Origin of the sequence: Trinickia dinghuensis (assembly GCF_003367175.1) — a bacterium.
Taxonomy (GTDB): domain Bacteria; phylum Pseudomonadota; class Gammaproteobacteria; order Burkholderiales; family Burkholderiaceae; genus Trinickia; species Trinickia dinghuensis.
The window spans coordinates 112,739-168,335 of record NZ_QRGA01000019.1 but is presented as its reverse complement, the minus strand read 5'-3'; the positions used below and the strand labels follow the sequence as shown (position 1 = coordinate 168,335).

Annotated in this window: 55 protein-coding genes and 1 riboswitch (2 of these 56 cut by a window edge); of the genes, 48 read left to right on the top strand and 7 right to left on the bottom strand. The window is 64.7% G+C overall.

The genetic code is table 11. The features are described from left to right. The 10 genes from secY to dsbD form a co-directional block, all read left to right on the top strand. Window positions 1-1,299: the 3' portion of a preprotein translocase subunit SecY gene (gene secY / locus DWV00_RS28770; protein ID WP_115537018.1), read on the top strand. 51 nt of this gene lie to the left of the window's left edge; 1,299 of the gene's 1,350 nt are visible here — the last part of the coding sequence; its start codon lies off the left edge, out of view; it ends in the stop codon at window positions 1,297-1,299. 8 nt (window positions 1,300-1,307) lie between these two features. After that, complete coding sequence (gene infA / locus DWV00_RS28765; RefSeq protein WP_004521905.1) at window positions 1,308-1,526, top strand: translation initiation factor IF-1; 219 nt, start codon at window positions 1,308-1,310, stop codon at window positions 1,524-1,526. A gap of 20 nt (window positions 1,527-1,546) precedes the next feature. Beyond that, the gene (rpmJ, locus tag DWV00_RS28760; RefSeq protein WP_004199844.1) at window positions 1,547-1,663 is read left to right on the top strand and encodes a 50S ribosomal protein L36; all 117 of its coding nucleotides are present in this window, start codon (window positions 1,547-1,549) and stop codon (window positions 1,661-1,663) included. Between the two features lie 41 nt (window positions 1,664-1,704). Continuing rightward, window positions 1,705-2,070 (top strand): 30S ribosomal protein S13, encoded by a 366-nt coding sequence (gene rpsM / locus DWV00_RS28755; protein ID WP_115537017.1) that lies wholly within the window; start codon window positions 1,705-1,707, stop codon window positions 2,068-2,070. A gap of 28 nt (window positions 2,071-2,098) precedes the next feature. Next, window positions 2,099-2,503 carry a 30S ribosomal protein S11 gene (gene rpsK / locus DWV00_RS28750; protein ID WP_017777173.1) on the top strand — a complete coding sequence of 135 codons (405 nt, stop codon included), beginning with the start codon at window positions 2,099-2,101 and terminating at the stop codon, window positions 2,501-2,503. 159 nt (window positions 2,504-2,662) lie between these two features. Next, entirely contained in the window at window positions 2,663-3,286 is a 624-nt protein-coding gene (rpsD, locus tag DWV00_RS28745; RefSeq protein WP_115537016.1) for a 30S ribosomal protein S4, read from the top strand. A 124-nt stretch (window positions 3,287-3,410) separates the two neighbouring features. Next, entirely contained in the window at window positions 3,411-4,388 is a 978-nt protein-coding gene (locus tag DWV00_RS28740) for a DNA-directed RNA polymerase subunit alpha (RefSeq protein ID WP_115537015.1), read from the top strand. A gap of 163 nt (window positions 4,389-4,551) precedes the next feature. Then, window positions 4,552-4,947 (top strand): 50S ribosomal protein L17, encoded by a 396-nt coding sequence (gene rplQ / locus DWV00_RS28735; protein ID WP_115537014.1) that lies wholly within the window; start codon window positions 4,552-4,554, stop codon window positions 4,945-4,947. A gap of 227 nt (window positions 4,948-5,174) precedes the next feature. Then, on the top strand, window positions 5,175-5,501 hold the full coding sequence (gene cutA / locus DWV00_RS28730) for a divalent-cation tolerance protein CutA (RefSeq protein ID WP_115537045.1): 327 nt from the start codon (window positions 5,175-5,177) through the stop codon (window positions 5,499-5,501). A gap of 37 nt (window positions 5,502-5,538) precedes the next feature. Further along, on the top strand, window positions 5,539-7,359 hold the full coding sequence (dsbD, locus tag DWV00_RS28725; RefSeq protein ID WP_245965076.1) for a protein-disulfide reductase DsbD: 1,821 nt from the start codon (window positions 5,539-5,541) through the stop codon (window positions 7,357-7,359). A gap of 107 nt (window positions 7,360-7,466) precedes the next feature. Here dsbD and hemB read toward each other — a convergent pair whose 3' ends face one another. Then, window positions 7,467-8,465, bottom strand: a complete 999-nt coding sequence (gene hemB / locus DWV00_RS28720) for a porphobilinogen synthase (RefSeq protein ID WP_115537012.1) — start codon at window positions 8,463-8,465, stop codon at window positions 7,467-7,469. A 369-nt stretch (window positions 8,466-8,834) separates the two neighbouring features. Further along, the gene (gene yihA / locus DWV00_RS28715; protein ID WP_115537011.1) at window positions 8,835-9,497 is read right to left on the bottom strand and encodes a ribosome biogenesis GTP-binding protein YihA/YsxC; all 663 of its coding nucleotides are present in this window, start codon (window positions 9,495-9,497) and stop codon (window positions 8,835-8,837) included. A gap of 316 nt (window positions 9,498-9,813) precedes the next feature. Here yihA and DWV00_RS28710 point away from each other — a divergent pair, with 316 nt between their 5' ends. The 5 genes from DWV00_RS28710 to msrQ all read left to right on the top strand — a co-directional run bounded on the left by DWV00_RS28710 (window position 9,814) and on the right by msrQ (window position 15,977). Then, entirely contained in the window at window positions 9,814-10,473 is a 660-nt protein-coding gene (locus DWV00_RS28710) for a c-type cytochrome (protein ID WP_115537010.1), read from the top strand. A gap of 124 nt (window positions 10,474-10,597) precedes the next feature. Continuing rightward, the gene (locus tag DWV00_RS28705; RefSeq protein WP_115537009.1) at window positions 10,598-12,835 is read left to right on the top strand and encodes a cytochrome c biogenesis protein ResB; all 2,238 of its coding nucleotides are present in this window, start codon (window positions 10,598-10,600) and stop codon (window positions 12,833-12,835) included. 15 nt (window positions 12,836-12,850) lie between these two features. Then, entirely contained in the window at window positions 12,851-14,032 is a 1,182-nt protein-coding gene (ccsB, locus tag DWV00_RS28700; RefSeq protein WP_115537008.1) for a c-type cytochrome biogenesis protein CcsB, read from the top strand. Window positions 14,033-14,235: 203 nt separating this feature from the next. After that, window positions 14,236-15,240, top strand: coding sequence for a protein-methionine-sulfoxide reductase catalytic subunit MsrP (gene msrP, locus DWV00_RS28695; RefSeq protein WP_115537007.1), 1,005 nt, complete (start codon window positions 14,236-14,238; stop codon window positions 15,238-15,240). A 17-nt stretch (window positions 15,241-15,257) separates the two neighbouring features. Beyond that, the gene (gene msrQ, locus DWV00_RS28690; RefSeq protein WP_181885618.1) at window positions 15,258-15,977 is read left to right on the top strand and encodes a protein-methionine-sulfoxide reductase heme-binding subunit MsrQ; all 720 of its coding nucleotides are present in this window, start codon (window positions 15,258-15,260) and stop codon (window positions 15,975-15,977) included. Between the two features lie 16 nt (window positions 15,978-15,993). Here the strand turns inward: msrQ and lysA are convergent, their stop codons facing one another. After that, window positions 15,994-17,256 (bottom strand): diaminopimelate decarboxylase, encoded by a 1,263-nt coding sequence (lysA, locus tag DWV00_RS28685; protein ID WP_115537006.1) that lies wholly within the window; start codon window positions 17,254-17,256, stop codon window positions 15,994-15,996. An 18-nt stretch (window positions 17,257-17,274) separates the two neighbouring features. Further along, window positions 17,275-17,562 (bottom strand): LPS translocon maturation chaperone LptM, encoded by a 288-nt coding sequence (gene lptM, locus DWV00_RS28680; protein WP_115537005.1) that lies wholly within the window; start codon window positions 17,560-17,562, stop codon window positions 17,275-17,277. 51 nt (window positions 17,563-17,613) lie between these two features. Here lptM and cyaY point away from each other — a divergent pair, with 51 nt between their 5' ends. From cyaY to ugpQ, 13 genes are all read left to right on the top strand, one after another. Beyond that, window positions 17,614-17,931, top strand: coding sequence for an iron donor protein CyaY (cyaY, locus tag DWV00_RS28675; protein ID WP_115537004.1), 318 nt, complete (start codon window positions 17,614-17,616; stop codon window positions 17,929-17,931). 272 nt (window positions 17,932-18,203) lie between these two features. Continuing rightward, a complete protein-coding gene (locus tag DWV00_RS28670) occupies window positions 18,204-19,007 on the top strand; it encodes a pilus assembly protein PilM (protein WP_115537003.1) in 804 nt (267 codons plus the stop codon). Next, entirely contained in the window at window positions 19,004-19,678 is a 675-nt protein-coding gene (locus tag DWV00_RS28665; RefSeq protein ID WP_115537002.1) for a hypothetical protein, read from the top strand. The genes DWV00_RS28670 and DWV00_RS28665 overlap by 4 nt, the downstream gene beginning before the upstream one ends. A 134-nt stretch (window positions 19,679-19,812) precedes the next feature. Then, entirely contained in the window at window positions 19,813-20,607 is a 795-nt protein-coding gene (locus DWV00_RS28660; protein WP_115537001.1) for a hypothetical protein, read from the top strand. 59 nt (window positions 20,608-20,666) lie between these two features. After that, window positions 20,667-22,292 (top strand): type IV pilus secretin PilQ, encoded by a 1,626-nt coding sequence (locus DWV00_RS28655; protein ID WP_181885617.1) that lies wholly within the window; start codon window positions 20,667-20,669, stop codon window positions 22,290-22,292. Window positions 22,293-22,459: 167 nt separating this feature from the next. Beyond that, window positions 22,460-22,966, top strand: coding sequence for a shikimate kinase (locus DWV00_RS28650; protein ID WP_220274744.1), 507 nt, complete (start codon window positions 22,460-22,462; stop codon window positions 22,964-22,966). Then, window positions 22,963-24,039: a 3-dehydroquinate synthase gene (aroB, locus tag DWV00_RS28645; protein ID WP_115536998.1), complete on the top strand. Its 1,077-nt coding sequence runs from the start codon at window positions 22,963-22,965 to the stop codon at window positions 24,037-24,039. The genes DWV00_RS28650 and aroB overlap by 4 nt, the downstream gene beginning before the upstream one ends. Window positions 24,040-24,086: 47 nt before the next feature. Continuing rightward, the gene (locus DWV00_RS28640) at window positions 24,087-25,310 is read left to right on the top strand and encodes a deoxyguanosinetriphosphate triphosphohydrolase (protein WP_115537043.1); all 1,224 of its coding nucleotides are present in this window, start codon (window positions 24,087-24,089) and stop codon (window positions 25,308-25,310) included. A 90-nt stretch (window positions 25,311-25,400) separates the two neighbouring features. Then, a complete protein-coding gene (gene ugpB, locus DWV00_RS28635; RefSeq protein WP_425452851.1) occupies window positions 25,401-26,735 on the top strand; it encodes a sn-glycerol-3-phosphate ABC transporter substrate-binding protein UgpB in 1,335 nt (444 codons plus the stop codon). A gap of 193 nt (window positions 26,736-26,928) precedes the next feature. Then, window positions 26,929-27,813 carry a sn-glycerol-3-phosphate ABC transporter permease UgpA gene (gene ugpA / locus DWV00_RS28630; protein ID WP_115536997.1) on the top strand — a complete coding sequence of 295 codons (885 nt, stop codon included), beginning with the start codon at window positions 26,929-26,931 and terminating at the stop codon, window positions 27,811-27,813. After that, the gene (ugpE, locus tag DWV00_RS28625; protein ID WP_115536996.1) at window positions 27,810-28,655 is read left to right on the top strand and encodes a sn-glycerol-3-phosphate ABC transporter permease UgpE; all 846 of its coding nucleotides are present in this window, start codon (window positions 27,810-27,812) and stop codon (window positions 28,653-28,655) included. Before ugpA ends, ugpE begins: the two co-directional genes overlap by 4 nt. 19 nt (window positions 28,656-28,674) lie before the next feature. Continuing rightward, window positions 28,675-29,760 (top strand): sn-glycerol-3-phosphate import ATP-binding protein UgpC, encoded by a 1,086-nt coding sequence (locus DWV00_RS28620; protein WP_115536995.1) that lies wholly within the window; start codon window positions 28,675-28,677, stop codon window positions 29,758-29,760. A 97-nt stretch (window positions 29,761-29,857) separates the two neighbouring features. Beyond that, window positions 29,858-30,601 (top strand): glycerophosphodiester phosphodiesterase, encoded by a 744-nt coding sequence (gene ugpQ, locus DWV00_RS28615; protein ID WP_115537041.1) that lies wholly within the window; start codon window positions 29,858-29,860, stop codon window positions 30,599-30,601. Window positions 30,602-30,663: 62 nt separating this feature from the next. On the opposite strand, the gene DWV00_RS28610 is transcribed toward ugpQ, so the two are convergent. Both DWV00_RS28610 and DWV00_RS28605 read right to left on the bottom strand, forming a co-directional pair. Continuing rightward, window positions 30,664-31,041 (bottom strand): ElaB/YgaM/YqjD family protein, encoded by a 378-nt coding sequence (locus DWV00_RS28610; RefSeq protein WP_115536994.1) that lies wholly within the window; start codon window positions 31,039-31,041, stop codon window positions 30,664-30,666. A 277-nt stretch (window positions 31,042-31,318) separates the two neighbouring features. After that, window positions 31,319-32,044, bottom strand: a complete 726-nt coding sequence (locus tag DWV00_RS28605; RefSeq protein WP_115536993.1) for an OmpW/AlkL family protein — start codon at window positions 32,042-32,044, stop codon at window positions 31,319-31,321. A 187-nt stretch (window positions 32,045-32,231) separates the two neighbouring features. On the opposite strand from DWV00_RS28605, the gene DWV00_RS28600 reads away from it, so the two are divergent. The 4 genes from DWV00_RS28600 to thpR all read left to right on the top strand — a co-directional run bounded on the left by DWV00_RS28600 (window position 32,232) and on the right by thpR (window position 40,306). Continuing rightward, window positions 32,232-32,966: a transposase gene (locus tag DWV00_RS28600; RefSeq protein WP_115536992.1), complete on the top strand. Its 735-nt coding sequence runs from the start codon at window positions 32,232-32,234 to the stop codon at window positions 32,964-32,966. 386 nt (window positions 32,967-33,352) lie between these two features. Then, window positions 33,353-38,053: a glutamate synthase-related protein gene (locus tag DWV00_RS28595; RefSeq protein ID WP_115536991.1), complete on the top strand. Its 4,701-nt coding sequence runs from the start codon at window positions 33,353-33,355 to the stop codon at window positions 38,051-38,053. Between the two features lie 182 nt (window positions 38,054-38,235). Then, entirely contained in the window at window positions 38,236-39,702 is a 1,467-nt protein-coding gene (locus DWV00_RS28590) for a glutamate synthase subunit beta (protein ID WP_115536990.1), read from the top strand. 4 nt (window positions 39,703-39,706) lie between these two features. Further along, window positions 39,707-40,306 (top strand): RNA 2',3'-cyclic phosphodiesterase, encoded by a 600-nt coding sequence (thpR, locus tag DWV00_RS28585; protein ID WP_115536989.1) that lies wholly within the window; start codon window positions 39,707-39,709, stop codon window positions 40,304-40,306. Between the two features lie 108 nt (window positions 40,307-40,414). On the opposite strand, the gene DWV00_RS28580 is transcribed toward thpR, so the two are convergent. Next, window positions 40,415-42,178: an ABC transporter ATP-binding protein/permease gene (locus tag DWV00_RS28580; RefSeq protein ID WP_115536988.1), complete on the bottom strand. Its 1,764-nt coding sequence runs from the start codon at window positions 42,176-42,178 to the stop codon at window positions 40,415-40,417. A 367-nt stretch (window positions 42,179-42,545) separates the two neighbouring features. Then, window positions 42,546-42,677: riboswitch (TPP riboswitch) on the top strand. Window positions 42,678-42,828: 151 nt separating this feature from the next. Here DWV00_RS28580 and DWV00_RS28575 point away from each other — a divergent pair. The 16 genes from DWV00_RS28575 to hisD all read left to right on the top strand — a co-directional run. After that, window positions 42,829-43,980 carry an FAD-dependent oxidoreductase gene (locus tag DWV00_RS28575; protein ID WP_115536987.1) on the top strand — a complete coding sequence of 384 codons (1,152 nt, stop codon included), beginning with the start codon at window positions 42,829-42,831 and terminating at the stop codon, window positions 43,978-43,980. A 47-nt stretch (window positions 43,981-44,027) separates the two neighbouring features. Further along, window positions 44,028-44,225, top strand: coding sequence for a sulfur carrier protein ThiS (thiS, locus tag DWV00_RS28570; RefSeq protein ID WP_115536986.1), 198 nt, complete (start codon window positions 44,028-44,030; stop codon window positions 44,223-44,225). A 16-nt stretch (window positions 44,226-44,241) separates the two neighbouring features. Then, window positions 44,242-45,066, top strand: a complete 825-nt coding sequence (locus DWV00_RS28565) for a thiazole synthase (RefSeq protein WP_115536985.1) — start codon at window positions 44,242-44,244, stop codon at window positions 45,064-45,066. A 67-nt stretch (window positions 45,067-45,133) separates the two neighbouring features. Then, the gene (gene thiE, locus DWV00_RS28560) at window positions 45,134-46,234 is read left to right on the top strand and encodes a thiamine phosphate synthase (RefSeq protein ID WP_115536984.1); all 1,101 of its coding nucleotides are present in this window, start codon (window positions 45,134-45,136) and stop codon (window positions 46,232-46,234) included. Between the two features lie 159 nt (window positions 46,235-46,393). Further along, the gene (locus DWV00_RS28555) at window positions 46,394-47,218 is read left to right on the top strand and encodes an ABC transporter ATP-binding protein (protein WP_115536983.1); all 825 of its coding nucleotides are present in this window, start codon (window positions 46,394-46,396) and stop codon (window positions 47,216-47,218) included. After that, the gene (gene mlaE, locus DWV00_RS28550) at window positions 47,215-47,982 is read left to right on the top strand and encodes a lipid asymmetry maintenance ABC transporter permease subunit MlaE (RefSeq protein WP_115536982.1); all 768 of its coding nucleotides are present in this window, start codon (window positions 47,215-47,217) and stop codon (window positions 47,980-47,982) included. The genes DWV00_RS28555 and mlaE overlap by 4 nt, the downstream gene beginning before the upstream one ends. 47 nt (window positions 47,983-48,029) lie before the next feature. Then, a complete protein-coding gene (gene mlaD / locus DWV00_RS28545; RefSeq protein WP_115536981.1) occupies window positions 48,030-48,578 on the top strand; it encodes an outer membrane lipid asymmetry maintenance protein MlaD in 549 nt (182 codons plus the stop codon). A gap of 46 nt (window positions 48,579-48,624) precedes the next feature. Next, on the top strand, window positions 48,625-49,557 hold the full coding sequence (locus tag DWV00_RS28540; RefSeq protein ID WP_115536980.1) for an MlaA family lipoprotein: 933 nt from the start codon (window positions 48,625-48,627) through the stop codon (window positions 49,555-49,557). Between the two features lie 139 nt (window positions 49,558-49,696). Continuing rightward, window positions 49,697-50,329, top strand: coding sequence for an MlaC/ttg2D family ABC transporter substrate-binding protein (locus DWV00_RS28535; protein WP_115536979.1), 633 nt, complete (start codon window positions 49,697-49,699; stop codon window positions 50,327-50,329). Then, window positions 50,326-50,640, top strand: a complete 315-nt coding sequence (locus DWV00_RS28530) for an STAS domain-containing protein (RefSeq protein ID WP_115536978.1) — start codon at window positions 50,326-50,328, stop codon at window positions 50,638-50,640. The genes DWV00_RS28535 and DWV00_RS28530 overlap by 4 nt, the downstream gene beginning before the upstream one ends. 260 nt (window positions 50,641-50,900) lie before the next feature. Continuing rightward, a complete protein-coding gene (locus tag DWV00_RS28525) occupies window positions 50,901-51,827 on the top strand; it encodes an ABC transporter ATP-binding protein (RefSeq protein ID WP_115536977.1) in 927 nt (308 codons plus the stop codon). After that, window positions 51,824-52,579, top strand: coding sequence for an ABC transporter permease (locus DWV00_RS28520; RefSeq protein WP_115536976.1), 756 nt, complete (start codon window positions 51,824-51,826; stop codon window positions 52,577-52,579). Before DWV00_RS28525 ends, DWV00_RS28520 begins: the two co-directional genes overlap by 4 nt. 25 nt (window positions 52,580-52,604) lie before the next feature. Continuing rightward, entirely contained in the window at window positions 52,605-52,853 is a 249-nt protein-coding gene (locus DWV00_RS28515) for a BolA family protein (RefSeq protein ID WP_115536975.1), read from the top strand. Between the two features lie 87 nt (window positions 52,854-52,940). Further along, window positions 52,941-54,224: a UDP-N-acetylglucosamine 1-carboxyvinyltransferase gene (murA, locus tag DWV00_RS28510; protein ID WP_115537040.1), complete on the top strand. Its 1,284-nt coding sequence runs from the start codon at window positions 52,941-52,943 to the stop codon at window positions 54,222-54,224. Next, a complete protein-coding gene (gene hisG, locus DWV00_RS28505) occupies window positions 54,221-54,898 on the top strand; it encodes an ATP phosphoribosyltransferase (protein WP_115536974.1) in 678 nt (225 codons plus the stop codon). The genes murA and hisG overlap by 4 nt, the downstream gene beginning before the upstream one ends. A gap of 71 nt (window positions 54,899-54,969) precedes the next feature. Next, window positions 54,970-55,597, top strand: partial view of a histidinol dehydrogenase gene (gene hisD, locus DWV00_RS28500; RefSeq protein WP_115536973.1) — the 5' portion only. The gene runs 695 nt beyond the window's last position; 628 of the gene's 1,323 nt are visible here — the first part of the coding sequence; it begins with the start codon at window positions 54,970-54,972; its stop codon lies beyond the right edge, outside the window.

The following is a 55,597-nucleotide window of genomic DNA, read 5'->3' as shown; positions in this document are numbered from 1 at the left end:
GGCGACCTGCGCCGGCGGGCAGTGTTCCTGCTGCTGGCGCTGGTCGTCTATCGCATCGGCGCGCACATTCCGGTGCCGGGGATCGATCCGGATCAGTTGGCGAAGCTGTTCCAGAGCCAATCGGGCGGCATCCTGGGCATGTTCAACATGTTCTCGGGTGGCGCGCTGCAGCGGTTCACGATTTTCGCGTTGGGGATCATGCCGTACATCTCCTCCTCGATCATCATGCAGCTGCTCGCGATCGTCTCGCCTCAGCTCGAAGCACTGAAGAAGGAAGGTCAGGCAGGGCAGCGCAAGATCACGCAGTACACGCGGGTCTTCACGGTCTTGCTGGCGTTGTTCCAAGCGTTCGGCATTGCCGTGGCGCTCGAGAACCAGCCGGGCCTCGTGATCGATCCGGGCATGGTGTTTCGCCTGACGACGGTCGTGACGCTCGTGACGGGCACGATGTTCCTGATGTGGCTCGGTGAGCAGATCACGGAACGCGGGCTCGGCAACGGGATCTCGATCATCATCTTCGCCGGGATCGCAGCGGGATTCCCGAACGCGGTGGGCGGGCTCGTCTCGCTCGTGCAGTCGGGCTCGATGCACCCGTTCACGGCGATCATCGTGGTGGCGCTGATCGGTGCGGTGACCTACTTCGTGGTGTACGTCGAACGTGGCCAGCGCAAGATCCTCGTGAACTACGCGAAGCGCCAGGTCGGTAACAAGATTTACGGCGGGCAGTCGTCGCACTTGCCGCTCAAGCTGAACATGTCGGGCGTGATTCCGCCGATCTTCGCATCGTCGATCATCCTGTTCCCGGCAACGATCCTGAATTGGTTCAGCTCGGGTACGCGCGGCAGCTGGCTCACCGACACGCTGCACAACGTGGCCGATGCAATTAAGCCGGGCCAGCCCGTGTACGTGTTGCTGTACGCGTTGGCGATCGTTTTCTTCTGCTTCTTCTACACCGCGCTGGTGTTCAACAGCAGAGAGACGGCCGACAACCTGAAGAAAAGCGGCGCATTCGTTCCGGGCATCCGTCCGGGCGATCAGACCGCACGGTATATCGACCGCATCCTGACGCGTCTGACGCTGGCCGGTGCGATCTACATCGTGTTCGTCTGTCTGCTGCCTGAGTTTTTGGTGCTGCGCTGGAACGTGCCGTTTTATTTTGGCGGAACGTCGCTGCTGATCATTGTCGTCGTCACGATGGACTTCATGGCGCAGGTGCAGTCGTACGTTATGTCGCAGCAGTATGAGTCGTTGCTCAAGAAGGCGAACTTCAAGGGCGGCGGCAACATCCCGATGCGTTGAAAGGACTTATGGCCAAAGACGATGTAATCCAGATGCAGGGCGAGGTCATCGAGAACCTCCCCAATGCTACCTTCCGTGTGAAGCTGGAAAACGGCCATGTCGTGTTGGGTCATATTTCCGGCAAGATGCGGATGCACTACATCCGCATCCTTCCGGGCGACAAGGTAACGGTTGAGTTGACGCCTTACGATCTGTCCCGTGCGCGGATCGTGTTCCGGGCGAAGTGATTTGAAAAAAGGGTAATATCATGAAAGTGATGGCATCGGTTAAGCGCATTTGCCGCAATTGCAAGATCATCAAGCGCAAGGGTGTCGTGCGCGTGATTTGCAGCTCTGATCCGCGCCACAAACAGCGCCAAGGCTGAACGCCGCGCTTTTGGTTGCGCTTTTTGTTTGAGGAAAAACAATGGCTCGTATTGCAGGGGTGAACATCCCTAACCACCAGCACGCCGTGATCGGTCTGACGGCGATCTTCGGGATCGGCCGCACGCGTTCGCAACAAATTTGCGAAACGGCTGGCGTCGCAGTGAACAAGAAGGTCAAGGACCTGACGGACGCGGATCTCGAAAAGCTGCGTGAAGAAGTCGGCAAGTTCGTCGTCGAAGGCGATCTGCGCCGTGAAGTGACGATGAACATCAAGCGTCTGATGGACCTCGGCTGCTACCGCGGCGTCCGTCATCGCAAGGGTCTGCCCCTGCGTGGCCAACGTACGCGCACGAATGCCCGTACGCGCAAGGGTCCGCGCCGCGCTGCCCAATCGCTGAAGAAATAAGCGCGACTGACAGTTACAGGAAAACGTAATGGCTAAGGCTTCGAACAACACCGCGGCGCAACGCGTTCGCAAGAAGGTCAAGAAGAACGTCGCCGAGGGCGTGGTTCACGTTCACGCGTCGTTCAACAACACCATCATCACGATCACCGACCGTCAAGGCAATGCGCTTGCTTGGGCAACGTCGGGCGGCCAGGGCTTCAAGGGCTCGCGCAAGTCGACGCCGTTCGCGGCGCAGGTTGCTGCGGAGTCGGCCGGTCGCGTGGCGATGGAATACGGCGTCAAGAACCTCGAAGTGCGGATCAAGGGCCCCGGCCCCGGTCGCGAATCGGCGGTGCGCGCTCTGCATGGTCTTGGCATCAAGATCACGGCGATCTCCGACGTTACGCCCGTTCCGCACAACGGCTGCCGTCCGCCGAAGCGCCGTCGTATCTAAGACGTGCGCCTGGAACACGCCTGTCGGCGCGATGACGCGCCCGCAGGCGATTTGCGCATTGATGTGCGTGAATGTTTAACTAAGCCCACCGTTCGCCCTCGCTTGGGGACGGACTAGCGCAGACGCAAGTTTGCGTGACTAAACCAGAAGGAAAGCAAAGTGGCACGCTATACCGGCCCTAAAGCCAAGTTGTCCCGCCGTGAAGGCACCGATCTGTTCCTGAAGAGCGCGCGCCGCTCGCTCGCTGATAAATGCAAGCTCGACAGCAAGCCGGGTCAGCACGGCCGCACCTCGGGCGCCCGTACGTCCGACTACGGCACGCAGCTTCGCGAAAAGCAAAAAGTGAAGCGCATCTACGGCGTGCTCGAACGTCAGTTCCGCCGCTACTTCGCCGAAGCCGATCGCCGCAAGGGCAACACGGGTGAAACCCTGCTGCAATTGCTCGAGTCGCGCCTCGACAACGTCGTCTACCGCATGGGCTTCGGCTCGACCCGCGCTGAAGCGCGCCAACTCGTGGGCCACAAGGCGATCACGGTGAACGGCGTGGTCTCGAACATTCCGTCGCTGCAAGTTAAGGCTGGCGATGTCGTGGCCGTGCGCGAGCAAGCCAAGAAGCAAGCGCGTATTCTCGAAGCGCTCTCGCTGGCCGAGCAAAGCGGCATTGCGAGCTGGGTTGCGGTCGATGCGAAGAAGTTCGAAGGCACGTTCAAGCAGATGCCGGAACGTAGCGATATCGCCGGCGACATCAACGAAAGCCTGATCGTCGAATTGTATTCGCGCTAATCGGATTTACGGCCGGGGTACCTCGATTGCGTTGCGCAAGGGGGAGCCTCGGCTGTTTATTTTCAGGGTGTTACCGGTCAGCCTTATCGGTGTAACGAGCCGAGGGTATTGAAAAGGAAAACCTATGCAAACCAGTTTGTTGAAGCCCAAGATCATCGCTGTGGAATCGCTTGGCGAGAGCCACGCGAAAGTGGTCATGGAACCGTTTGAACGCGGTTACGGCCACACTTTGGGCAACGCGCTCCGGCGCGTCCTGCTGTCGTCGATGGTGGGCTACGCGCCGACCGAAGTGACGATCGCGGGTGTGGTGCATGAGTATTCCACGATCGACGGCGTGCAGGAAGACGTCGTCAATCTGCTTTTGAACATGAAGGGCGTCGTCTTCAAGCTGCACAACCGTGACGAAGTGACGGTCACGCTGCGCAAGGAAGGCGAAGGCGTCGTGACGGCTCGCGATATCGAGCTGCCGCACGACTGCGAAGTGATCAACCCCGATCACGTCGTGGCCCATCTGTCGAAGGGCGGCAAGCTCGACGTACAGATCAAGGTCGAGAAGGGCCGCGGCTACGTGCCCGGCAACGTGCGCCGCTACGGCGAAGAAACGGCCAAGATCATCGGCCGCATCGTGCTCGACGCGTCGTTCTCGCCGGTTCGCCGCGTGAGCTACGCTGTGGAAAGCGCCCGTGTCGAGCAGCGTACCGACCTCGACAAGCTCGTGATGAACATCGAAACCAACGGCGTGATCTCGCCCGAGGAAGCGATTCGTCAATCGGCACGTATTCTCGTCGACCAGCTCGCCGTGTTCGCGGCACTGGAAGGCACGGAAGCCGCCGCCGAAGCGCCGTCGCGCGCGCCGCAGATCGATCCGATCCTGCTGCGTCCGGTGGACGATCTCGAGTTGACGGTGCGTTCGGCCAACTGCTTGAAGGCCGAAAACATCTACTACATCGGCGATCTGATCCAGCGCACGGAAAACGAGCTGCTCAAGACCCCGAATCTGGGTCGCAAGTCGCTCAACGAGATCAAGGAAGTGCTCGCCTCGCGCGGCTTGACGCTCGGCATGAAGCTCGAGAACTGGCCGCCGGCCGGTCTCGACAAGTAAGGCCATCGGGGCCGCTTGCGGCTCCGACGTCTGGCGAAGACGCGGATTTTCCTTTAAAATCCGCGTCTTGTCTTTTTTATTACCGGCCCGTGTCATCCCGCCACGCAGTAGCCAGCGGGGACGATAGAAGAGCTGGACCAAAACTTCGAATCAAGGAACTGAAATGCGTCACCGTCATGGTTTGCGGAAACTGAACCGCACGAGCAGCCACCGTCTGGCTATGCTCCGTAACATGTCCAACTCGCTGATCGAGCACGAAGTCATCAAGACGACGCTGCCGAAGGCGAAGGAACTCCGTAAAGTTGTCGAGCCCCTCATCACGCTCGGCAAGAAGCCGTCGCTCGCGAACCGCCGTCTGGCGTTCAACCGCCTGCGCGATCGTGACTCCGTCGCGAAGCTGTTCGACGTGCTCGGTCCGCGTTTCGAGAACCGCCCGGGCGGCTATCTGCGCATCCTGAAGTTCGGTTTCCGCGTTGGCGACAACGCACCGATGGCGCTCGTCGAGTTGCTCGACCGCCCGGAAATCGTGGATGCGGACGAAGTGCAAGAAGCTGAATAAGTTTCCGGGTGGGCCTAGCGGCCTGCCGTGAAGCTGATTTCGCAAAAAAGGGTCAGGCGTAAGCTTGGCCCTTTTTGTATTTGGGGCCGTTTTTTTGCGACGTCCCGGTACGCGCACGCTGAGTGCGCTACCAGGCGCGTGTCGTGCTCGGCCCGGGCGGCGAAATTGCGCTCGGTGATACGATAGCGCCGTATTGGATTGCTCTCCGAGGTCAAGACGCCGTGCCCCTGCCTGTCGTGCTCATGCTGACGACGCTCCCCGATGCCGAATCGGCGCAAAAGCTCTCGCAAGGCGCGATCGACGCGCGCCTGGCGGCTTGCGTTACCGAACTCGGCCAGGTGCGGTCCCGTTATCGCTGGAACGGCGCAGTGGAAACCTCTGACGAGATTCAATTGCTTTTCAAGACCAGCGCGGCGCGATCGCTCGAGCTGGAGCGATTCATTCTTGCGAACCACCCCTACGAGACCCCGGAACTGCTCTCGTGGCAGGCATCTGCCTCGAACGCATACGGGCAATGGGTGGAGACCGAAACGCATCGACCGACCCATGTTTAAACCGCTTTCCGATCTTTCGCGCACGTTCGTGCGCGTCATGTTGCTCGTCGTCGCGTTCGCCTCGCTTGGCGCGGGGCTGGCCAACGTCGCACGCGCGGACGATTTTCTCGATCCGTCGGCGGCATTCCGCTTCAGCGCGGAGGAGCAGCCTCACGAAGTCGACGTTCACTTCAAGATTGCCGACGGCTACTACCTGTACCGCGAGCGTTTCCAGTTCGCCGTCAAGAGTGGAACCGCCACGCTAGGTGCGGCGCAGTTGCCCGCCGGTCACGTGAAGTTCGATCCGACGTTTCAGAAGAACGTCGAAACGTATCGCGGCGATTTGACCATCCGGGTGCCCGTGCAGTCGGCGTCGGGTCCTTTCGACCTCGCGGTCACGTCGCAAGGGTGCGCGGATGCGGGGATTTGCTATCCGCCCGCCGAGCATGTGTACCACGTGGGCGGCGCGGCGCTGAAAGCGGGCACGGATGCCGGCGGTGCCGCGCAATCCGCCGCTACCGGCACTCAGCAGACGTCGTCGTCCTGGTACGAGCGCGCGACGAGTGCCGACTACGCGCAGTCGCTGCTGCAGGGCGGCAGCTTCGCGGCCACAGTCGGCCTCTATTTCTTGGCGGGCCTCGTCCTGAGTCTGCTGCCATGCTCCTATCCGATGATCCCGATCGTCTCGGCCATCATCATCGGCCAGGGCACCAAGGTCACCCGAAGGCGCGGCTTCGCGCTCTCGCTTTCGTACGTCGTCGGGATGGCGCTCGTTTATACGGCGCTCGGAATCGCGGCCGCGCTCGTCGGGCAATCGCTCGGCGCGTGGCTGCAGAATCCCTGGGTCCTCGGCGCGTTCGGCGTGCTGCTGACTGCGTTTGCACTCACGCTGATCGCGGGCGTCGACCTCGTGCTGCCGCAGCGTTGGCAAGACGGCGTTTCGCAGGCGTCGAACCGCCGCACCGGCGGCACGTTCGCTGCGGTCGCGGTGATGGGGGCGCTGTCGGCGCTCGTGGTCGGCGCGTGCATGACCGCACCGCTATTCGCCGTGCTCGCATTCATCGCGCACACGGGCAATGCCGTACTCGGGGGGGCAGCGCTGTTCTCGATGGGGCTTGGCCTTGGGGTCCCCCTCCTCATCATCGGCTTGGGCGCCGGTACCTTGTTGCCGAGGGCCGGCGGGTGGATGGATGGGGTCAAGGTCTTCTTCGGCGTCGTGCTGCTCGCGGCGGCGCTCTGGATCGTGTGGCCCGTGTTGCCTTCGACGGTGCAAATGCTGCTCGCCGCGCTCTGGTTGTTGATCGCCGCCGCGGCGCTTGGGTTGTTCACACCGAACGTGGGCGGCCCGTCCGTTTGGCGGCGTCTGGGTCGAGGCGTCGGTGCGGCACTCGCTATTTGGGCGGCCACGCTGCTCGTGGGCCTCGCCGCGGGATCGAGTGACCCGGTGCGTCCGCTAGCGGTTCTGGCTGCGCGTGCGACTGGTGCGGCGGCTGCGCCGAGTGCCTCGGTGGCGGCTGATGCGGCGTTCGCCCCCGTACAGTCGTCGGCCAATCTCGACGCGCTGCTCAAGACCAACGCTCGGCCCGCGATGCTCGACTTTTATGCCGACTGGTGCGTGAGCTGCAAGGAAATGGAGAACCTCACGTTCACGGACAAGCGCGTGCAAGCACGCCTTACGCAACTGCAGTTGCTGCGCGCCGACGTCACGGCGAACAATGGGGACGATCAAGCTTTGCTGAAGCGGTTCGATCTGTTCGGCCCGCCGGGGATCATCTTCTTCGATCGATCGGGGAAGGAAGTGCTGCGTGTTGTCGGCTACGAATCGGCCGATAAATTCTTGCAAAGCTTGGATCGAGTCGCCCCCGAATTGCAGTCGTGAAGCGAGCGGCGCGCGACGCCCCCTCGCTGCCGCTTCAGCTTCAAGGCGATCCCCGGTAGCTCAGCTCGCGCTACCGGGGGCGCGTGCGACAAGTGCCTTCGCGGCGCTTACTTCTGCGCGCGCAGCAACCGCGCCGCATCGAGCGCGAAGTACGTCAACACCCCATCGGCACCCGCGCGCTTGAACGCGAGCAGCGACTCCATCATGACCTTGTCGTGGTCGAGCCAGCCGTTTTGCGCGGCGGCCTTGAGCATCGCGTACTCACCGCTCACCTGATACACGTACGTCGGAAAGCGGAACTCGTCCTTCACGCGGCGCACGATGTCGAGATACGGCATGCCCGGTTTGACCATCACCATGTCGGCCCCCTCGTCGATGTCGAGGCGCACTTCGCGCAGCGCCTCGTCGGAGTTGGCCGGGTCCATCTGATAGGTCATCTTGTTGCTCTTGCCGAGATTGGTCGCGGAGCCGACGGCATCGCGGAACGGGCCGTAGAACGCCGAAGCGTACTTGGCCGCGTAAGCCATGATCCGTGTGTGGATATGCCCCTCGCTTTCGAGCATCTCGCGCAAGGCGCCGATGCGGCCGTCCATCATGTCCGACGGCGCGACGATGTCGACGCCCGCTTCGGCTTGGGCCTTCGCCTGGTCGACGAGAATCTCGACCGTCTCGTCGTTCATCACATAGCCGGCTTCGTCGAGCACGCCGTCCTGGCCATGGCTCGTATAAGGATCGAGCGCGACGTCGGTCAGCACGCCAAGCTCGGGGAAGCGCCTCTTCAACTCGCGCACGGCGCGCGGGATCAAGCCTTCGGGGTTCGCGGCCTCGCGGCCGTCGGGCGTTTTCAGCGAGGGCTCGATAGCCGGGAACAGCGAGAGCACCGGCACGCCGAGCTCGACGCATTGCTCGGCGACGTTCATCAGCAAATCGACCGACACGCGTTCGACGCCCGGCATCGACGGGACGGCATGGCGCACATGGGTGCCTTCGACGATGAACACGGGGTAGATGAGGTCGTTCGTCGTGAGTGTGTTTTCGCGCATGAGACGTCGGGAAAAATCGTCGTGTCGCATGCGGCGAGGGCGGTGATGCGGATAGAAGCTCATAGGGGAAAAATCGCTATCGGATCAGGGAACCGCCGGCCTGGCCGGCACAAAAACTTTTGCAAACAATGGTATATGATAGCGATCGAGCGAAGCCCGTGCCTTCTCGATGAACGCACGCAGCGGATCTCCCCGCTTCTCCTCCCTGAGCGGGTGCCTGTCGTTATTCGATTAGGCTGTTCAACCCGCCGACGTTCGGCGGGTTTTTTTATGTGCGATTCTTCGTAGCATTTGCCAACCGGGGCCGCGGCGATGTGCCGCACCGATGTGCCGCACATTACGCACTAGAGCTGGAGCGGGCGGGAACACCCCATCGAGCACGCTCATCGGTGCTCGATATCGATCGTTTCGGCTAGGGGCGGAGCGCGATGGTTACGCCTTCGGGGCGGTGCCGGCATTTGCGTCCGCGGCATCGGCGCCGAGCCAGCCTTCCAGGCGCACGTGCGCTTCGTCGAGGCCCACGCGCTTGAGCGCCGAAAAGAGCTGCGCCGATAGTTCCCCCTTGTAGCCGGCCGCCCGGTACTCCGCGAAACCCTTTTCCGTCGCACGCAGCGCGTTGACGCTTTCCTGCCGCGTCAGTTTGTCGCACTTGGTCAATAACGTATGGATGGGCTTGCCCGTCGGCGCAAACCACTCGATCATGCGTCTGTCGAGCTCGGTCAAGGGGCGGCGCGAATCCATCATGAGGACCATGCCGCGAAGCTGAGCGCGGCTTTGCAGGTAGGTGGAGAGCAGCGCCTCCCAATGAGCCTTGGCCGCGCCGGGCACTTCGGCGTAGCCGTAGCCGGGCAGATCGACGAGGTAGCCCGCGAGTTCGTCGGCAGGCCCGACGCCGAAGTAATTGATATGCTGCGTGCGGCCTGGTGTCTTGCTGGCGAAGGCCAGGCGTTTTTGATTGCACAGAATGTTGATGGCCGTCGATTTGCCCGCGTTCGAGCGGCCCGCGAAGGCGATCTCGGGCTGGACCGTGGCAGGCAGGTCGCGCAAATGATTGACGGTCGTGAAGAAACGGGCTTGATGAAGCAGGAAGGCCATGGCGGGACAGGAAGGTGAGCGCGTGAAGTCGCTCGAAGGACGGCGCTGACGAGGCGGGGGCTTCCCCACTGGCGTCTTGGCGATTAGGGAGTTATTGTACAATACGAAGGTTTACTGGAGACCGATCGAAGTGTTTGTCAAGCGCTTCGTACTTATGGCCGCATGAGTCTTCGCGGTAATCGGTTGCTGTCGTTTTGCATTAACCTCTTGGGAAAGCACCGGGCCGCTTGGCGCGATCCCGCCGCCTGCGAGGGCGGCGCCCCGAATCGGGCGCTCGAGGACACTCTATTCTCACAAGACGAAACCGGGTGTGCGAATGAATCGACTGTGCAAGTCTTTGAAGGTGCTTGAAGTCGTTGCAGCAGCGGGTTTGTTGAGTTTGGCGGCACAAACGAGAGCGGCGGAATCACCGAAGCCGGATATGAATCGAGGGCAAGCGATTGCGACGAAAGTCTGCGCTTCTTGCCACGGAGCCGACGGCAATAGCGCGACCGGGTCGTTTCCGAAACTGGCGGGGCAGCATGAGGCGTACCTCGTCAAGCAGTTGAAAGATTTCAAGGTGCAGCCGGGAGCGAAATCGGCCGCACGTGCGAATCCGATCATGGCTGGCATGGCGGCTGCGCTTTCGGACCAGGACATGGTCAACGTGGCCGCGTACTTCGCGAGCCAAACGCCGAAGCCGAATTTCGCGCACGATCCGGCTACGGTGCCGGACGGGCAAAAGATCTACCGCGGCGGCATTGCGGAGAAGAACGTGCCGGCTTGCGCCGCGTGCCACGGGCCCACGGGCATGGGTATCCCCGTGCAGTACCCGCGGCTGTCGTGGCAGTGGTCGGATTACACCGTTGCGCAGCTTCATGCGTTCCAGCAGGGCGCGGGCGCGCGCGACAACAGCGACGTGATGCATGCCATCGCGTCGCGGCTCTCGGACAACGAGATCAAGGCAGTTGCCGACTACATCGCCGGCCTGCACTGAGTTCCACCGGGAACGAACAATCAGCCGGCCTCGAGCCGGCGAGAACGAGAAAAGGGTGGGAGCGCCACCGCCTTCGGCGGGTGGCCCCTCACCCTTTTTTGCTGTCGTAGCAGCTGGAGTTTGAATGAGCGTTACTACCTCGGGTTATGAGTTGAAGTCGGACCGCAGGGTCCTCAAGCACACGATCGAGCTGTTCAGCTCGATGCGCTTCGCGATCGCACTGCTCGTCGTGCTTGCGATCGCGAGCATCGTGGGAACCGTCCTCACGCAAGACGATCCGTACCCCAACTACGTCAATCAGTTCGGCCCGTTCTGGGCCGACATCTTCCGCGCGGCCGGCCTGTTCACGGTCTACAGCGCGTGGTGGTTCATGCTCATCCTCGGCTTCCTGATCGTGTCGATCTCGCTGTGCGTGATCCGCAACGCGCCGAAGATGATCGCCGACATCAAGAGCTGGAAGGACAAAGTGCGCGAGGGTAGCCTGCGCGCTTTCCATCACAAGGCCGAGTACACCCCCGGCAGCGACCGCGCCGAAACGACGCAGCGCGTGACTCGGCTCGCAGGCAAACTCGGTTATCGCTACGTCGTGCGCGAAACGGAAGGCGCGACGCTCGTCGCCGCGAAGCGCGGCGCGCTGGCCAAGATCGGCTACATCTTCGCGCACGTGGCGTTCGTCGTGATTTGCATCGGCGGCCTGATGGACAGCAACCTGCCGATCAAGCTCCAGATGTGGTTGTTCGGCAAATCGCCGATTTCATCGAGCGTGGTCATCAACGAGATTTCGCCGGACCACCGGTTGTCGCCGTCCAATCCGACCTTCCGCGGCTACGCGTGGGTGCCGGAGGGGCAGCACGTGTCGACGGCCATCCTCAACGAGCCGAACGGTTCGCTGATTCAAGACCTGCCGTTCTCGATCGAGCTGAAGAAATTCGTCGTCGATTACTACTCGACGGGGATGCCGAAACTGTTCGCGAGCGATATCGTCGTCGTCGATCATCGGACGGGCAAGCGAATCCCGGCGCGCGTCGAGGTGAACAAGCCGTTCCACTACGACGGCGTGTCGATCTATCAATCGAGCTTCCAGGACGGCGGCTCGGCGATGTCGATGACGGCCTGGCCGATGACGGGCGACACGATCAAGACCATGCCGGTGAGCGGCACGATCGGCAGCTCGGCGCCGCTGTCGGCTTCGATGCCGGGCGTGAACGGACAAACGGTGGAGTTCGCCGATTTCCGCGCGATCAACGTCGAAGACATCACGAACGGCAGCGGGCAAACCGACGCGCGCGGCGTCGTCGTCCACCATTCGGTGGAACAGATGCTCGACGCGCGGCTCGGCTCGGGCGCGAAGTCGTCCAAGCCGATGGATCTGCAAAACGTCGGGCCGTCGGTCCAATACAAGATCCGCGGCACCGACGGGCAAGCGCGCGAGTTCAACAACTACATGCTGCCCGTCGAAGTCGAAGGCAGCCGCTATTTCCTCGCCGGCATGCGCACGACGCCAAACGATCCGTTCCGCTATCTGCGCATCCCGGCCGACGATCAAGGCAGCATCAAGGAGTGGATGCTGCTGCGCGCGGCGCTGGCCAATCCCGATTTACGCGCGCAAGCGGCCCACCGGTTCGCTCAGCGCTCGGTTTCCGCCGATGCGAATCCGGAGCTGCGCGAGAATCTCGAGACGAGCGCCGCGCGCGTTCTGACGCTGTTCGCGGGCGCCGGCGAGAACGGCGGCGCGGCGGCTCCGGGCACGGTGCCCGGGGGCTTCCAGTCGGTCGCGACGTTCATCGATCACTCGGTGCCTCAGGGCCAGCAGCAGAAGGCGGCGTCGCTGCTCTTGCGCATGCTAGAAGGCTCGACCTGGGATTTGTGGCAGCTCGCGCGCGAACAGGCGGGCGAGCCCGACGCCAAACCGACGGCGAACGCGAGCCGTTTCGTACAAGATTCGATCAACGCGCTTTCAGACAGCTTCCTGTACGGATCTCCGGTCTTCCTGCAGCTTGATTCGTTCAAGCAAGTGCAGGCTTCGGTATTCCAGCTCACGCGGGCGCCTGGCACGAAAGTGGTGTATCTTGGCAGTCTGCTGCTGGTCGCCGGCATCTTTTCGATGTTCTACGTGCGCGAACGGCGGCTTTGGTTCTGGCTCAAAGACTCGGCGATGGGCACGACCGTCGTCATGGCGATGTCGACGGCGCGCAAGACGATCGACTTCGAGAGGGAATTCGCAAAGGTGCGCGACGCCGTGGGCGCCACGCTCGGTGCGACGGCGCATGACGCCCCGGCAGCACTTCATCATGGCGCGCACGAGCACGCCCACCCTTCCACGCGTGACGCGATCGAATCGTCCCACGGTTCGCAAGATTGATCCTCGGTACTCATCATGGACTTGACACACGTTTCCCGCTCTAGCCCGGCCGCAGCGCCCGCCGCCGGTGCCCTGGACGAGCGATCGTTCCTTCGGCGTCTCGGGCTGTTCGATTGGTTGTTCGCGCTTGCCGTGGCCGGCGGTGCCGGCTTCGGGCTGGCGCGCTACCACGCGTTCATGAACTACTACGACAAGCTCGTGCTGGTCTGCGCCGTGCCCGCGCTCGTCGTGCTCGGCTGGCGCTGGAAGCCGGTTCGGATGCTCGCGGTCGGCATCGCGGTGATGTCGCTTCTCTCGCTGCAGATTTATCACGGCGATCTGTCGCGCGCCGATTCCGCCTTCTTCCTGAAGTATTTCCTGTCGAGCCAGTCGGCGATTCTCTGGATGAGCGCGCTGTTCGTCCTGGCCACGCTGTTCTACTGGATCGGCCTGCTGTCGCGCTCGCCGTCGGGCGGCGCGATCGGCTCGGCGCTGACTTGGTTCGCCGTTCTGATGGGCTTCACCGGAATGATGGTGCGCTGGTACGAGTCGTACCTGATCGGTGCCGACGTCGGCCACATTCCAATCTCGAACCTTTACGAAGTGTTCGTGCTGTTCTGCCTGATCACGGCACTGTTCTACCTCTACTACGAGCAGCATTACTCGACGCGTGCGCTCGGCGCTTTCGTCCTGCTCATCATCAGCGCGGCAGTCGGCTTCCTGATGTGGTACTCGGTGGCCCGCGACGCCCAGCAGATCCAGCCGCTCGTCCCCGCGCTGCAAAGCTGGTGGATGAAGATTCACGTGCCGGCGAACTTCATCGGCTACGGTTCGTTCGCGCTCTCCGCCATGGTCGGCGTCGCGTATCTGTGCAGCGAACGCGGCATCCTGACCGATCGCTTGCCCTCGCTCGTCGTACTCGACGACCTCATGTACAAGTCGATCGCGGTGGGCTTCGCGTTTTTCACGGTCGCGACGATTCTCGGCGCATTGTGGGCGGCGCAAGCCTGGGGCGGATATTGGAGCTGGGACCCGAAGGAAACGTGGGCGCTGATCGTCTGGCTCAACTACGCGGCGTGGCTGCACATGCGCCTGATGAAGGGCCTGCGTGGCTCGGTCGCGGCCTGGTGGGCGCTCACCGGTTTGCTGGTGACCACGTTTGCGTTCCTCGGGGTCAACATGTTCTTGTCGGGGCTGCATAGCTACGGGAAGCTGTAACCGACGCATTTAATGGACGCGCCTGCGTCGATTTCGATCGCGCCCCGCCACGAAGAAACCGCCGCATGGTCACCCAGCGGCGGTTTTTTTCTTGGTGCATCCAAACGATGCCGATGGCGGTATATAGCGGGAGCGGGCCTAGTCGGCAAGGCGCTCGGCGAACGAGCGAGCAAAGGGCCCGGGTTTTCTTCAGGAGCAGCATCGTGTGGATCAAACGAGAGCAGCGCATCATATTGAGCGGCGACGACATCGCCCCTAGCGAAATCACGCCGCGCGCGGTGTTCGAGAACCGTAGGCGCCTATTGCAGGCGGCGGGCGCGGCGGGACTGGCCGTGGCCGGCGGCGCGCTCGGACTCAGTCGCTCCGCCTTCGGCGCGTATTCGTCGCCCGACCCCAAAGCGCAAAGGCTCGCGGCGGTGACCAATGCGAAATTCGTCGTTCCCGACAAGGTCACGCCGTATCAGGACATCACGACGTACAACAATTTCTACGAGTTCGGCACGGGCAAGAGCGATCCCTCCGAAAACGCGCACACACTGCGGCCGCGCCCGTGGCGCGTCAGCGTCGAAGGGGAAATCAAGAACCCCAAGGTTTATGACATCGACGAACTGCTTAAACTCGCGCCGCTCGAGGAGCGCGTGTATCGGCACCGCTGTGTCGAGGGCTGGTCGATCGTGGTTCCGTGGATCGGGTATTCGCTCGCTGAATTGATCAAGCGCGCGCAACCGACGGGCAACGCGAAATACGTTCAGTTCATCACGCTCGCCGATCCTTCGCAGATGCCGGGTATTTCCGATCCGATCCTCGATTGGCCGTATTCCGAAGGCCTGCGCATGGACGAAGCGATGAATCCGCTTACGCTGCTGACCGTCGGCCTGTACGGGCAGGTGCTGCCGAATCAGAACGGTGCCCCGATTCGGGTCGTCGTACCTTGGAAGTACGGGTTCAAAAGCGCGAAATCGCTCGTCAAGATTCGCTTCGTCGAAAAGCAGCCGCCGACGAGTTGGAACACCGAGGCGCCCAATGAGTACGGGTTCTATTCGAACGTGAATCCGAACGTCGACCATCCGCGCTGGAGCCAAGCCACCGAGCGCCGGATCGGCGAGGACGGCTTCTTCAAGCCGAAGCGCAAAACGCTGATGTTCAACGGGTACGGCAATCTCGTGGCGTCGATGTATCAGGGCATGGACCTGCGCAAAAACTTCTGAATCGAAAGGACCGCCGCATGTCTCTCGATACTCAAACGATGACGCGCGCCGATGCGCGCAATGGCCGGGTCGCCCCTGCTGGACGCGCGGAGCGAGGGGCCGGTGCCGCCCGCCGCGCAAGCGGTGCGGACCGCTGGATCGCGCCGGCCAAGGTGGGCGTTTTCATCGCCGCCTTGTATCCGCTCGCCCGCCTCGTGTTCTTCGGATTGACCGATCGCCTGGGCGCGAACCCGATCGAGTTCATCACGCGCTCAACGGGGCTTTGGACGCTCGTGTTTCTTTGCATCACGCTGGCGGTCACGCCGCTGCGCCGGATGACCGGCGTGAATGGGCTGCTGCGGTTTCGGCGGATGCTTGGCCTGTACGCGTTCTTCTACGCGGCGCTGCACTTTACGACCTACATCTGGTTCGACAAGTGGTTCGATCTCGCCGAGATCCTGAAGGACATCGGCAAGCGCCCGTTCATCACGGTCGGCTTCGCCGCGTTCGTCTTGTTGATTCCGCTGGCGGCCACCTCCCCGCGTGCGGCCGCGCGCAAGCTAGGCCGGCGCTGGAAGACGCTGCATAGCGCGATCTACGCGATTGCCGCGCTCGCGATCTTGCATTTCTGGTGGATGAAGGCCGGCAAGCACGACCTCGTTTTGCCGAAGATCTACGGTGCGATCGTCGTTGCCCTGCTGGGCTGGCGGCTGCTTGCTTGGGCGCGCGCGAAGTTCGCGGCGCGCCCGCGGGTTTGATCGCCGTTAGGCGGGATTAAGCCGGCAGGATCGATTCGCCGGCGAAGAGTTCGGACACCGTCTCGCGTGCACGCACGACATGGACGTCGCTGCCGTCGACCATGACTTCGGCTGCGCGCGGGCGCGTGTTGTAGTTCGAACTCATGACGAATCCATACGCACCCGCCGAGCGAATCGCCAGCAAGTCGCCGGGTTCGACGGCGAGCGAGCGGTCGCGGCCGAGCCAGTCGCCGCTTTCGCAGACGGGGCCGACGATGTCGTAGACATGCGGCGTATCCTGGCGCGGCGCGACCGCCTCGATCGTGTGATAGGCCTGGTACATGGCGGGCCGGGCGAGATCGTTCATCGCGGCGTCGACGATCGCGAAGTTCTTCTCGGCACCCGGCTTCAGGAATTCGATTTGCGTGAGCAGGATGCCGGCGTTGCCGGTGATCGACCGGCCCGGCTCGAAGAACACTTCGCGATGGCCATGACCGCGCGCTTCGATGCGTTCGAGCAGCGTGCGCACGAACAGGCCCGTGTCGGGCGGCGTCTCGTCGGCGTAGGTAATGCCGAGGCCGCCGCCTACGTCGATATGGTGGATCCGCGAGCCATCGGCTTCGATCTGTTCGACGAGGTCGAGCACCTTGTCGAGCGCGTCGAGGTAGGGCGCGATTTCGGTGATCTGCGAACCGATGTGGCAGTCGATCCCGACCACCTCGAGATGCTCGAGCGCCGCCGCCGCGCGGTAAGTGGCCCGCGCTTCGTCGAACGCGACGCCGAACTTGTTCGCCTTGAGCCCAGTCGAGATATAGGGGTGCGTTTTCGGATCGACGTCGGGATTCACGCGCAGCGAGGTCGGCGCTTTTTTGCCGAGTTCGCGCGCGACGGCGTTCAGACGATCGAGTTCGGGGATCGATTCGACGTTGAAGCACTTCACGCCGACCTCGAGCGCCTGGCGCATTTCCGCCGCGCTTTTGCCGACGCCCGAAAACACGATGTCTTTCGCTTGGCCGCCCGCGGCCAGCACGCGCGCCAACTCGCCGCCCGAGACGATGTCGAAGCCCGCGCCTAGGCGGGCGAACACATTGAGGACGGCCAGGTTGCTGTTGGCTTTGACGGCGACGTGCACGCTTGCCCGGTGTCCCGCGCACGCATGCGCGTAGGCTTGATACGCTTCGGTCAACGCCGCGCGCGAGTAGACGTAGAGCGGGGTGCCGAAACGTTCGGCGAGCGTGACGGCGCTGACGCCTTCGGCGTGCAGCACGCCGTCGACATAGGCGAAGGCGGAGTGAGACATGCGGAAGTCCTGCGTTATTTATTGATTGGGTGCGGGGCTCGAAGCCGGGGCCGGTGCGGCTTTGGGGGCGTTCGACGGTGCGCCGAGCGAAGCGGCGGGCGCCAGCGTCAACGGCGCATTCGCACCGGTGCCGGACGCGGCCTGCGCGTTCGATGCCGGTGGCTCGGTCTGAAGAACGGGCTTCGCAGGCAGCGGAGGAACCGTCGGCAGGTAAAGCGGCCCACGTTGACCGCAACCGGTCAGCGCCGCGCTTGTCGCAACGGCCAAAGCCGCTACAATCGCGCTCATCCTGAAAACGACTCGCATGACTGTCTCTAATGAGCTGTAAAGCAGTGAGTTTAACCGGCGGAGTTTAGCATGACCGATAGCGACTACCTTTCCCGCGCCGAAGCCGCGCTTTCGTATATCGAGGAAGCCATCGACGACAACGACGCCGACATCGAACTCGAGCGCAGCGGCAATGTGCTGACGCTCGAATTCGAGAACGGATCGAAGATCATCGTGAATCTGCAGCCCCCGATGGAAGAGATCTGGATCGCGGCGAAGGCCGGCGGTTTTCACTTCAAATTCGTCGACGGCCGATGGCTCGACACGCGCAATGGCCGCGAGTTCTTCGAGTCGCTCTCCGATTACGCCTCGCAGCAGGCCGGCGAGCCGGTGACGTTCTCGGCCTGATCGACGATATCGACCGCCGGGACCATGCCTAGCCCCGGCAACAACGAGTCGAAATACAGGTCGCCGCCGATCGTGACGACATCCGGCGGAATCCGCATCCAGTATTCGGGCAGGCCTTTTAACGCCTGCCGCCTCCGCGCCCCTTCACCGCTTCACATCGGCGTTGGCCGTTCAGCCGAATTCCCCCACGGCGGCGCGATGCAGACAATTTCCCGCAAGTAAGCCGTCTCGGCCGCTCATGTCGACGGCCCGGCTGCCCGCGAGGAATTGCCATGCCGATGAAAAACACACCGCCGTCCGCTACGTGCCGCTTCGCGGCCGGCATCGACGCCAGTCCGCACGAGGTGCGACTCGTCATCGTCAGTCGCGATCGCCGGGAACGGCGTCCTGTCGGCGTCGAATGGATCGGGATCGCGCCGCTTGCGGCCGGCGCCGTGTCCGGAGCGCATTTCGTCGATCGCGCGGCCGTGGCCGCCGCGCTCGCCTCGCTCTGTGCGCGGCGGCCACGCCGGCGCGCCATGCGTGCCATGCCGTGGGCGATGGCGATACCGGGTGGTGCGCCCGGGGGCGAGACGATCGAGAGCAATCGACACCTGGAGGCGCGCGTCGAGGTGGCCGCTGCCGCCGGCATCGCGCTCGCCGCCGTCGACAACGAGCCGCAGGCCGCGTTGCGCGCGCTCGTTCACGCCGCCGGGCGCGCGTCGCGGCCATGCTGCCGGTTCGCCGCCGTATGGGCAGGCTACGACGGTGTTCATGGCTGGCGTGTCGCCGAGGGGGCGGTGCGCTCGAGCTTTCGCTTTCCCGGGGGCGAGCACGCCGATCTCGAATCGGCGCTCAGGATTTTGGCGGGCGGCGAACGGCTCGATCGGGCGTTCGTGGGCGGCGATCTCGGCTTGCTCGAGCACGTCGGGCTGGCATTGGCCGACATCGGCGAATGCCTTGCCTGCAGTGTCGCTCCGTTCGAGCGCGCGTCGTTTCGCACAGGCCGTGCCGTGCTGGGGCTGCATGCCGATTGGAGGCGTACGGCGGCGTTTGCCGTCGCCTTCGGCTTGGCGCTGCGCGGGGTGTCCGAATGAGCACGATCGTCGCGATCGAGGCGGGATGTCCATACGAAGGCGCATCGGATGCACTCCCGGGTTTCGAATCGCCGCCGCCGGGCTATAACCCGGCGCTCCGGCGGCACCGGCGCACTTTGATCGACTGCGCGGCGGCGGCGATCGTCGGAACGTTGACGGCGATCTGTTGCGCGGCGGCGGCGCCTGGCGACGGCCGCATGGACGCGCGGCGGGTGCTGCTGGAGCGCAAGCTCGCGCAATTGTCGCCTTCGCTCGCGGAGCTCTCGCGTCTGGAGCGGTTGGGCGAAGGCAGTCGAGCGAAGGCGGCAGCGGCGGCGGCACGCGCGCGGCCGTACGTCGAGTTGCGCTCGCTGCTGGAGACGTTGAGTCGCGACGCCCATGCGGGTGTGGCCGTCGACCGTCTACGGCAAACCGTCGAAGGATTCGAGCTGCAGATTCATGCCGCCGATAGCGCCGCGGCCGCGTCGTGGATGGGGCGGCTGACACGCGCACCCGGAGGGGAGGGCGCTCAGATCGACGACCTGCGGCTTGCCGCCGTGCAGATCGACGGGCAAGCGGGCCGGGCGGTGGAGGCGCGGGTGCGGCTGCCCTCGCGCGCCGTGGTGAGCGCGCCGGCGGCACGGCCTACCGGCTCGGGCGGCGAGGCGCGAGACGGCAGGGACGAACGATGAACGGCGCTTTCCTTCGGCGCGCTCTGCGGGGGATGCGCCGGGTTTTCGGGCGTGCGGCGGTGAGTCGGCGATTCGCTCGCTCCATTCGCTTGCGGCGCTCCCCCGCGCAAAGGTGGAACGCGACGCGGCGTTTGATGGTTTGTACGGCGATCGCATCGGCGGCGTTCGCGCTGGTGACCTATGCCTGGCGGGTGATCGATGCCGGCGATCGAGCGGCGCGCGAGGCGGCGATCGACGCGTTGGAGCGTCGCTTGCGCGAGAGCCGGGACAAGCTGGCCCGATTGCCGCGCTTGCGGGAGGCTGCGCGTTTGCAGCCGGCGCAGCCGGGCGCCGCGATTCGCCCGGCGGGCGGCGATTGGCGTGCCGTGGCCGATCTCGCTTCGCGCGCCGGCGTGACGTTGCGCTCGCTCGCACCCGCGTCGGCGGCCGCGGCGTCGCGCGTGCGGGGTCGTGTCCACGCCGCACGTGCGTTGCGCGTCGACGGGCAGGCCGATTTCTCGGGCCTTTATGCGTTCTTGAGCGGACTGTCGACGTTGCCGATGCTCGTCGTGCCCCAGGCGGTCGATATCCAGCGCGACAAGGGGACGCTCGTGTTCGGTGCGACGCTCGATGTGTTCGATTTGCCGCCCGCGCAGGCCGAGCCCGCGATCCATGCGCCGGCGCAAGCGGGCGGGGACATAGCGGACCCGTTCGGGGGCGGCGGAGCGCAGTCCCAGCTTGATGCGGCGGTGGGCCGCCTAGTGGGCGTCGTGCACGACAGCCGGCGCGCGCTTGCCCTGTTCGAGGCGGCGAGCGGGCCGCGGTCAGTCGTAGCCGCGCCGGGGCAAATGCTGGGCGCGGACCGGCTGGTCGGTATCGACGCCGCGGGCGTGACGCTCGTGAGCCGAGCGGGAACTCGCCGAGTTCCGCTGTCGGAGGGCGGCCGATGAGCCCGCTTACCCGAGGAGGATGTTCCGGCGTCCGTTTGGTTGCGTGGTTCGCCACAGCTATGCCGACGGCCTTCGCCTTCGCGTCCGCGGGGGCACTGGCGGACACCGCTCCGCTGCCGCCGTTGCCGCCCGCCCTGCTCGCAGGCGGCGCAGGGGAACCGCCTGCCTCGCCATGGCCGAGTGTCGGTGAACCGCCGCTCGATGCCGACCCAATGCCGGACGAATCCGATGACGCCCGTGTCGCGACGGGCGTCGCCGAACCGTCCGCTGGCCGCTCGGGCGCAGCGCGCCCCGGTGCCGCCGGCGAACCGAGTTCGTCCGCCGGCGACGCGTCGGGCTCGGCGGCTGCGCTGGAGGGGCCGCCGGTCCCGCTCGCGCCCGCGCTACGGATGAGCGGGACCGCCACGGACGGCGCGACGGCCGAGGACGCGGCCGCCGCCGCAGCCGGCAACGATGATGACGATGACACGCCGATCACGATGCGCTTCAAGCATGCGGATCTCGCGGACGTACTCGATGCCTTTTCCCGGTTCACGGGGCTGAACATCGTGGCGAGCGAACGGGTGCGCGGACGCGTCTCGCTCAGCCTGACCGATGTGCCGTGGCGCACTGCGTTCGATACGCTGCTCGATGCCCAGGGGCTGGCCATGTCCAGGCGCGGCAATGTCGTGTGGGTCGCCCCGCTGGCCGAACTGGCGGCGCGCGAGCGGCAACGGTTCGAGACCCATGCCCGCGCCGCCGATCTCGAGCCTCTGGCCAGCCGGACTTTCTCGCTGAGCTACCCGCGCGCCGACGAGGTCCAGCGGCTCCTGACGGCGCCGGGCTCGCAGCGTGTGCTCTCCAAGCGCGGCGCGGCGATGGCGGATGTCCGCACGAACCTGCTGTTCGTGACCGATCTGAGGGCGCGTCTCGAGCAGGTCGCCGAACTGATCGACACCATCGACAAGCCGAATCGCCAGGTGCTGATCGAAGCGCGTATCGTCGAGGGCGAGCACGGGTTTTCGCGCGAGCTGGGGGCGCGCTTGTCGATGCGCTCGATCGGCGGCGACGCGTCCGGTGCCGGTACGGCGGCAAGAGGGCTGGCGGGCGGCGAGCAGGGCCGGATCCACGACCTTTCGGCCCGCGCGATCGCCGGCTTCGAGGCGGCCACGGCCGGGCTCACGTTGTTCGCGGCGGGGGCGACGCGCCTCGTGACCGTCGAACTGTCGGCGCTCGAGGCGCAAGGGCGGGGGCGGATCGTCTCGAGCCCGCGTGTCGTCACGGCCGATCGGACGAAAGCGCTCGTCGAACAAGGGACCGAACTGCCTTACCAGGCCAAGATTCGCAATGGGGTGTCGGGCGTGCAGTTTCGGCGCGCGAGCCTGAAGCTGGAGGTCGAGCCGCGCATCACGCCGCGCGGGCGCGTCATTCTCGACCTCGACATCTCGAAAGACAGCGTCGGCAAGCCGACCTCGGGCGGCCCCGCGATCGACACGAAACATGTGCGGACGCGCGTGGAGGTGGAGGACGGCGGGACGGTGTCGATCGGCGGCATTTACGAGAGCCAGGATCGCAACGATGTGACGCGCGTACCGGTGTTGGGCAAAATACCGTTGCTGGGGGCGCTTTTTCGCCACCGGGCGGTGCGCGAGCAGCGCAGCGAACTGGTCGTTTTCATCACGCCGAGGATCGTCCCGATCGATTGAAGATCACGCTTGGCAAGGCCGAGCGCTCCGGGCGCTAACAGCTCCGGGCGCTACACTCGACAAGGCGGCGGCTTTGCCAGTAAGCTGCGCCACGAACCATAGCAGATTGAACAGAGGATACGTTGCAAGAGCGGGGCGCCAACACCAACATTTTTTTCGTGGGGCTCATGGGGGCGGGAAAGACCACCGTGGGCCGCGCCGTGGCGCGCCGGCTCGGCCGGCCGTTCTTCGACAGCGACCATGAAATCGAGGCGCGTACGGGCGCCCGCATCCCCGTCATCTTCGAACTCGAGGGCGAGCCGGGGTTTCGCGAGCGCGAAGCGCAGGTCATCGCCGAACTGACTGCCCGCGAAGCGCTCGTGCTCGCGACGGGCGGCGGAGCGGTATTGCGTCCGGAAAATCGGGCGGCCCTGCACGATCGCGGGCTCGTCATTTATCTTCGAGCGAATCCGCACGATCTTTGGCTGCGCACCCGCAAGGACAAAAATCGCCCGCTGCTGCAAACGGAAGATCCGAAGGCCAAGCTCGAGGCCCTGTACAGCGAGCGCGATCCGCTCTATCGCGAGTGCGCGCATTTCATCGTCGAAACCGGGCGGCCTTCGGTCAATGGGCTCGTGAACATGGTGCTCATGCAGCTCGAACTGGCCGGCATTACCAAACAGACACAGTCATGATTACTGTCAACGTCGATCTCGGCGAACGCTCCTATCCGATCCGCATCGATGCCGGCTTGATCGGCCGCACCGATTTGTTCGCGCCGCACATTGCCGGCGCTTCGATCACGATCGTCACGAACGAAACCGTCGAGCCGCTCTACGGCGACGCGCTGCGCGCGACGCTCGCCCCGCTCGGCAAGCAAGTCTCGACCGTCGTGCTGCCCGACGGCGAGGCATTCAAGAATTGGGAAACGCTGAACCGCATCTTCGATGCGCTGCTCGGCGCGAAGGCCGATCGCAAGACGACGCTGATCGCATTGGGTGGAGGCGTGATCGGCGACATGACGGGGTTCGCCGCCGCTTGCTATATGCGCGGCGTTCCGTTCATCCAAGTACCCACGACGCTGCTGTCGCAAGTCGATTCGTCCGTGGGCGGCAAGACGGGCATCAACCATCCGCTCGGCAAGAACATGATCGGCGCGTTCCACCAGCCGCAGGCCGTCATCGCCGATATCGGCACGCTGCGCACGCTGCCCGAGCGGGAGCTCGCGGCCGGCATCGCCGAAATCGTCAAGACGGCCGCGATCGCCGATGCCGCGTTCTTCGAGTGGCTCGAACAGAACATCGACGCGCTGAACGGCCGCGATCCGGCGGCGCTCGCGTATGCGGTCAAGCGTTCCTGCGAAGTGAAGGCGTCGGTCGTGGCCGCCGACGAGCGCGAGGGCGGCCTGCGCGCCATTCTCAACTTCGGGCATACGTTCGGCCATGCGATCGAGGCCGGGCTCGGCTACGGCGAATGGCTGCACGGAGAAGCCGTCGGGTGCGGCATGGTGATGGCCGCCGACCTGTCGGTTCGCCTCGGCCATCTGGACGAAACGGTGCGGCGGCGGCTCGTTTCGCTCATCGCCGCGTCCCGGTTGCCGACGCGCGCGCCCGCGCTCGGCGATTCCCGCTATATCGAACTCATGAAGGTCGACAAGAAGACCGAGGCGGGCACGATCAAATTCATCTTGCTCAAGCAATTGGGCGAGACGCTGATTACCGATGTTCCGGAGCAGGCATTGCGAGCGACGCTCGCCGCGTGCCTCTGACCTAAACGCTGCTCGCGCGCCGCGCGGCGACGATGCGGGAGGAAACGATGAGCGAGCGGGCTGACCCAACGCAGGTGAAGGCGACGAGCGAATCGGCAGGCGGCGACGCACATGCGGCGCACATCGCCCCGCCCACGCTCGCCGCGCTCGAAGCCCATCTCGCGCCCTACGCCGCGCATTCGAGCCTATCGCGCGGCCGCCGATTTCCCGAAGCGCCGCCGTCGGCGCGTACCGAATTCCAACGCGACCGCGATCGCATCGTCCACTCCACGGCGTTTCGGCGCCTCGAATACAAGACGCAGGTTTTCGTCAATCACGAAGGCGACCTGTTTCGCACGCGGCTCACGCATAGTTTGGAGGTCGCGCAGATCGCCCGCTCGGTGGCGCGCAATCTGCGCGTGAACGAAGATCTCGTCGAAGCGATTTCGCTCGCGCACGATCTCGGGCACACGCCGTTCGGCCATGCCGGGCAGGATGCGCTGAACGAATGCATGCGCGAGCACGGCGGCTTCGAACACAACCTGCAAAGCTTGGCCGTGGTCGATGAACTCGAGGAGCACTATGGCGGCTTCAACGGCCTGAACCTGTGCTTCGAGACGCGCGAAGGCATCTTGAAGCATTGCTCGCGCGAAAACGCGTTGCGGCTCGGCGATCTCGGCGAGCGTTTCTTGTCCGGCAAGCGCCCGTCGCTCGAAGCGCAAATCGCGAACATCGCCGACGAAATCGCCTACAACAATCACGACGTCGACGACGGCTTGCGCTCGGGCTTGCTGACCATCGAGCAGCTTGGAGAGGTCGAGCTCTGGCGAACGCATTACGAGCAAGCCAAGCGCGAGCATACTCAGCTCGACGGCCGCCGGATGATTCACGAGACGGTGCGCCGGATGATCAACACGCTCATCGTCGACCTCATCGAGACGACGCGGCAAAACCTCATCGCACACGCGCCCGGCTCGCTCGACGCGGTGCGTTCGGCGCCGCCCATCGTCGCGCATAGCGGCGCCGTCGCGGCCCAAGCGGCGGAATTGAAGCGCTTCCTGTTCAAGAACCTCTATCGGCATTACCGCGTCATGCGGATGGCGAGCAAGGCGCGGCGAGTCATTTGCGGTTTGTTCGACGCCTTCAGCGAGGATCCGCGCCTGCTGCCGCCGGCCTATCTGGCGGAGGACGACGCCGCGCAGCCGCGCCTCATCGCGCACTACATCGCCGGCATGACCGATCGTTACGCGCTGAAAGAATACCAACGTCTATTTGTCATTAACGATAACTAGAATCCTGCCCTAGTTGGATGAAAACGTTTACATGCCCATAATTTGGGCGATGCGACACCATCTTGATACGGGTTTACCTTAGGAGACTAGATGATGAAGGGCTACAAGACGCTCGTTCGTTCGCTCGCGCTCGGAGGCGCGCTGCTCTTCGGCGCGAGCCAAATGGCATGCGCCGCGACGGAGATTCAGTTCTGGCATGCGATGGAAGCCGCGCTCGGCGAGCATTTGAACGACATCGCCAACGATTTCAACAAATCGCAGAGCGACTACAAGATCGTCCCCGTCTTCAAGGGCAGCTACGATCAGACGCTGGCGGCCGGTATCGCGGCTTATCGCAGCGGCAATGCGCCGGCGATCCTGCAAGTCTACGAAGTGGGCACGGCCACGATGATCGCGGCGAAAAAGGCGGTCATCCCCGTGACCGACGTCTTCAAGCAAGCGGGCGTGCCGCTCGATCAGAAGGCTTTCGTGCCGACGATCGCGAGCTACTACAGCGACTCGAAAACGGGCGACCTCGCAGCGATGCCGTTCAACAGTTCGACTCCCGTTCTCTATTACAACAAGGACGCCTTCAAGAAGGCCGGGTTGAACCCGAACGATCCGCCGAAGACGTGGGAAGAAGTGCGGGCCGATGCGAAGAAGCTGAAGGCCTCGGGCATGTCCTGCGGCTTTACGACGGGCTGGCAAGGCTGGATTCAGCTGGAAAACTACAGCGCCTGGCATGGCCTGCCGTTCGCAACGGAGAACAACGGCTTCGACGGCCTCGATGCGAAGCTCGAATTCAACGGGCCGCAGCAAATCGCCCATATCCAGTTCCTGCAGGATATGGTCAAGGAAGGCACGTTCACCTACGTCGGCCGCAAGGACGAACCGGTCTCGAAGTTCTATAGCGGCGACTGCGGCATCCTCACGAACTCGTCGGGTTCGTTGGCCAACATCCGCAAATACGCGAAGTTCGATTTCGGCACGGGCATGATGCCGTACGACGCGAACGTGAAGGGCGCACCGCAGAACGCGATTATCGGCGGCGCGAGCCTGTGGGTGCTCGCGGGCAAGGATCCGAACGTCTACAAGGGCGTCGCGAAGTTCCTCGCCTATCTCACTTCGCCGGCCGTGGCGGCCAAGTGGCACGAGGACACGGGCTACTTGCCCGTGACGACGGCCGCTTACGATCTTGCGCGCAGCCAAGGCTTCTATGCGAAGAACCCCGGCGCCGATACGGCGATCAAGCAAATGCTGAACAAGCCGCCGCTGCCGTGGACGAAGGGCCTGCGTCTGGGCAACATGCCGCAGATCCGCACCGTGGTCGATGAAGAACTCGAGCAAGTGTGGGCGCAGAAGAAGACGCCGAAGGCGGCGCTCGATTCCGCCGTCGACCGTGGCAACGATCTGTTGCGGCGCTTCCAGCAACAGGCGGCGCAGTGATGCGCTAGCGCGGGTAAGCTCCGGCGCGCCGGCTGTGCCGGTGCATCGGCGCTCGCCCGCGTGCGTCGCGTTGCTCGAACGTCCACTTCGATCCGGCGCGCCGCCGTCGTTCGCCGCTTCGCCGCTCGCTTTCCGCGGGCCGGTGAACCGGCGAACGAGAACGACGATGCGCCCCCCGACCGGTTGATCACTCATGTACGAACGTTCCCGTTTTGCCGCGAGCCCGTTGCCTTACCTGCTGATCGCGCCGCAAATGGCCATCACCGGGCTGTTCTTTCTCTGGCCCGCCGGCGTCGCGCTTTGGCAATCGACGCAAACGCAGGATGCGTTCGGCACGTCGAGCGAGTTCGTCGGGCTCTCGAATTTCAAGCAGATTTTTGCCGATCCGCTTTACCTCGATTCGTTCAAGACGACACTGATCTTCAGCGGGCTCGTGACCGTGTGCGGCCTCGTGATATCGCTGCTGCTCGCGGCCTGTGCCGACCGCGTCACGCGGGGGGCGAAGGTGTATCGCACGCTGCTGATTTGGCCGTACGCGGTGGCACCGGCCATTGCCGCCGTGCTGTGGGCGTTTCTGTTCAACCCGAGCATCGGGATCGTCACCTTCGCATTGGCCAAGGGCGGCATCGTCTGGAACCATGCGCTCAACGGGGCGCAGGCGATGACGCTCGTGGTGATCGCGTCGATCTGGAAGCAGGTCAGCTACAACTTCCTGTTCTTCTACGCCGGACTGCAGGCCATTCCCCGCTCGCTGATCGAAGCCGCGGCGATCGACGGCGCGGGGCCCGTCCGGCGCTTCTTCGGCATCGCGCTGCCGCTGCTCTCGCCGACCACCTTCTTCTTGTTCGTCGTCAACGTCGTCTATGCCTTCTTCGACACGTTCCCCGTGATCGACGCGGCAACGGGCGGCGGCCCCGCGCAAGCCACGAAGACGCTGATCTACAAGATTTTCGCCGAAGGCTTCCAAGGGCTCGACATCGGCAGCTCGGGCGCCCAATCGGTCGTGCTGATGGCGATCGTCGTCGGGTTAACGGTCATCCAGTTCCGTTTCGTCGAACGCAGGGTCCAATACTCATGATCGAAAATCGCAAGGGCTTCGATCTCTTCTGCCACGTCGTTTTGATCGTCGGCGTGGTGCTCGTGGCATTTCCCGTCTACGTCGCGTTTTGCGCGGCGACGATGAGCGAGCACGAGGTCTTCACGGTGCCGCTGTCGCTGATCCCCAGCACGCATCTGATCGAAAACGTCGTCAACGTCTGGTCGCATGGTTCCGGCAACGCGGCGAGTCCGTTCGGCCGCATGCTGCTGAACAGCCTCGTGATGGCGCTGGCGATCGCGATCGGCAAGATCGCCGTCTCGATCATTTCGGCGTATGCGATCGTGTTCTTCCGCTTCCCGTTTCGCAACACGGCGTTTTGGCTGATCTTCGTCACGCTGATGCTGCCGGTGGAGGTGCGGATCTTCCCGACCGTGCAGGTGGTTTCGACGATGCACCTCACGAACTCGTATGCTGGATTGACGCTCCCGCTCATCGCCTCGGCGACGGCGACGTTCTTGTTTCGGCAGTTCTTCCTCACGCTGCCCGACGAGCTGATGGATGCCGCGCGCATCGACGGCGCGAGCCCGCTGCGCTTCTTCTGGGACGTCGTGCTGCCGCTGTCGAAGACGAGCATCGCGGCGCTGTTCGTCATTACGTTCATCTATGGCTGGAATCAGTATCTCTGGCCGATTCTGATCACGAGCCGGCCATCGCTGACGACGGCCGTCGTCGGCATCAAAGGCATGATCGCAAGCGGAGACACGGCAACGGAGTGGCATCTCGTGATGGCCGCGACGCTGCTGACGATGTTGCCGCCGCTCGTCGTCGTCGTCGCCATGCAGCGCTGGTTCGTGCGCGGCTTGGTCGACACGGAAAAATAATCCAAGGGGATCGTTGAGCATGTCAGGGCTGACTCTAAAAGGCGTGCGCAAGACGTACGACGGCAAGCAGTTCGTATTGCACGGCATCGACATCGACGTGGGCGACGGCGAGTTCGTCGTCCTCGTCGGGCCGTCCGGGTGCGGGAAGTCGACGCTGCTGCGCATGGTAGCGGGACTCGAAAGCGTCTCGGAAGGCGAGATCGCGATCGGCGGCCGGGTCGTCAACCGTCTCGAGCCGAAGGATCGCGACATCGCGATGGTGTTTCAGAACTACGCGCTCTATCCGCACATGAGCGTCCAGGAGAACATGTCGTACGGGCTCAAGATTCGCGGGATCGCACGCGAGACGATCGACGCGCGCGTCGAGGCGGCCGCGAAGATCCTCGAACTCGCGCCGCTGCTCGAGCGCAGGCCGCGCGAACTCTCGGGCGGCCAGCGCCAGCGCGTGGCGATGGGCCGGGCGATCGTGCGCGAGCCTTCGGTGTTCCTGTTCGACGAGCCGCTGTCGAATCTCGACGCGAAGCTGCGCGTTCAGATGCGTCTCGAGATTCAGCGGCTGCATGCGCGGCTCGCGACGACCAGCCTATACGTGACGCACGACCAGATCGAGGCAATGACGCTCGCGCAGCGCGTGATCGTCATGAACCGCGGCCATGCCGAGCAGATCGGTGCGCCGACAGAGGTCTACGAGCGGCCGGCCACGGTGTTCGTCGCGAGCTTCATCGGTTCGCCGGCCATGAATCTCATCTCGGGCAAGCTGAGCGAAGACGGTGCCATGTTCGAGGTGGCCGGCGGGGGCCCCGCGTTGACGGTGGCCGGCGCGGCCGGCGTCGGCCGGGAAATCGCCGGCGGCCGCGACTGGATTCTCGGTATTCGCCCCGAGCACATGTCGCCGCGAGCCGGTTGCGCACAGGCACCGCTCGTGGTGGAGTCGTGCGAGCTGCTCGGCGCCGATAATCTGATTCACGGCCGCTGGGGCGCGCACGACGTCACGGTGCGCCTGCCTCACGTGGATCGGCCGGGGCGTGGCGAGGTCGTACCGGCTGCGTTGCCGCTTGAACATCTGCATTTCTTCGACCCGGCCACGGGCAAGCGCGCGTTTTGAACGACGAGCGCACCGCCGGTACGGCCCGGCGGTGCTTCGATTTCGGGAGGAGAGCCCGGCTATGACGACCCATATCCATACATCCACGGCGGCTCGCATGGCGAATTGGCCGTACCCGCGGATCGTCGCGCATCGCGGCGGCGGCGCGCTCGCACCGGAGAACACGCTGGGGGCGATCGACACGGGGGCGGGGCTCGGCCTGAAGATGATCGAATTCGACGCGAAGCTTTCGGCCGACGATGTCGTCTTTCTGCTGCACGACGATACGGTCGATCGGACGTCGAACGGACACGGCGCGGCCGCGCGCCAGCCTTACGCGGAGCTTGGAGCGCTCGATGCCGGCAGCTGGTTCGATCCGCGCTTCGCGGGCGAGCGCATGCCGACGCTCGTTCAAGTGTACGAGCGATGCGCACGGCACGGCCTTGCGGCAAATATCGAGATCAAGCCGTGTCCAGGGCGCGAGGCCGCCACCGGGCGTCTCGTCGCTCGAGAGGCGGCTCACCTGTGGGCAAGCGCGGGTGTGCCGCCGTTACTGTCGTCGTTTTCGTTCGACGCGCTCGAGGCGGCGCGCGACGCGCAGCCCGATCTGCCGCGCGGCCTGCTGTTCGGCGCGGTGCCCAACGACTGGCGCGCGCAAACGGATGCGCTCGCGTGCGTGTCGCTGCACGCCGATCATCGAAAGCTCGACGCGCGGCTCGTCGGCGAGATCAAGGCGGCGGGGCTGTTCATCCTCGCCTACACGGTCAACGACCCTGAGCGCGCGCGGACGCTTGCGCAGTGGGGCGTCGATTCGATCTGCACCGACCGCATCGACCTCATCGGCGCCGGCTTCCTGGCGTAGGCGCGGTACGGCGCAGTACCGCGCAGTGCCGCGCAGTGCCGCGCGGGACGTGCTCGCGGCAGTCAGTGATTGCGCGCGAGGAGCCAGCCGGTCAGCAGCGCGAGGCCGCCGATGACGGCCACCGTCTCCAACGGATTTTCTCGAATATAGCCTTGGGCGTCGCTCAACGTCGCGCTAGCGCGGTCGCGTATCGTCTCGCGCGCGCCGTCGAGCCGAGAGCGCGCGACGTCGAGGCGCTTTCTCATTTGATCTCTCAAGACGGCGGCGTCGGCTTGCGTGCCGTCGGCCAGCGTCTGTTCCAATTCCGCGAGCAGCTCGCGCATTTCGCCGCCGATGTCCTCGGTTGCGCGCCGGCTGTGTCTTGCGATCCGGCGTGCGTGCCGGCCGGCGCTCGTCCACGAAGTTTCGAGTGCGTCTCGCGTATTCGGTAGGGCGGTCATGGTCGCTCCGTCAGTGATTAATAACGGGAAGAACGAACCCGCGAATCCGATGCGGGGAATAGGCTCATAGCCGCAACTTCGATGCCAGACGTGGGCCCGGCGTGGCGGCGATCCGAGGAGAGCCGTTGCGACGACGGCTGTGGCGGGCCCCGAAAGTTGGGACGAAAGGCGCGTAGAAACGTTATCGGAGCGACTCGGGTACGGTCGAAATTACAACGACGCCGCCGCCCCATCGGGGCGGCGTCGGATAGGCATGCATCGAATTTCCGCCTAGGCTTTAGAAGGCGTAGCCGATCTTCGCGAAGGTGACGATCGGGTTGAGCCTGATCTTTGCTTGCGTCTGGGCTGTCAAGCCGAGCGGCCCGACGTTCGTCGTCGTGAGGTTGGCCGTGACGCTGACCGGGATGTAGGAAATCGACACGCCGGCGAACCAATGCTTGTTGAACGCGTAATTGAAGCCCGCATTGAACACAGGTGCCCAGGAACGATCCGTCGAAACGGAGGTCGGACCACCATGCAGCACGTTGCTCTCGAAGGCGCCGTTCGTGATTTGCGCATTCGTGAACCACACCCGCGTCACGCCGAGGCCGACGTACGGACGGAATTTATCCGTGGGCTTCAGGAAGTTCCACTTGACCAGCAGGGCCGGGCTCCACAGCTTCGCGCTGCCGAGCTTGCCGAACTGTCCGAAACTGTCCGCGCCGTCGATGTCGAACTTCGGCGGGATGCCGAGTTCAAACTCGGTGGAAATGTGATCGGTGACGAAGTAGCCGAGGCTCAGGCCGAGCGTGTCGGAGCTGTCGATTCGCGCGCCGGTGTTCGGTTGGTACTGGTTGAAGGTCTCGCCGGCGTAGTTCAGCAACTCCAGGTTGTCGCTAGCGCTCTGGGGGGCGAAATGGAACCACCCCGTCGTCACGTAAAAGGTCCCGGCCGTTTGGGCATGAGCCGCCGTTGCGCAAGCAAGCGCTGCCACGGCCCCTGTGATGGCCTGTTTTAATTTCATCTATGTGCTCCTCCATGAAAGGCCCGCCTATTATGAGTAGAAGGTTTGAAACAAACCAAGCGCGTACGCTAGAGCATTCTCCCTAAGCGTGGCGCGTTTTTGCACAAAGCCGCGCGCGTCTTCGCAAACGTTGCGAGCGCCGCATCGTCCCTTGGGGTAATCACCAACGTACTAAACGGAATCCAGCATGGCACGGCTCGCACGTCTTTACGTCCCGAAACAGCCGCAGCACGTCATCCTGCGCGGACTCGATCAGCAGCCCGCCTTTGTCGACGAGCAGGATTACGAGCTATTCGTCGATTGTCTGAAAGCCGCTTCGCGCGATCATCGCCTCGACGTTCACGCCTACGTCCTCATGCCGGGGGCGGTGCAACTGCTCGTCACGCCCAGCGACGAAACCAGCTTGCCCAAGGCCATGCAGGCCGTGGGGCGGCGCTACGTCGCGCACTTCAATCGCCGGTATGCCCGGCGCGGCACGCTCTGGGAGGGGCGCTACCGCGCGACGGTCATCGAGGGCGAGCGCTACTTTCTGCTGGCGAGCCGGGTCATTGAAATGTGCCCGGTCCGCGCGCAGCTCGTCGGCGCGGCGGAAGACTACCGATGGTCGAGCTATCGGCATCACATCGGGCTCACCGTCGACAGCCTCGTGACCGACCATCCGCTTTACTGGTCGCTCGGCAATACGCCGTTCGAGCGGCAGCGCGCCTACAAGGAGCTGTGCGAGCAGCCGCTTGACGAGCGCGAAGCGAACGAGCTTCAGCAGGCCACGCTCAAGGGCTGGGTGCTCGGCGGCGACTCGTATCGCGAGTGGGCGGCGCGGGCGGCGAACCGGCGCGTATCGCCGCTGCCGCGCGGCCGGCCCAAGAAGGTGCGCGAGTCGGCGCAGCAAGGGCCTCACGCGCCCCATACGCCGCATCAGTAGCGCTCGCGGCGAGCCCGGTCCGTCGGACGACAAACGTCGTCCGGGTTCGGCTGTGGGCGCGCATGGGAAGACGGCACCCGAGGGTGCCGTTTTTGTTTGCCCGGTTTTGATGCGGCCCTAATAAATGAGCACCAAATCGATGCATCTGTTTTAATGGTGTCAGATCATCACGTTTTGTTTGCTATTCTGTTGATTCGTCGCGTATATTCCGATTTCCGGCGGGTGTCCGTGCCATAAGCACGACCTGCCGCGCGGCGCCTCCCCACCCCCGGCCCGATCCGCGACAAGTGCAGTGTTCAGCGCCGGCCCACGCCACCGTAGGCGCTGAAGACTGCACTCATCCTCATGCGAACGGCCGCTAAGGCCTCTGATAGACGGTGTCCCCCATGAACGACCACCAACCGATCCATTCGGTCCCCGCCGCCCAAGGTCTGTACGACCCGAGCAACGAACACGACGCCTGCGGCGTCGGCTTCGTCGCGCATATAAAGGGCCAGAAGAGTCACGGCATCATCGAGCAGGGTCTGAAGATTCTGGAGAACCTCGATCACCGGGGCGCCGTCGGCGCCGATCCGCTGATGGGCGACGGCGCGGGCATCCTGATTCAGATTCCCGACGCGTTCTACCGGGAAGAGATGGCGCGCCAGGGCGTGACGCTGCCGCCCGCCGGCGAATACGGCGTCGGCATGATCTTCTTGCCGAAGGAGCACGCGTCGCGTCTCGCCTGCGAACAGGAACTCGAGCGGACGGTGAAGGCGGAAGGCCAAGTGGTGCTCGGCTGGCGCGACGTGCCGGTCGATCATGCCATGCCGATCTCCCCGACCGTGAAGGCCACCGAACCCGTGATCCGCCAGATTTTCATCGGCCGCGGGCGCGACATCATGGTGACCGACGCACTGGAGCGCAAGCTCTATGTCATCCGCAAGACGGCGAGCCACCGGATCCAGGCGCTCAAGCTCAAGCACGGCAAGGAGTACTTCGTGCCGTCGATGTCGGCGCGCACGGTCGTCTACAAGGGCCTGCTGCTGGCCGGGCAAGTGGGCGTGTACTACCGCGATCTGCAAGACGAGCGCGTGGTCTCGGCGCTGGCGCTCGTGCACCAGCGCTTCTCGACGAACACGTTCCCCGCGTGGGAGCTCGCCCACCCGTACCGGATGATCGCCCACAACGGCGAAATCAACACGGTGAAGGGCAACGTCAACTGGCTCAACGCACGTACGGGCGCGATCGCGAGCGCCGTGCTCGGAGAAGACCTCCCCAAGTTGTGGCCGCTGATCTACCCGGGCCAGTCCGATACGGCTTCGTTCGACAACTGTCTCGAGCTGCTCGTGATGGCGGGCTACCCGCTCGTGCACGCGATGATGATGATGATTCCCGAGGCGTGGGAACAGCACACGCTGATGGACGACAATCGCCGCGCGTTCTACGAGTACCACGCCGCGATGATGGAGCCGTGGGACGGCCCCGCCGCGATCGCGTTCACCGACGGCCGTCAGATCGGCGCGACGCTCGACCGTAACGGCTTGCGTCCGGCGCGCTACATCATCACCGACGACGACCTCGTCATCATGGCGTCGGAATCGGGCGTGCTGCCGATTCCGGAGTCGAAGATCGTCAAGAAGTGGCGCCTGCAGCCGGGCAAGATGTTCCTCATCGATATGGAACACGGCCGCATCATCGACGACAAGGAACTGAAGGACAACCTGTCCAACGCGAAGCCCTACAAGAGCTGGGTGGATGCCGTGCGCATCAAGCTCGACGAGATCGAGCCGAAGGCCGAGGACGTCGCGACGGAACGCCGCGAGGCGGCCGTGCTGCTCGATCGCCAGCAAGCGTTCGGCTATACGCAGGAAGACTTGAAGTTCTTGATGGCGCCGATGGCGCAGCAGGGCGAGGAAGCGATCGGCTCGATGGGCAACGATTCGCCGCTCGCCGTGATGTCGAACAAGAACAAGACGCTCTATCACTACTTCAAGCAGCTGTTCGCGCAAGTCACGAACCCGCCGATCGATCCGATCCGCGAGAACATGGTGATGTCGCTCGTCTCGTTCCTCGGCCCGAAGCCGAACCTGCTCGACACGAACAACATCAACCCGCCGATGCGTCTCGAAGTGTCGCAGCCGGTGCTCGACTTCAAGGACATCGCGAAGATCCGCGCGATCGATCAGTACACGGGTGGCAAGTTCAGCTCCTATGAGCTGAACATCTGCTATCCGGTGGCCTGGGGCAAGGAAGGGATCGAGGCGCGGCTCGCGTCGCTGTGCGCCGAAGCCGTCGACGCCGTCAAGTCCGGCTACAACATGCTGATCGTCTCCGATCGCCGCACCGACCGCGACAACGTCGCAGTCCCGGCGCTGCTCGCGACGGCCGCGATCCATACGCACCTCGTCTCGCACGGGCTGCGCACCAGCACGGGCCTCGTCGTCGAGACGGGTTCGGCACGTGAGGTCCATCATTTCGCGCTGCTGGCCGGTTACGGCGCGGAAGCCGTTCACCCGTACCTGGCCATGGAGACGCTCGCGCAGCTGGCGCAAGGGCTGAAGGGCGATCTGTCGTCGGAGAAGGCCGTCTACAACTTCACGAAGGCGGTCGGCAAGGGCCTGCAGAAGGTCATGTCGAAGATGGGCATCTCGACCTACATGTCCTACACGGGCGCGCAGATTTTCGAGGCGGTCGGCTTGGCCGGCGATTTGGTCGAGAAATACTTCAAGGGCACGGCATCGAAGGTCGGCGGCATCGGCCTGTTCGAAGTGGCCGAGGAAGCGATCCGCCTGCACCGCGAAGCGTTCGGCGACAACCCGGTCCTCGCGAACATGCTCGACGCCGGCGGCGAGTACGCCTATCGCGTGCGCGGCGAAGACCACATGTGGACGCCCGATGCGATCGCCAAGCTGCAGCACTCGACGCGCAGCAACTCGTATCAGACGTACAAGGAATACGCACATCTGATCAACGATCAGACGCGCCGCCACATGACGTTCCGCGGCTTATTCGAATTCAAGGTCGAACCCACCAAGGCGATTCCCCTCGACGAAGTCGAATCGGCCAAGGACATCGTCAAGCGTTTCGCGACGGGTGCGATGTCGCTCGGTTCGATCAGCACCGAAGCGCACGCCACGCTGGCCGTCGCGATGAACCGCATCGGCGGCAAGTCGAACACGGGCGAAGGCGGCGAGGACGATACCCGTTATCGCAACGAGCTGCGCGGCATTCCGATCAAGAACGGCGATACGCTCGCTTCGGTGATCGGTAGCGAAGTGGTGCGCGACATCCCGCTGAAGGACGGCGATTCGCTGCGCTCGAAGATCAAGCAGGTCGCGTCGGGCCGCTTCGGCGTGTCGGCCGAGTATCTGGCATCGGCCGATCAGATCCAGATCAAGATGGCGCAGGGCGCGAAGCCGGGCGAAGGCGGTCAGCTGCCGGGCCACAAGGTGTCCGAATACATCGGCAAGCTGCGCTATTCGGTGCCGGGCGTCGGCCTGATTTCCCCGCCTCCGCACCACGACATCTATTCGATCGAGGACTTGGCGCAGCTGATCCACGATCTGAAGAACGTCAATCCGGCGTCGAGCATTTCGGTGAAGCTCGTCTCCGAAGTGGGCGTCGGCACGGTGGCGGCCGGTGTGGCGAAGGCGAAGGCCGACCACGTCGTGATCGCCGGCCATGACGGCGGCACGGGCGCGTCGCCGCTCTCCTCGGTCAAGCATGCCGGCACGCCGTGGGAGCTCGGCCTGGCCGAAACCCAGCAGACGCTCGTGCTGAACCGCCTGCGCGGCCGGATCCGCGTGCAGGCCGACGGCCAGATGAAGACGGGCCGCGACGTCGTCATCGGCGCGCTGCTCGGCGCCGACGAATTCGGCTTCGCGACGGCACCGCTCGTCGTCGAGGGCTGCATCATGATGCGCAAGTGCCATCTGAACACGTGCCCCGTCGGCGTCGCGACGCAGGACCCGGTGCTGCGCGCCAAGTTCCAAGGCCAGCCCGAGTACGTCGTCAACTACTTCTTCTTCGTCGCCGAGGAAGTGCGCGAAATCATGGCGCAGCTCGGCATCCGCACGTTCGAAGACCTCATCGGCCGCGCGGATCTGCTCGACATGAAGAAGGGCGTCGAGCACTGGAAGGCGAAGGGGCTCGACTTCTCGAACATCTTCTATCAGCCGTCGGTGCCGAACGAAGTCGCGCGCAAGCACGTCGAGGAACAGGATCACGGTCTCGTGCGCGCGCTCGACCACACCCTGATCGAAAAGGCCCGCGCCGCGATCGAGAACGGCGAGCACGTCTCGTTCATTCAGCCCGTGCGCAACGTGAACCGCAGTGTCGGCGCGATGCTTTCGGGCGTGATCGCGAAGAAGCACGGTCACGACGGGCTGCCCGACGACTCGATCCACATCCAGCTGAAGGGGACGGCGGGGCAAAGCTTCGGGGCGTTCCTCGCGCGCGGCGTGACGCTCGATCTCGTCGGCGACGGCAACGACTACGTCGGCAAGGGCTTGTCCGGTGGCCGCATCATCATCCGCCCGACGAACGATTTCCGCGGCAAGTCCGAAGAAAACATCATCTGCGGCAACACGGTGATGTACGGGGCGCTCGAAGGCGAAGCGTATCTGCGCGGCGTGGCCGGCGAACGCTTCTGCGTCCGCAACTCGGGAGCGAGCGCCGTCGTCGAGGGCACGGGCGATCACGGCTGCGAGTACATGACGGGCGGTACCGTCGTCGTGCTCGGCGAGACCGGCCGCAACTTCGCGGCGGGCATGTCGGGCGGCGTGGCGTTCATCTACGACGCCGACGGCACGTTCGCGGGCAAGTGCAACAAGGCCATGGTCGCGCTCGAGCCGGTGCTGCAGCAGGCGGAGCAGGAGCGCACGATCGATCGCGGGCTGTGGCACGCGGGCAAGACCGACGAAGCGCTGCTCAAGGGCCTCGTCGAACGGCACTTCCAGTTCACCGGTTCGCCGCGCGCGAAGGCGCTGCTCGAGAACTGGGATGCTTCGCGCCGGCAGTTCGTGAAGGTCTTCCCGACCGAGTACAAGCGTGCGCTCGGCGAAATGGCCGCGAAGAAGGCAGCCAAGGAGGCGATGGCCGCGTAAGCGACCGACGCATGCACGGCGCGTGTTCCGGTCCATCCAGTTAGGATCAGGACGTGCGCCGCGACAAGACCCAAGCGGCTGGTGCAGACGGCTACGCGCCTCGCTCGAACATCGAGCACGAGTGCAGCGCGGCCCTCGCCGGTCCACCCCGATACAGACGATTTTGGAAAGAAGAGCACCCTATGGGCAAGGCAACCGGTTTTCTCGAGTTTGAGCGCCGTCACGAGCAATACGAAGCCCCGCTCGCGCGCGTGAAGCACCACAAGGAGTTCGTGCTCGCGCTCGCCGACGAAGAGGCGAAGGTTCAAGGCGCGCGTTGCATGGACTGCGGCATCCCGTTTTGCAACAACGGCTGCCCGGTCAACAACATCATTCCCGATTTCAACGACCTCGTTTATCACCAGGATTGGCAGCGCGCGATCGACGTGCTCCATTCGACGAACAACTTCCCCGAGTTCACGGGCCGCATTTGCCCGGCGCCGTGCGAGGCCGCGTGCACGCTCGGCATCAACGCCGATCCGGTCGGCATCAAGTCGATCGAACACGCGATCATCGACAAAGCTTGGAGCCAAGGCTGGGTCGTGCCGCAGCCGCCCAAGAAGAAGACGGGCAAGAAGGTCGCCGTCGTCGGTTCCGGCCCTGCCGGGCTGGCCGTTGCGCAGCAGCTTGCTCGCGCGGGCCATGAAGTGACCGTGTTCGAGAAGAACGATCGCATCGGCGGACTGCTGCGCTACGGCATCCCCGACTTCAAGCTCGAGAAGTGGCTCATCGATCGGCGGATGCGCCAGATGGAGGCCGAGGGCGTTGCGTTCCGCACGAACGTGTTCGTCGGCCAAGAGCCGCTCGCCGCGCACATCGGCAATACGGCCAAGGAAACGATCACGCCCGAGGCGCTCAAGGAGCAGTTCGACGCGGTCGTGATCGCGGGCGGCGCCGAAACGCCGCGCGATTTGCCGGTGCCGGGCCGGGAGCTGGCCGGCGTCCATTACGCGATGGAATTTCTGCCGCAGCAGAACAAGGTCAACGCCGGCGACAAACTTGCCGATCAGCTGCTGGCCAAGGGCAAGCACGTCGTCGTGATCGGCGGCGGCGATACGGGTTCGGACTGCGTCGGCACGTCGAACCGGCACGGCGCGAAGAGCGTGACGCAGTTCGAACTGCTGCCGCAGCCGCCCGAAGAAGAGCACAAGCCGCTCGTGTGGCCGTACTGGCCGATCAAGCTGCGCACGTCGTCGTCGCACGAGGAAGGCTGCAGCCGCGATTGGGCCGTTGCGACCAAGCGCCTCGAAGGCAAGAACGGCAAGGTCGAGAAGCTCATCGCCGCCCGCGTCGAGTGGAAGGACGGCAAGATGCAGGAAGTGCCGGGCTCGGAGTTCGAAATGAAGGCCGACCTCGTGCTGCTCGCGATGGGCTTCACGCAGCCGGCCTCGCCGGTGCTCGACGCTTTCCGTGTGGAAAAGGATGCGCGCGGCAACGTGCGCGCCTCGACCGAAGGCGAGCGCGCGTACTACACGTCCGTCGACAAGGTGTTCACGGCGGGCGACATGCGCCGCGGGCAATCGCTCGTCGTCTGGGCGATCCGCGAAGGCCGTCAGTGCGCGCGCGCCGTCGACGCGTACCTGATGGGCTGCTCGGAGTTGCCGCGCTGATCGTATGACCGCGCGCGAGGCCGTCGACGACGATTGGCATCGCTGCTTCATCGCGCTCGTGCCCGATGCGGCCACGCGCGATGCGCTGGCGGCGTTGCCCGTCGGTTCGGCCGCGCGGCGTGTGCTCGTCGATCAGCTGCACATGACGGTCGCGTTTCTCGGCAGCATCGCTCCGGAGAAGGGGGCGATGCTGGCCGGGCGGTTGGGGGCGGTCGTGGCGCCGCTGTTGCCGCAACGCGCCGAGCGCAGTGAATATTGGCCGAGCGCCGCGCATCCGCGGCTCGTCGTCGTGCCGTTCGCCGCGGGAGACGGGCTGGCCGCGCTCGAAGCGCGCGTGCGCGAACTCGTTGCCGGGCTCGGTTTGCCCGTCGACGATCACCGTCCGTTTCGTCCTCACATCACACTGGCTCGTTTTGCTCGGTCTGCCGGGCCGGCACGCGAAGCGAGCGTCGGCCGCGCCTCGCCGCGCGCCGCACTGCCTCCCGGTGAAACGACGCTCGACGTCGTCCCCCGTTTCGATACGTTGACGCTCTATTCGAGCACGCTCGCCCGGCATGGGGCGCGGTATCGCGCGCTTGCGTCGATGGCGGTGCCGCTCGCCTAGCGCGCCGCGCGGTTTCGTCTCAAACAGCGCTCGTTTGCCGGAGCCGGAGCCGCTCGGCGTTCATCCATCTCATCGCCTGAACAGCGTCGCTCCGGTACGTTCACGACCTCACGCCACAGCACGCTCGTCGGCGCGCGCGATATCCAGCACGTGCTCATGCATCGCGACGAGCGACTCGCGATGGGCCACGCTAACGATCGCGGTGCCCGGCAGCCGTTCGGTGAGGAGACGGTACACTTGCGCTTCGTTCGCGGGATCGAGTGCGCTCGTCGCTTCGTCGAGGAACAGGAAATCCGGCTTGTGCAGCAGCGCGCGAGCGGCGGCCAGGCGCTGCTGCTCGCCGGGAGACAGCACGCGTGTCCAGTGTGTCGACTCGGCTAGACGTTCGACGTAGTTTTCCAGACGGCAAGCGCGCAGCGCGTCGGCGCAGGCTTCGTCGGAGAACGTATCGCCCGCCGACGGATAGGCGAGCGCGGCCTTGAGCGTGCCGATCGGCAGGTAGCTTTGCTGCGGCACGAACATGGTATGAGCACCCACGGGCGCATCGATGCTGCCGTCGCCGAACGGCCAGAGCCCGGCGAACGCGCGCAGCAGCGTGCTCTTGCCCGCGCCGGACGGGCCGCGCACGAGCCAGCGCGAACCCGGTTTCACCGTGATGTCGGGGATGGCGGCCAGCGGCGTGCCGTTGGGCAAGGCGAGCTGCAGTTCTTTGGTCGCGAGCGAGTCCGAATCGATGTAGTGCAAGTTGATGCCGCCATGCTCGGTGGCGGGCGAGACCGATTCCCGCAGATGCGTGCTATGGATCACACGGCTGAATTCACGGAGACGATTGACCGTGGCACGCCATTCGACGAGCGACGAGTAATTGTTGATGAACCACGAGAACGAACCGCTGACGGTGCTGAATGCATCCGAAATCTGCATCAGCACGCCGAAGGTGAAGGCGCCCGCGAAGTAGCGGGGCGACGCCACCAGCGTGGGGAAGATGATCGCCGCCTGCCCGTAGAAGATCGACGCGAAGTTCAGCCGCCGCGTGTACTTCATGACGCGCCACCAGTTGTCGCGAATCCGGGCGAAGACGTTGAGCGCGCTGCCTTCTTCGGTCCGCATGCCGTCGTACAGCGCGATCTGCTCGGAGTTTTCGCGCAGGCGGATGAGCCCGAAACGGAAATCGGCTTCGACGCGCTGTTGCTGATAGGTGATCGACACGAGCGGGTGCGCCACCTTGTGAATGACGTAGGAGCCGGCGATCGCGTAAATGGCCGCGGCCCACACCATGTAGCCCGGGATGGTCCAGGTGCCTCCGGACAGCTTCAGCGTCAGCGGGCCGGCGATGGTCCAAAGGATCGTGATGAACGAGAACAACGTGACGACCGTCGACAGGATGCCGAGCGAGAGTTCGAGCGTGTTCGTGGCGAACGATTGAAGATCGTCGCTGATCCGCTGGTCGGGGTTGTCGGCAAGCCGATCGCGCTCGATGCGATAGAACGCGCGCTCGCCGAGCCAGGCGCGCAGGTACCGGTTTGTCAGCCACTGGCGCCAGCGGAACTCGAGCATTTGCCGCAGGTAGACGCGATAGACGGCGAGGGTGATGAAGATGAAAGCCGCGACGATGAACAGCGTGATTTGACGCCAGAACTGCGGAACGTCTTTCGACACAAGTGCATTGTTGAACTTCGCCGACCACTGGTTGAACCAGACGTTGATCGCGACGATGATCAGATTGATCGCAATGATCGTCACGAGCAGGCCCCAGGCGGCCTTCCAGTCTTCCGAGACCCAGTATGGCTTGATGAGCCCCCAGGCCGATGCCGAAAGGGTAGGGGGTGGCGAGTCGTCGCGCGCCGGGACGGGAGTGAGGGACGCAGTCATAGATTTGTCGAATGGTGATTTCGAATCAGGCACGAATCCACGGCAGCGGCGTATGCGCCCAGAGGGCGCACCGTGCGCAATGGGGTGGATTCTTGCGCGAGCCCCTTAAAACAGTCTTAATCAACGGCACAGGCGCTCATTCTCCACCGTCTTGTGACATGCTGTCGCGGGCAGCAGGCTGCGTGCCGGGCGGAGCGACGCGTGCATTCGAGCTGTCGCGATGAGGCATTGTGCCAGAGCGCGGCGGTTCGACCGTATGCCTACGCTCGCGCGTCGATGCAAAAAAGGGCGCATTCGCAGGGCTCCATCTCAGCCGCTTTACCTCACCTCGTTTGCGGCGGTTCCCTCTTTTATGGTCTAATGACCGACGACGAAACAGGGGTGCTTTGCGCGTTTCAGGTGGTGAGTCAGGCGGTTTGCCCGACTAGCGCGAGGCTGAGAGAGACCCTTCGCACCCGATCCGGATAATACCGGCGCGGGAAGTTTCGGGAACGCTTTGCGTGGGACGCCCGTTTGCCGGCCGTCCTTCCCCGCCGGGCCGCGTCCGCATCTTTGCGCACGCCGTTTGCCCGGCCGGCCCCACCGGCCGGTTTCGTCCTTGTGTACGCGTTTGCCGCGATTCGCGGCGCCGTACGGAAAGGATCGATCCGATGACCGCTCAATCTTCAGTCGTTTCGCCGGGCGCGCAGCCCGATTTCGCCGTGCTCGGCGGTGGCCTTTGCGGCCGCCTCGTCGCTTGGCGGCTTGCCGGCGCCGGCCACCGCGTGGCGCTCTACGAACGTGGCGACGCCGCGGGCTCTTCTTCCGCGGCTTGGGTTGCGGCCGCCATGCTCGCGCCGCTCGCCGAGGCGGCCGTTGCCGAGCCGCTCATCGTCGAACTCGGTGCGGCTTCGCTAGAAGAGTGGCCCCGCATCATCGGCGCGCTGCCGGAACCCGTCTTTTTTCAACGCAACGGCACACTCGTCGTCTGGCACCACGGCGATCGCGCCGAGGCATCGCTGTTCGAGCGCCGCGTGCGCGCCAACGCGCCGGCCGAACTGCTCGCCGGCGGCGGGCTCGAACGCGTCGACGGTCCCGCGCTGGCCGCGGCCGAGCCGGCACTGGCCGGACGCTTCGCGACGGGATGGCTGATGCCGCGCGAAGGGCAGCTCGACAATCGCCAGGTGCTGAGCGCGCTTGCAGCAGGGCTAGCGGAGCGCGGTGTGGCGGCGCATTGGAATACCCGTGTCGACGAGACCGCCCGGCCGCGTGCTCGCGTGACGATCGATTGCCGCGGGCTCGGCGCGAAACCGGTGCTGCCGACGCTGCGCGGCATTCGCGGCGAGGTGGCACGCGTGAAGGCGCCCGGCATCGGCCTTACGCGCCCCGTACGGCTGCTTCATCCGCGTTACCCGATCTATTTGGCACCGAAAGAGAACGACCTCTATGTCGTGGGGGCGACCGAGATCGAGGGCGAGGACATGTCGCCCGTCAGCGTGCGTTCGGCCCTCGAACTGCTGAGTGCGGCGTTCGCCGTTCACCCCGGCTTCGGCGAGGCGCGGATTCTCGAACTGAATACGCAATGCCGTCCGACGCTGCCCGATCATCGTCCGGCGATTACGTGGGACGGGGCGCAAACGCTGACGGTCAACGGGTTGTACCGTCATGGCTACATGATTGCGCCCGAAGTGTCGAAGGCGGCCGCCGATCTGGCGGACGCTTTGTTGACGGGGCAGTTGAAGGATGCCGACGGTTTCGGCGCGTTGCGCGCCGCTTCGCCTTGGACGACGATGCTTCATTGCAGCGCGCCGCAAGCCGTTTAGTTTTAGTTAGTGTTAGTCACAGTCAAACGCGAAACGTATTGCCGATCATGGATATTCAAGTCAACCAAACTTCGCTGTCGCTGCCTGAGCAAGCGACGCTCGCCGATGCGCTGTCGCTGTTCGGTGCGCGTCCGCCGTTCGCTGTCGCGGTGAACGGCGAGTTCGTCGCGCGCGGCCAGCATGCGGCGCGGGCCTTGCATGCTGGCGACAAGGTCGACGTCGTCCATCCCGTGGCCGGCGGCTGAACATTTCAGGACACCCATGAACTCCGCTTCCGAACCCGTCTCCTTTGCCGCCGACGCGCTAACGCTGTACGGCACCGCCTTCGCGAGCCGCGTGCTGCTCGGTACGTCGCGCTATCCCTCCTTGCAATCGCTGGCCGATTCGATCGACGCCGGCCGGCCCGGGATGGTGACGGTCGCGCTGCGCCGGCAGATGAACGCGCAAACGGCCGAAGCCGGCTTCTTCGATTTGCTCAAGGCGCGCGGCGTGCCGCTGCTGCCGAACACGGCCGGTTGCCAGAGCGTGACCGAGGCCGTGACGACGGCCCATATGGCGCGTGAGATCTTCGAGACCGATTGGATCAAGCTCGAGTTGATCGGAGACGACTACACGCTGCAGCCCGACCCGATCGGTTTGATCGAGGCGGCTGAGCGGCTCGTCAAGGACGGCTTCAAGGTGCTGCCTTACTGCACCGAGGATCTCGTCGTCGGCCGCCGGCTGCTCGACGTAGGCTGCGAGGCGTTGATGCCGTGGGGCGCGCCGATCGGTACGGGCAAGGGCGTCGTCAATCCGTATGGCTTGCGCGTGCTGCGCGAGCGGCTGCCGGACGTGCCGCTGATCGTCGACGCCGGGCTCGGTGTCCCTTCGCACGCGTGTCAGGTCATGGAATGGGGGTTCGACGGCGTGCTGCTCAACACCGCGGTGTCGCAAGCGACGCATCCGCCCGCGATGGCGCGCGCGTTCGCGATGGCGGTCGAGGCAGGCCGCGACGCGTACGTGGCCGGTCCGATGGCCGAACGCGACAGCGCGCAGGCCAGCACGCCGGTCGTCGGCATGCCGTTCTGGCATCAGGATCGGCATTGAGCGAGGCCCGCTCGCGGATGGCCGCCCGGCGCCGCGGTGCGCTCGCTCGGCCGTGCACGGAGTTCGTATGGAAACATTGAAGCTGTCCGGACGCGACTTTTTCTGGCCCCCCGCCGACGAGCTGACCGAGGCGGCGGAGCGCATTCGCGCTCGGCTCGGTGACTGGCCGCGTGCGGATCGCGACTGGCGCATTTGCCTTGCCGCGCCCGATACGGCGGGTAATGACGACTTGATCGTCGTCATCGGCCGCGCGGCCGAGCCCGACGACGCGGCCGCATGGCGCGCGGCCGGCGCGGGACTCGTCGAGGCCCGCACGGACGGTGCGACGCTGACGACTGCCGCCGGCGAGCGCTTCGTGCTTGAAGGCACCCTGGCCGAGGATTGGCTCGCCGCGCTGGCGGCATTTCTCGACTGCGGCTTCGAGCCGCACGACGCGCTGGTCCTGGCACTGGCCTGGCGCGATGGCGACGAGGCGCACGGCGCGGACGCCTGGCCCATCGATTTGTCGCGCTTTCCGCGCATCGCCGGGTTGCCGGCCGCTCCCGCACAGCCTTTCCCGGTGTGCCCGCCACGGCTCGGACTGTACCCCGTCATGCCGAGCGCGCAATGGGTCGAGCGCTTGCTGGCATTGGGCGTCGAGACGGTGCAACTGCGGTTGAAAGACGCGACCCCGGCGCAGCTTGAAGACGAAATCGCACAAGCGGTGGCGGCCGGCCGGCGCCACGGCGCCCATGTTTTCGTCAACGACCACTGGCGCGAGGCCGCGCAGGCCGGCGCGTATGGCGTCCATTTGGGGCAGGAAGACCTCGAAACGGCCGATCTGGCCGCGATCGCGCAATCTGGGATGCGGCTCGGCTTATCGACGCACGGTTATTTTGAAATGCTACGGGCGTTGCATTTCCGCCCGAGCTACCTGGCATTCGGCGCCGTGTTCCCAACGGGAACGAAGACTGTCGCAACGGCGCCACAGGGGCTCGCGCGGCTCGAACGCTACGTTCGGCTGCTCGGCGCGCATGTTCCGCTCGTCGCCATCGGCGGCATCGACCTTGCGCGCCTTCCCGCCGTGCTCGCGACCGGCGTGGGCAGCGCGGCGCTCGTGAGCGCGATCACCGCTGCGTCCGACCTGGGGGAAGCCGTCGAGCGATTACAGCAGGCTTTCATCGCTTAGGGCATTCGCAGGGCGTCAAAAGAGCAAGAAGCCGGGCGCGAGAAGCCGGACATGAGAAGCCGGCAACGCACCGTTGCGCGCGCGGTAACGGTAGTGTCAACACAGGGTAATCGCTGAGGCCCTATAATTCCGCTTCCGCCAAAAAGGAAAGACCGCTTCGTGCCGCCTTCATCCTCCGAGCCTGTTCTCGAGCTTCGCAACGTCGACTTCGGTTACGACGAACGCCGTCTCGTTCTTTCGAACCTGAACATGCGCTTCGAGCGCGGCCAGGTCGTGGCCGTCATGGGCGGCTCCGGCGGTGGCAAAACCACGGTCCTGCGTCTGATCGGCGGCCTCGAGCGCGCGCGGCGCGGCGAAGTCTTGTTCCAGGGCCGCGATGTCGGCAAGCAGACGCGCGAAGGTCTTTACGCGCTGCGCCGCAAAATGGGGATGCTGTTCCAATTCGGCGCGCTGTTCACCGACATGTCGGTGTTCGAGAACGTGGCTTTCGCCCTGCGCGAGCACACCGATTTGCCCGAGGCGCTCATCCGCGACCTCGTTCTCATGAAATTGAATGCCGTGGGCCTGCGCGGCGCGCGCGATCTCGCGCCGTCGCAGATCTCGGGCGGCATGGCGCGGCGCGTGGCGCTGGCTCGCGCGATCGCGCTCGATCCCGAATTGATGATGTACGACGAACCGTTCGCCGGCCTCGACCCGATCTCGATGGGGATCACGGCCAACCTGATCCGCACGCTGAACCGGGCGCTCGGCGCCACGTCGATTCTCGTCACGCACGACGTGCCCGAATCGTTCGCGATCGCCGATTACGTCTACTTCCTGGCGAACGGGACGGTTCTCGCGCATGGGACGCCCGCGCAGCTGCGCGAATCCCCGGATCCGACCGTGCGGCAGTTCATCGACGGCGCCCCGGACGGCCCGTTCCGCTTCCACTACCCGGCCGAGGCGACGCTTGCCGCGGATTTCGGCTTGGGGGGCCGGGCATGATCAGCGCGCTCGGAAGCTGGGTGATCGGCCGTATCGTCCGCACAGGCTATGCGGCACGGCTGTTCTTGCGCGTCGTCCTGGAAGGGCTGCGGCTCGTGCGCCGGCCGGGACTCGTCGCCAAACAGGTTTTCTTCGTCGGCAACTACTCGTTCATCATCATCGCGGTGTCGGGTTTGTTCGTCGGCTTCGTGCTCGGCCTGCAGGGCTATTACACGCTGAACCGGTACGGCTCCGAGCAGGCGCTGGGGCTGCTCGTGGCGCTCTCGCTCGTGCGCGAGCTGGGGCCCGTCGTGACCGCGCTGCTGTTCGCCGGCCGCGCCGGCACTTCGCTGACGGCCGAGATCGGCCTCATGAAAGCCGGCGAGCAATTGACGGCGCTCGAGATGATGGCGGTCGACCCGATCGCCACCGTGCTCGCGCCGCGCATGTGGGCCGGCATCATCTCCATGCCCATCCTCGCGGCGATCTTCAGCGCGGTAGGGGTGCTTGGGGGCTACATCGTCGGCGTGATGCTGATCGGCGTCGATTCGGGTGCGTTCTGGTCGCAGATGCAAGGCGGGGTCGACGTCTGGCGCGACGTCGGCAACGGCGTCATCAAGAGCATCGTGTTCGGTTTCGCGGTGACGTTCATCGCGCTGTTCCAAGGCTACGAAGCCAAGGCGACGCCCGAGGGCGTGTCGCTCGCGACGACGCGCACGGTCGTCTACGCGTCGCTCGCCGTGCTCGGGCTCGATTTCCTGCTGACCGCGCTCATGTTCAGCTGACGCGTCGGACACCGCTCGCCGCTTAAAGCCAATTTCTCTTTGTTGGAATGACGATGAAAAAGACTGTTCTCGACTTCTGGGTCGGCTTGTTCGTGCTGCTGGGCTTGATCGCCGTGCTGTTTTTGGCGCTCAAGGTCGGCAACATGAGCTCGCTGTCGTTCGAGGCGACCTATCCCGTCAAGCTCAAGTTCGACAATATCGGCGGCCTGAAGCCGCGCGCGCCGGTGAAGAGCGCGGGCGTCGTCGTGGGCCGCGTCGCGTCGATCGGCTTCGATACGAATACCTACCAGGCGGTCGTGACCATCGATATCGACAAGCAGTATCCGTTTCCGAAGGACACTTCGGCGAAGATCCTGACCTCGGGGCTGCTCGGCGAGCAATACATCGGGCTCGAGCCGGGCGGCGACACGGAGATGCTCAAGGCCGGCGATACGATTTCGATGACGCAATCGGCGATCGTGCTCGAAAACTTGATCTCTTCGTTCCTATACAACAAGGCCGCCGATGCCGGCGGTGCGAAAGCCGGGTCCGCGGCTGCGCCCGCGCCGAGCGTCCCGGCGGCCAGCTCGCCGGCGCCCGCAAGCGCCGGCAACTGATCGAATCACAGACAAATACACAAGTGTGAGTCAACGGAGAACAACAATGCGAACCACGCGCGCCAAGAATGCGGCGCTGGCTCTGGCCGCTGCAGCACTGGCCGGCTGCGCGTCCGTCCCGACGCCGACACCGGGCGATCCGCTCGAGGGCCTGAACCGGACGGTCTTCAAATTCAACGACACGGTCGACACCTATGCGCTCAAGCCCGTCGCGAAGGGCTATGTCTGGGCGGTGCCGCAGCCGGTCCGCACGAGCGTCACGAACTTCTTCTCGAACATCGGCGATGTCTACGTTGCCGCGAACGAGCTGCTCGAGCTGAAGATCGCCGACGGCGTGGGCGACATCATGCGTGTCGTCATCAACACGGTGTTCGGCGTTGGCGGCCTGTTCGACGTCGCGACGGCGGCCAAGCTGCCCAAGCATTCGGCCGACTTCGGCATCACGCTCGGCCACTACGGCGTTCCGTCGGGCCCGTACCTCGTGCTGCCGCTGATGGGGCCGAGCACCGTGCGCGATGCGGCCGGTCTCGTCGTCGACTACTACGGCAATCCGCTCAGCTACGTGCATCCCGCGAGCGTGAGCTGGGCGCTGTACGGCGTGAATCTCATCAACACGCGCGCGAACCTGCTCTCGACGGTCGACGTCCTCTCGGCCGCCGCGATCGACAAGTACTCGTTCATCCGCAATGCGTATCTGCAGCGCCGCCAGTTCCTGATCACGGGCGGCGACAGCGCAGAGAACGTCCCGAACTACGACGAATCGCTGCCGAAGTACGATGACGGCTCGGCGGAGCCTGCCGCGGCATCGGGTGCCGCGGCGGCTTCGGCGCCGGCGGCCTCCGCAGCGGCGCCGGCTTCCGCAGCGGCGCCGGCTACGCCGGCGAGCGGTCCGAACGGCGAACGGCAGACCGTTCCGGGGCAGCAATATGTGCCGCCGCCGCACAGCGGCCTGCCGGGAATCCGCTTGCTGCCGCACTGAGCGAGCCAACGCACCGAAGGTATTGCGATTGGGGCGGTAACGATTCGAAACGAATGTTGCCGCCCGATGTTGGACCGGCCTTGAACTTGCATGGCATGGTGGGCTCGAACTCCGGTTCCTCGAAATTTAAGGATCGACGATGAAAAAATTCCTCTGGTTTGCTTTGTTTTCCGCGCTGCTGTCGTTCAGCAGCGGCGGCTTCGCCCAAACGGTCGATACGAATTCGCCCGACGGTATGATCAAAACCGTGACGAACCAGGTGCTCGACGAGATCAAGAGCGATTCGAGCGTCAAGAGCGGCGACATCAACAAGATCACGGCGGTCGTGAATCAAAAGATCCTGCCGTACACCGATTTTCGCCGCACGACGCAATTGGCGATGGGCCGCGCATGGCGCCAGGCCAGCCCGCAGCAGCAAGAGCAGATGGTCGAGCAGTTCAAGATGCTGCTGATCCGCACGTACGCGGGTGCACTCGCGCAAGTGCGCGACCAAACCGTGCAGTTCCGGCCCTTCCGCGCGGATCCGGGGGCGACCGACGTCGTCGTGCGCTCGACGGTCATGAACAACGGCCAGCCGATCGAACTCGACTACCGCCTGTACAAGACGCCGCAAGGCTGGCGCGTCTACGACCTGAACGTCGCCGGCGCGTGGCTCATTCAGGCCTATCAGCAGCAATTCGCCGAGAAGATCAGTCAAGGCGGCGTCGACGGTCTGCTGCAGTTCCTGACGCAGCGCAACCAGCAGCTCGCCGCGGGCAAGCAGCCGTCATGAGCGTCGAGACGAGCCGTTTCGCCACGGGCGCGACGCTCACGCACGCGAGCGCCAAGAGCGCGCTCGCGGCCGGGTTGGCACGTATCGAAGCCGGCGCCGCCGCCGTCGATTGCGCGCAGCTGGCGCAATTCGACTCGTCGGCGCTCGCCGTGCTGCTCGCTTGGCGCCGTGCCGCCGAGGCACGGGGCAAGGCGCTCGACATCCTGAACGTGCCCGACGGCCTCGCGAGCCTCGCGCAGGTCTACGGCATCGATGCACTCTTCGCGGCGCGGCATTCGTCCGAGCCCGCGAACGCCGGCGCGCCGCTCTGAGCGCGGTGCCGTGCCGGTCTGCTCCCGCCGCGGCGGCCCAGCGGCGCACGGCGGGCGGAACCGCCCGTGCGCGGCCCGCGGAGCCCGATGGGCAATCCCGACTTAGCCTATAATCAACCGTTTTTCGGGCAGCCGATCGGCTCGGCGTCTCGCCGCCGGCCTGGCGTCAACCCAGAGCCCGCCGGTGCCCGAGGCCTGAAAATCGGGCACGAATCACGTCTAAACAAAAGGCGCGTCGCCGAAAAAGGCCGCGCACATCCATGTCAGCGATAGAAATCCGCAACGTCAAGAAGCGCTACAAGGCGCTGCAAGCGCTCAAGGGCGTCAGCTTGACGGTCGAGGAGGGCGAGTTTTTCGGCCTGCTCGGCCCGAACGGCGCGGGCAAGACGACGCTCATCAGTATTCTGGCTGGGCTTGCGCGCGCGGACGAAGGCAGCGTTCTGGTGCGGGGACACGATGTCGTCGCCGATTTCCGGGGAGCGCGGCGTGCGCTCGGCGTCGTCCCTCAAGAACTCGTGTTCGATCCGTTCTTCACGGTGCGCGAAACCCTGCGCATTCAATCGGGCTATTACGGGCTTCACCGCAACGACGATTGGATCGACGAAGTCATGGCCAATCTCGATCTGACCGAGAAGGCCGACGCGAACATGCGTGCGCTCTCGGGCGGCATGAAGCGGCGCGTGCTCGTCGCGCAGGCGCTCGTGCACCGCCCGCCCGTGATCGTGCTCGACGAGCCGACGGCCGGCGTGGATGTCGAGTTGCGCCAAACGCTGTGGAAGTTCATTTCGCGCCTGAACCGCGAAGGCCACACGATCGTGCTGACGACGCACTATTTGGAAGAAGCCGAATCGCTGTGCGATCGGATCGCCATGCTGCGCCGCGGCGAGATGGTGGCGCTCGATCGTACGAGCGCGCTGCTGCAGCGTTTCGCCGGGATGCAACTGTTCCTGCGCTTGGCCGACGGCATGCTTCCCACGGAACTGCGCGCACTCGAAATCGAGCCGGCGGAGCCCGGTTCCCGGCAGCATCTGCTGCGCTTGGCCAGCTACGACGACGTCGAGCGCATCCTCGCTCAATGCCGGGCCGCGGGTTGCGCGTTCGAGGAAATCGACGTGCGCAAGGCCGACCTCGAGGACGTTTTCGTGCAATTGATGAACACGCCGGAGCTCGTCGAGGGATTAGCATGAGCGGCTTCCGCACCCTGTTCTACAAAGAAATCCTGCGCTTTTGGAAGGTGTCGTTCCAAACGGTGCTCGCGCCCGTCATCACGGCGCTGCTCTATCTGACGATCTTCGGGCACGCGTTGCGCGGGCATGTCGAAGTCTATCCGGGCGTGGAGTACACGAGCTTCCTGATCCCCGGGCTCGTGATGATGAGCGTGCTGCAAAACTCGTTTGCGAACAGTTCGTCGTCGCTGATCCAATCGAAAATCACGGGCAACCTCGTGTTCGTGCTGCTGCCGCCGCTCACGTACTGGGAGATGTACGGCGCCTACGTGCTCGCGTCGGTCGTGCGCGGGCTCGCCGTCGGTTTCGGCGTGTTCATCGTGACGATCTGGTTCATCCCCGTGAAGTTCGCGGCGCCGCTTTTCATCATCGCCTTCGCCGTTCTGGGCTCGGCGATCCTCGGCACACTCGGGCTCATCGCCGGCATTTGGGCCGAAAAGTTCGACCAGCTCGCGGCGTTTCAGAACTTCTTGATCATGCCGCTCACGTTTCTCTCGGGCGTGTTCTATTCGACGCATACGCTGCCTCCGATCTGGCGCCAAGTGTCGCGGCTGAACCCGTTTTTTTACATGATCGACGGCTTTCGCTACGGTTTTTTCGGCTTGTCCGACATCGACCCGCTCGCGAGCTTGGCCGTCGTCGGCGGATTTTTCGCGCTGATCGCCGTGATCGCGATGCGTCTGCTCGCGTCGGGCTACAAGCTGCGCTATTGAATCGAATCGGAAAGGAGCGTCCCCCATGTTGCCGACCCCCGAACAGGTCAAGCAATACATCGAAGCAGGTCTCGCCTGCCGGCATCTCGAAGTCGAAGGCGACGGCCAGCACTTTTTCGCGACGATCGTCTCCGATGCCTTCGACGGCAAGCGTTTGATCCAGCGGCACCAGCTCGTCTATGCGGCGCTCGGTGACCGCATGCGGCAGGAAATCCACGCGCTGAGCATGAAGACGCTCACGCCGGCGGAATGGCAGAACGGGCAAAACGGATAATTAGAGATTCTGAGCGTGCGCATTACACAAGATTCACGCGACGCCGGCAGCGGCGCCGCCACGGAGGCCCGAACGGGGCAAATCAGCATGGACAAGCTCGTGATCGAAGGCGGCCGGCCGCTCGCCGGCGAAGTCCGCATCTCGGGTGCGAAGAACGCGGCGCTGCCGATCCTTTGCGCCAGCCTGTTGACGGCCGATCCGATTCATCTGGAGAACGTGCCCGATCTGCAGGACGTGCGCACGACGCTCAAGCTGCTCGCGCAGATGGGCGTGAAGGAAACGCGCACCGCGTCGGGACTGGCGCTCGATGCCGGCGCCGTCGACAACCCGGTCGCGCCGTACGACCTCGTCAAGACGATGCGTGCGTCGATTCTCGTGCTGGGCCCGCTCGTCGCGCGCTTCGGGCATGCGAAGGTGTCGCTGCCCGGCGGCTGCGCGATCGGCGCGCGTCCGGTCGATCAGCACATCAAGGGCTTGCAGGCGATGGGCGCCGAGATCAGCATCGAGCACGGCTATATCGAAGCGCGTGCGACGCGCCTTAAGGGCGCGCGCATCATGACGGACATGATCACCGTCACCGGCACCGAGAATTTGCTGATGGCGGCCGTGCTGGCCGACGGCGAGACGGTGCTCGAAAACGCGGCGCGCGAGCCCGAAGTGGGCGATCTCGCACAGTTGCTCGTGAGCATGGGCGCGAAGATCGACGGCATCGGCACCGACCGTCTCGTGATTCAAGGCGTCGAGAAGCTGCATGGCGCGCGCCATACGGTGATCCCCGATCGCATCGAAGCGGGCACGTTCTTGTGCGCGGCGGCAGCGACGGGCGGCGATGTCACGCTGCGCCATGTGCGGCCGATTACGCTCGAGTCGGTCACGATGAAACTGCGCGAGGCCGGCGTGACGATCGAAGAGGGCGACGATTGGATTCGCGTGCGGATGGCGCAGCGTCCCAAGGCCGTCTCGTTCCGCACGTCCGAATATCCGGCGTTTCCGACCGACATGCAGGCTCAGTTCATGGCACTGAACGCAATCGCGGACGGCACCTCGCAAGTCGTCGAGACGATCTTCGAGAACCGCTTCATGCACGTGCAGGAGCTCAACCGGCTCGGCGCGAACATCACGATCGACGGCAACACGGCCCTCGTGACGGGCGTGCCGCGCTTGTCGGGCGCCACGGTGATGGCCACCGATCTGCGCGCGTCGGCGAGCCTCGTCATCGCCGGGCTCACGGCCGAGGGCGAAACGCTCGTCGACCGCATCTATCACCTCGATCGCGGCTACGACCGCATGGAAGAAAAGCTGACGGCAATTGGCGCCCGCGTGCGCCGCGTGTCGGACCGGCAATCTGCCGCATCGGAGAACCACGCATGAGTACGCTCGACACGACGCCCTTGACGCTCGCGCTCTCGAAGGGCCGCATCTTCGAAGAAACGATGCCGCTGCTGGCGGCCGCCGGGGTCCACGTTTCCGAAGATCCGGAAACGTCCCGCAAGCTAATTCTGCCGACGAGCGCGCCGAACCTGCGCGTCATCATCGTGCGCGCGACTGACGTGCCCACTTATGTCGAGTACGGCGCGGCCGACTTCGGCGTGGCCGGCAAGGACGTGCTGCTCGAGCACGGCGGCTCGGGCCTGTATCAGCCGATCGATCTGGACATCGCGCGCTGCCGGATGTCGGTGGCGGTGGAGGCGGGCTTCGATTACGCCAACGCGGTGCGCCAAGGCGCACGGCTGCGGGTCGCGACGAAATACGTGCAGACCGCGCGCGAGCATTTCGCGGCCAAGGGCGTGCACGTCGACTTGATCAAGCTGTACGGCTCGATGGAGCTCGCGCCGCTCGTGGGCTTGGCCGACGCCATCGTCGACCTGGTCAGCTCGGGCGGCACGTTGCGCGCGAACAATCTGGTCGAGGTCGAGGAAATCATGCAGATCTCCTCGCGCCTCGTGGTGAACCAGGCGGCGCTGAAATTGAAGCGCGCGGCGCTCAAGCCGCTGCTCGATGCATTCGAGCAAGCGTCGCGGCGCACGACTGCGGGAAGCGCCTGACGCGGGCCGGTCCCGCCGCGCGTGCCCACGTGTCGTTGCCCGGCGCGCGCATTACCGAAACGGATACCAGCATGTCACTCACGATTCGCAAACTCGATTCGCGCGGCGACGATTTCGCCGCAAAGCTCGCCGCCGTGCTCGCCTTCGAGGCGAGCGAAGACGAGGCGATCGACCGCTCGGTCGCGCAGATTCTGGCCGATGTGAAAACGCGCGGCGACGCCGCCGTGCTCGAATACACGAACCGCTTCGATCGGCTCTCGGCCGAGAGCGTCGCATCGCTCGAACTGCCGGCGAGCGAACTCGAAGCCGCGCTGGAAGGCCTCGAGCCGAAGCGCCGCGCGGCGCTCGAAGCAGCCGCGGCGCGCGTGCGCGCCTACCACGAGAAGCAGAAGATCGAATGCGGCAGCCATAGCTGGCAGTACACGGAATCCGACGGCACCGTGCTCGGCCAGAAGGTCACCCCGCTCGACCGCGCCGGCATCTACGTCCCGGGCGGCAAGGCCGCCTATCCGTCGTCGGTGCTGATGAACGCCATTCCGGCTCGCGTGGCCGGCGTGCGCGAGATCGTGATGGTCGTGCCGACGCCCGACGGCGTGCGTAATCCGCTCGTGCTGGCGGCGGCGCTGCTCGGCGGCGTCGACCGCGTGTTCACGATCGGCGGCGCGCAGGCGGTCGGCGCGCTCGCGTACGGCACGCAGA

Bases quoted from the DNA above. Each gene is read 5' to 3' on its own strand.
- cyaY (WP_115537004.1), top strand. From the start codon at position 17,614: ATGACCGATAGCGACTACCTTTCCCGCGCCGAAGCCGCGCTTTCGTAT.
- ccsB (WP_115537008.1), top strand. From the start codon at position 12,851: ATGGACTTGACACACGTTTCCCGCTCTAGCCCGGCCGCAGCGCCCGCC.
- DWV00_RS28705 (WP_115537009.1), top strand. From the start codon at position 10,598: ATGAGCGTTACTACCTCGGGTTATGAGTTGAAGTCGGACCGCAGGGTC.
- DWV00_RS28515 (WP_115536975.1), top strand. From the start codon at position 52,605: ATGTTGCCGACCCCCGAACAGGTCAAGCAATACATCGAAGCAGGTCTC.
- murA (WP_115537040.1), top strand. From the start codon at position 52,941: ATGGACAAGCTCGTGATCGAAGGCGGCCGGCCGCTCGCCGGCGAAGTC.
- DWV00_RS28655 (WP_181885617.1), top strand. From the start codon at position 20,667: ATGCCGACGGCCTTCGCCTTCGCGTCCGCGGGGGCACTGGCGGACACC.
- DWV00_RS28710 (WP_115537010.1), top strand. From the start codon at position 9,814: ATGAATCGACTGTGCAAGTCTTTGAAGGTGCTTGAAGTCGTTGCAGCA.
- msrQ (WP_181885618.1), top strand. From the start codon at position 15,258: ATGTCTCTCGATACTCAAACGATGACGCGCGCCGATGCGCGCAATGGC.
- ugpQ (WP_115537041.1), top strand. From the start codon at position 29,858: ATGGCGAATTGGCCGTACCCGCGGATCGTCGCGCATCGCGGCGGCGGC.
- aroB (WP_115536998.1), top strand. From the start codon at position 22,963: ATGATTACTGTCAACGTCGATCTCGGCGAACGCTCCTATCCGATCCGC.
- DWV00_RS28650 (WP_220274744.1), top strand. From the start codon at position 22,460: ATGGGGGCGGGAAAGACCACCGTGGGCCGCGCCGTGGCGCGCCGGCTC.
- infA (WP_004521905.1), top strand. From the start codon at position 1,308: ATGGCCAAAGACGATGTAATCCAGATGCAGGGCGAGGTCATCGAGAAC.
- DWV00_RS28595 (WP_115536991.1), top strand. From the start codon at position 33,353: ATGAACGACCACCAACCGATCCATTCGGTCCCCGCCGCCCAAGGTCTG.
- ugpB (WP_425452851.1), top strand. From the start codon at position 25,401: ATGATGAAGGGCTACAAGACGCTCGTTCGTTCGCTCGCGCTCGGAGGC.
- thpR (WP_115536989.1), top strand. From the start codon at position 39,707: ATGACCGCGCGCGAGGCCGTCGACGACGATTGGCATCGCTGCTTCATC.
- hemB (WP_115537012.1), bottom strand. From the start codon at position 8,465: ATGAGCTTCTATCCGCATCACCGCCCTCGCCGCATGCGACACGACGAT.
- DWV00_RS28620 (WP_115536995.1), top strand. From the start codon at position 28,675: ATGTCAGGGCTGACTCTAAAAGGCGTGCGCAAGACGTACGACGGCAAG.
- DWV00_RS28640 (WP_115537043.1), top strand. From the start codon at position 24,087: ATGAGCGAGCGGGCTGACCCAACGCAGGTGAAGGCGACGAGCGAATCG.
- DWV00_RS28535 (WP_115536979.1), top strand. From the start codon at position 49,697: ATGAAAAAATTCCTCTGGTTTGCTTTGTTTTCCGCGCTGCTGTCGTTC.
- mlaD (WP_115536981.1), top strand. From the start codon at position 48,030: ATGACGATGAAAAAGACTGTTCTCGACTTCTGGGTCGGCTTGTTCGTG.
- DWV00_RS28665 (WP_115537002.1), top strand. From the start codon at position 19,004: ATGAGCACGATCGTCGCGATCGAGGCGGGATGTCCATACGAAGGCGCA.
- hisG (WP_115536974.1), top strand. From the start codon at position 54,221: ATGAGTACGCTCGACACGACGCCCTTGACGCTCGCGCTCTCGAAGGGC.
- yihA (WP_115537011.1), bottom strand. From the start codon at position 9,497: ATGGCCTTCCTGCTTCATCAAGCCCGTTTCTTCACGACCGTCAATCAT.
- DWV00_RS28610 (WP_115536994.1), bottom strand. From the start codon at position 31,041: ATGACCGCCCTACCGAATACGCGAGACGCACTCGAAACTTCGTGGACG.
- lptM (WP_115537005.1), bottom strand. From the start codon at position 17,562: ATGCGAGTCGTTTTCAGGATGAGCGCGATTGTAGCGGCTTTGGCCGTT.
- DWV00_RS28605 (WP_115536993.1), bottom strand. From the start codon at position 32,044: ATGAAATTAAAACAGGCCATCACAGGGGCCGTGGCAGCGCTTGCTTGC.
- mlaE (WP_115536982.1), top strand. From the start codon at position 47,215: ATGATCAGCGCGCTCGGAAGCTGGGTGATCGGCCGTATCGTCCGCACA.
- rpmJ (WP_004199844.1), top strand. From the start codon at position 1,547: ATGAAAGTGATGGCATCGGTTAAGCGCATTTGCCGCAATTGCAAGATC.
- DWV00_RS28540 (WP_115536980.1), top strand. From the start codon at position 48,625: ATGCGAACCACGCGCGCCAAGAATGCGGCGCTGGCTCTGGCCGCTGCA.
- thiS (WP_115536986.1), top strand. From the start codon at position 44,028: ATGGATATTCAAGTCAACCAAACTTCGCTGTCGCTGCCTGAGCAAGCG.
- lysA (WP_115537006.1), bottom strand. From the start codon at position 17,256: ATGTCTCACTCCGCCTTCGCCTATGTCGACGGCGTGCTGCACGCCGAA.
- rplQ (WP_115537014.1), top strand. From the start codon at position 4,552: ATGCGTCACCGTCATGGTTTGCGGAAACTGAACCGCACGAGCAGCCAC.
- DWV00_RS28575 (WP_115536987.1), top strand. From the start codon at position 42,829: ATGACCGCTCAATCTTCAGTCGTTTCGCCGGGCGCGCAGCCCGATTTC.
- ugpA (WP_115536997.1), top strand. From the start codon at position 26,929: ATGTACGAACGTTCCCGTTTTGCCGCGAGCCCGTTGCCTTACCTGCTG.
- thiE (WP_115536984.1), top strand. From the start codon at position 45,134: ATGGAAACATTGAAGCTGTCCGGACGCGACTTTTTCTGGCCCCCCGCC.
- rpsM (WP_115537017.1), top strand. From the start codon at position 1,705: ATGGCTCGTATTGCAGGGGTGAACATCCCTAACCACCAGCACGCCGTG.
- DWV00_RS28660 (WP_115537001.1), top strand. From the start codon at position 19,813: ATGGTTTGTACGGCGATCGCATCGGCGGCGTTCGCGCTGGTGACCTAT.
- ugpE (WP_115536996.1), top strand. From the start codon at position 27,810: ATGATCGAAAATCGCAAGGGCTTCGATCTCTTCTGCCACGTCGTTTTG.
- DWV00_RS28580 (WP_115536988.1), bottom strand. From the start codon at position 42,178: ATGACTGCGTCCCTCACTCCCGTCCCGGCGCGCGACGACTCGCCACCC.
- DWV00_RS28600 (WP_115536992.1), top strand. From the start codon at position 32,232: ATGGCACGGCTCGCACGTCTTTACGTCCCGAAACAGCCGCAGCACGTC.
- rpsK (WP_017777173.1), top strand. From the start codon at position 2,099: ATGGCTAAGGCTTCGAACAACACCGCGGCGCAACGCGTTCGCAAGAAG.
- DWV00_RS28740 (WP_115537015.1), top strand. From the start codon at position 3,411: ATGCAAACCAGTTTGTTGAAGCCCAAGATCATCGCTGTGGAATCGCTT.
- dsbD (WP_245965076.1), top strand. From the start codon at position 5,539: ATGTTGCTCGTCGTCGCGTTCGCCTCGCTTGGCGCGGGGCTGGCCAAC.
- DWV00_RS28520 (WP_115536976.1), top strand. From the start codon at position 51,824: ATGAGCGGCTTCCGCACCCTGTTCTACAAAGAAATCCTGCGCTTTTGG.
- DWV00_RS28565 (WP_115536985.1), top strand. From the start codon at position 44,242: ATGAACTCCGCTTCCGAACCCGTCTCCTTTGCCGCCGACGCGCTAACG.
- DWV00_RS28590 (WP_115536990.1), top strand. From the start codon at position 38,236: ATGGGCAAGGCAACCGGTTTTCTCGAGTTTGAGCGCCGTCACGAGCAA.
- DWV00_RS28525 (WP_115536977.1), top strand. From the start codon at position 50,901: ATGTCAGCGATAGAAATCCGCAACGTCAAGAAGCGCTACAAGGCGCTG.
- DWV00_RS28670 (WP_115537003.1), top strand. From the start codon at position 18,204: ATGCCGATGAAAAACACACCGCCGTCCGCTACGTGCCGCTTCGCGGCC.
- DWV00_RS28530 (WP_115536978.1), top strand. From the start codon at position 50,326: ATGAGCGTCGAGACGAGCCGTTTCGCCACGGGCGCGACGCTCACGCAC.